Origin of the sequence: Pseudoxanthomonas sp., from assembly GCF_036845285.1 — a bacterium.
Classification (GTDB): domain Bacteria; phylum Pseudomonadota; class Gammaproteobacteria; order Xanthomonadales; family Xanthomonadaceae; genus Pseudoxanthomonas_A.
Genome location: NZ_DAIUEE010000019.1, coordinates 1 through 56,700 on the forward strand (window position 1 = coordinate 1; position 56,700 = coordinate 56,700).

48 protein-coding genes and 2 rRNA genes are annotated in these 56,700 nt (G+C 67.8%); 28 read left to right on the forward strand and 22 right to left on the reverse strand.

The annotated features are described in order from the left end of the window. Together V7060_RS17155 and dtd are read right to left on the reverse strand one after the other, a co-directional pair. A partial coding sequence (locus V7060_RS17155) for a sigma-70 family RNA polymerase sigma factor (protein WP_334180434.1) occupies window positions 1-1,327 on the reverse strand: 1,327 nt, incomplete at its 3' end. Window positions 1,328-1,427: 100 nt separating this feature from the next. Further along, window positions 1,428-1,868, reverse strand: a complete 441-nt coding sequence (gene dtd / locus V7060_RS17160) for a D-aminoacyl-tRNA deacylase (protein ID WP_334180435.1) — start codon at window positions 1,866-1,868, stop codon at window positions 1,428-1,430. Window positions 1,869-1,951: 83 nt separating this feature from the next. Here dtd and V7060_RS17165 point away from each other — a divergent pair, with 83 nt between their 5' ends. The 5 genes from V7060_RS17165 (at window position 1,952) to V7060_RS17185 (ending at window position 6,808) form a co-directional block, all read left to right on the forward strand. Beyond that, on the forward strand, window positions 1,952-2,851 hold the full coding sequence (locus V7060_RS17165; RefSeq protein WP_334180436.1) for a lauroyl acyltransferase: 900 nt from the start codon (window positions 1,952-1,954) through the stop codon (window positions 2,849-2,851). Window positions 2,852-2,931: 80 nt separating this feature from the next. After that, window positions 2,932-3,438 carry a PH domain-containing protein gene (locus V7060_RS17170; RefSeq protein WP_334180437.1) on the forward strand — a complete coding sequence of 169 codons (507 nt, stop codon included), beginning with the start codon at window positions 2,932-2,934 and terminating at the stop codon, window positions 3,436-3,438. Then, window positions 3,438-4,982, forward strand: coding sequence for a PH domain-containing protein (locus V7060_RS17175; protein WP_334180438.1), 1,545 nt, complete (start codon window positions 3,438-3,440; stop codon window positions 4,980-4,982). The genes V7060_RS17170 and V7060_RS17175 overlap by 1 nt, the downstream gene beginning before the upstream one ends. Window positions 4,983-5,009: 27 nt before the next feature. Beyond that, complete coding sequence (locus V7060_RS17180) at window positions 5,010-5,765, forward strand: glycosyltransferase family 2 protein (RefSeq protein ID WP_334180439.1); 756 nt, start codon at window positions 5,010-5,012, stop codon at window positions 5,763-5,765. Beyond that, the gene (locus V7060_RS17185) at window positions 5,762-6,808 is read left to right on the forward strand and encodes a glycosyltransferase family 9 protein (RefSeq protein ID WP_334180440.1); all 1,047 of its coding nucleotides are present in this window, start codon (window positions 5,762-5,764) and stop codon (window positions 6,806-6,808) included. The genes V7060_RS17180 and V7060_RS17185 overlap by 4 nt, the downstream gene beginning before the upstream one ends. 9 nt (window positions 6,809-6,817) lie before the next feature. Here V7060_RS17185 and V7060_RS17190 read toward each other — a convergent pair whose 3' ends face one another. The 3 genes from V7060_RS17190 to V7060_RS17200 form a co-directional block, all read right to left on the reverse strand. After that, window positions 6,818-7,648: a glycosyltransferase family 2 protein gene (locus V7060_RS17190; RefSeq protein ID WP_334180441.1), complete on the reverse strand. Its 831-nt coding sequence runs from the start codon at window positions 7,646-7,648 to the stop codon at window positions 6,818-6,820. A gap of 109 nt (window positions 7,649-7,757) precedes the next feature. After that, a complete protein-coding gene (locus V7060_RS17195) occupies window positions 7,758-8,786 on the reverse strand; it encodes a CDP-glycerol glycerophosphotransferase family protein (RefSeq protein ID WP_334180442.1) in 1,029 nt (342 codons plus the stop codon). After that, a complete protein-coding gene (locus tag V7060_RS17200; RefSeq protein WP_334180443.1) occupies window positions 8,786-9,601 on the reverse strand; it encodes a glycosyltransferase family 2 protein in 816 nt (271 codons plus the stop codon). The genes V7060_RS17195 and V7060_RS17200 overlap by 1 nt, the downstream gene beginning before the upstream one ends. Before the next feature lie 513 nt (window positions 9,602-10,114). On the opposite strand from V7060_RS17200, the gene V7060_RS17205 reads away from it, so the two are divergent. After that, window positions 10,115-11,383, forward strand: coding sequence for a glycosyltransferase family 4 protein (locus tag V7060_RS17205; protein ID WP_334180444.1), 1,269 nt, complete (start codon window positions 10,115-10,117; stop codon window positions 11,381-11,383). Then, the gene (locus V7060_RS17210; protein WP_334180445.1) at window positions 11,380-12,561 is read left to right on the forward strand and encodes a glycosyltransferase family 4 protein; all 1,182 of its coding nucleotides are present in this window, start codon (window positions 11,380-11,382) and stop codon (window positions 12,559-12,561) included. Before V7060_RS17205 ends, V7060_RS17210 begins: the two co-directional genes overlap by 4 nt. 211 nt (window positions 12,562-12,772) lie before the next feature. On the opposite strand, the gene V7060_RS17215 is transcribed toward V7060_RS17210, so the two are convergent. The 4 genes from V7060_RS17215 to def all read right to left on the reverse strand — a co-directional run bounded on the left by V7060_RS17215 (window position 12,773) and on the right by def (window position 17,037). Continuing rightward, window positions 12,773-14,026: an O-antigen ligase family protein gene (locus tag V7060_RS17215; RefSeq protein WP_334180446.1), complete on the reverse strand. Its 1,254-nt coding sequence runs from the start codon at window positions 14,024-14,026 to the stop codon at window positions 12,773-12,775. 212 nt (window positions 14,027-14,238) lie between these two features. Beyond that, window positions 14,239-15,534, reverse strand: coding sequence for a 16S rRNA (cytosine(967)-C(5))-methyltransferase RsmB (rsmB, locus tag V7060_RS17220; RefSeq protein WP_334180447.1), 1,296 nt, complete (start codon window positions 15,532-15,534; stop codon window positions 14,239-14,241). After that, window positions 15,531-16,451 (reverse strand): methionyl-tRNA formyltransferase, encoded by a 921-nt coding sequence (fmt, locus tag V7060_RS17225; protein WP_334180448.1) that lies wholly within the window; start codon window positions 16,449-16,451, stop codon window positions 15,531-15,533. Before fmt ends, rsmB begins: the two co-directional genes overlap by 4 nt. Before the next feature lie 73 nt (window positions 16,452-16,524). Next, window positions 16,525-17,037, reverse strand: coding sequence for a peptide deformylase (gene def, locus V7060_RS17230; RefSeq protein ID WP_334180449.1), 513 nt, complete (start codon window positions 17,035-17,037; stop codon window positions 16,525-16,527). 132 nt (window positions 17,038-17,169) lie between these two features. Here def and V7060_RS17235 point away from each other — a divergent pair, with 132 nt between their 5' ends. The 10 genes from V7060_RS17235 to V7060_RS17280 all read left to right on the forward strand — a co-directional run bounded on the left by V7060_RS17235 (window position 17,170) and on the right by V7060_RS17280 (window position 27,441). After that, window positions 17,170-18,294 carry a LysM peptidoglycan-binding domain-containing protein gene (locus tag V7060_RS17235; protein WP_334180450.1) on the forward strand — a complete coding sequence of 375 codons (1,125 nt, stop codon included), beginning with the start codon at window positions 17,170-17,172 and terminating at the stop codon, window positions 18,292-18,294. Between the two features lie 78 nt (window positions 18,295-18,372). Continuing rightward, a complete protein-coding gene (dprA, locus tag V7060_RS17240) occupies window positions 18,373-19,551 on the forward strand; it encodes a DNA-processing protein DprA (protein WP_334180451.1) in 1,179 nt (392 codons plus the stop codon). Next, entirely contained in the window at window positions 19,548-20,021 is a 474-nt protein-coding gene (locus tag V7060_RS17245; RefSeq protein WP_142123186.1) for a DUF494 family protein, read from the forward strand. The genes dprA and V7060_RS17245 overlap by 4 nt, the downstream gene beginning before the upstream one ends. A 26-nt stretch (window positions 20,022-20,047) precedes the next feature. Next, window positions 20,048-20,773, forward strand: coding sequence for a GYF domain-containing protein (locus tag V7060_RS17250; protein ID WP_334180452.1), 726 nt, complete (start codon window positions 20,048-20,050; stop codon window positions 20,771-20,773). A 51-nt stretch (window positions 20,774-20,824) separates the two neighbouring features. Beyond that, window positions 20,825-21,715, forward strand: coding sequence for an RDD family protein (locus V7060_RS17255; RefSeq protein ID WP_334180453.1), 891 nt, complete (start codon window positions 20,825-20,827; stop codon window positions 21,713-21,715). Continuing rightward, entirely contained in the window at window positions 21,712-22,704 is a 993-nt protein-coding gene (locus V7060_RS17260; RefSeq protein ID WP_334180454.1) for an RDD family protein, read from the forward strand. The genes V7060_RS17255 and V7060_RS17260 overlap by 4 nt, the downstream gene beginning before the upstream one ends. Window positions 22,705-22,920: 216 nt before the next feature. Next, on the forward strand, window positions 22,921-25,413 hold the full coding sequence (locus V7060_RS17265) for a DNA topoisomerase I (protein WP_334180455.1): 2,493 nt from the start codon (window positions 22,921-22,923) through the stop codon (window positions 25,411-25,413). 28 nt (window positions 25,414-25,441) lie between these two features. Beyond that, window positions 25,442-26,005, forward strand: a complete 564-nt coding sequence (locus V7060_RS17270; protein WP_334180456.1) for an L-threonylcarbamoyladenylate synthase — start codon at window positions 25,442-25,444, stop codon at window positions 26,003-26,005. Between the two features lie 60 nt (window positions 26,006-26,065). Beyond that, the gene (locus tag V7060_RS17275) at window positions 26,066-26,776 is read left to right on the forward strand and encodes a DUF4124 domain-containing protein (RefSeq protein WP_334180457.1); all 711 of its coding nucleotides are present in this window, start codon (window positions 26,066-26,068) and stop codon (window positions 26,774-26,776) included. Next, window positions 26,773-27,441, forward strand: a complete 669-nt coding sequence (locus V7060_RS17280; protein WP_334180458.1) for a DUF4124 domain-containing protein — start codon at window positions 26,773-26,775, stop codon at window positions 27,439-27,441. The genes V7060_RS17275 and V7060_RS17280 overlap by 4 nt, the downstream gene beginning before the upstream one ends. Window positions 27,442-27,448: 7 nt before the next feature. Here the strand turns inward: V7060_RS17280 and V7060_RS17285 are convergent, their stop codons facing one another. Further along, window positions 27,449-28,504 (reverse strand): type 1 glutamine amidotransferase domain-containing protein, encoded by a 1,056-nt coding sequence (locus V7060_RS17285; RefSeq protein WP_334180459.1) that lies wholly within the window; start codon window positions 28,502-28,504, stop codon window positions 27,449-27,451. 126 nt (window positions 28,505-28,630) lie between these two features. Here V7060_RS17285 and V7060_RS17290 point away from each other — a divergent pair, with 126 nt between their 5' ends. Then, window positions 28,631-29,290 (forward strand): hypothetical protein, encoded by a 660-nt coding sequence (locus V7060_RS17290; protein ID WP_334180460.1) that lies wholly within the window; start codon window positions 28,631-28,633, stop codon window positions 29,288-29,290. On the opposite strand, the gene V7060_RS17295 is transcribed toward V7060_RS17290, so the two are convergent. After that, window positions 29,278-30,054 carry an SDR family oxidoreductase gene (locus tag V7060_RS17295; RefSeq protein ID WP_334180480.1) on the reverse strand — a complete coding sequence of 259 codons (777 nt, stop codon included), beginning with the start codon at window positions 30,052-30,054 and terminating at the stop codon, window positions 29,278-29,280. The genes V7060_RS17290 and V7060_RS17295 overlap by 13 nt on opposite strands. Window positions 30,055-30,112: 58 nt before the next feature. Between V7060_RS17295 and V7060_RS17300 the strand changes: the two genes are divergently transcribed. The 6 genes from V7060_RS17300 (at window position 30,113) to V7060_RS17325 (ending at window position 39,088) form a co-directional block, all read left to right on the forward strand. Beyond that, entirely contained in the window at window positions 30,113-30,241 is a 129-nt protein-coding gene (locus tag V7060_RS17300) for a hypothetical protein (RefSeq protein WP_334180461.1), read from the forward strand. Between the two features lie 236 nt (window positions 30,242-30,477). Continuing rightward, window positions 30,478-31,092, forward strand: a complete 615-nt coding sequence (locus tag V7060_RS17305; RefSeq protein WP_334180462.1) for an RNA polymerase sigma factor — start codon at window positions 30,478-30,480, stop codon at window positions 31,090-31,092. Next, window positions 31,085-32,245 (forward strand): FecR domain-containing protein, encoded by a 1,161-nt coding sequence (locus tag V7060_RS17310; RefSeq protein ID WP_334180463.1) that lies wholly within the window; start codon window positions 31,085-31,087, stop codon window positions 32,243-32,245. Before V7060_RS17305 ends, V7060_RS17310 begins: the two co-directional genes overlap by 8 nt. A gap of 99 nt (window positions 32,246-32,344) precedes the next feature. Further along, window positions 32,345-34,633 carry a TonB-dependent receptor gene (locus V7060_RS17315; protein ID WP_334180464.1) on the forward strand — a complete coding sequence of 763 codons (2,289 nt, stop codon included), beginning with the start codon at window positions 32,345-32,347 and terminating at the stop codon, window positions 34,631-34,633. Window positions 34,634-34,766: 133 nt separating this feature from the next. Continuing rightward, the gene (locus V7060_RS17320) at window positions 34,767-36,881 is read left to right on the forward strand and encodes a TonB-dependent receptor (RefSeq protein ID WP_334180465.1); all 2,115 of its coding nucleotides are present in this window, start codon (window positions 34,767-34,769) and stop codon (window positions 36,879-36,881) included. Window positions 36,882-36,937: 56 nt separating this feature from the next. Then, window positions 36,938-39,088: a prolyl oligopeptidase family serine peptidase gene (locus V7060_RS17325; RefSeq protein ID WP_334180466.1), complete on the forward strand. Its 2,151-nt coding sequence runs from the start codon at window positions 36,938-36,940 to the stop codon at window positions 39,086-39,088. Window positions 39,089-39,400: 312 nt separating this feature from the next. Here V7060_RS17325 and sppA read toward each other — a convergent pair whose 3' ends face one another. Then, window positions 39,401-41,305, reverse strand: a complete 1,905-nt coding sequence (gene sppA, locus V7060_RS17330) for a signal peptide peptidase SppA (protein WP_334180467.1) — start codon at window positions 41,303-41,305, stop codon at window positions 39,401-39,403. 50 nt (window positions 41,306-41,355) lie between these two features. Beyond that, entirely contained in the window at window positions 41,356-42,753 is a 1,398-nt protein-coding gene (locus V7060_RS17335; protein WP_334180468.1) for an MATE family efflux transporter, read from the reverse strand. 102 nt (window positions 42,754-42,855) lie between these two features. Between V7060_RS17335 and V7060_RS17340 the strand changes: the two genes are divergently transcribed. Beyond that, a complete protein-coding gene (locus V7060_RS17340) occupies window positions 42,856-44,085 on the forward strand; it encodes a DUF3667 domain-containing protein (protein WP_334180469.1) in 1,230 nt (409 codons plus the stop codon). Here V7060_RS17340 and V7060_RS17345 read toward each other — a convergent pair. Both V7060_RS17345 and V7060_RS17350 read right to left on the reverse strand, forming a co-directional pair. Next, a complete protein-coding gene (locus V7060_RS17345) occupies window positions 44,082-44,672 on the reverse strand; it encodes a DUF3106 domain-containing protein (RefSeq protein WP_334180470.1) in 591 nt (196 codons plus the stop codon). The genes V7060_RS17340 and V7060_RS17345 overlap by 4 nt on opposite strands. Then, window positions 44,659-45,630 carry a hypothetical protein gene (locus V7060_RS17350; RefSeq protein WP_334180471.1) on the reverse strand — a complete coding sequence of 324 codons (972 nt, stop codon included), beginning with the start codon at window positions 45,628-45,630 and terminating at the stop codon, window positions 44,659-44,661. Before V7060_RS17350 ends, V7060_RS17345 begins: the two co-directional genes overlap by 14 nt. Window positions 45,631-46,076: 446 nt before the next feature. Here V7060_RS17350 and V7060_RS17355 point away from each other — a divergent pair, with 446 nt between their 5' ends. From V7060_RS17355 to V7060_RS17365, 3 genes are read left to right on the forward strand one after another with little or no spacing between them, the layout of a single operon-like run. Beyond that, window positions 46,077-48,263 (forward strand): primosomal protein N', encoded by a 2,187-nt coding sequence (locus V7060_RS17355; protein WP_334180472.1) that lies wholly within the window; start codon window positions 46,077-46,079, stop codon window positions 48,261-48,263. Then, on the forward strand, window positions 48,263-49,579 hold the full coding sequence (locus V7060_RS17360) for an MFS transporter (protein ID WP_334180473.1): 1,317 nt from the start codon (window positions 48,263-48,265) through the stop codon (window positions 49,577-49,579). The genes V7060_RS17355 and V7060_RS17360 overlap by 1 nt, the downstream gene beginning before the upstream one ends. Before the next feature lie 50 nt (window positions 49,580-49,629). Beyond that, window positions 49,630-50,916, forward strand: a complete 1,287-nt coding sequence (locus tag V7060_RS17365) for an NAD(P)/FAD-dependent oxidoreductase (protein ID WP_334180474.1) — start codon at window positions 49,630-49,632, stop codon at window positions 50,914-50,916. On the opposite strand, the gene V7060_RS17370 is transcribed toward V7060_RS17365, so the two are convergent. The 7 genes from V7060_RS17370 to V7060_RS17400 form a co-directional block, all read right to left on the reverse strand. Continuing rightward, window positions 50,889-51,362, reverse strand: coding sequence for a DUF1203 domain-containing protein (locus tag V7060_RS17370; protein ID WP_334180475.1), 474 nt, complete (start codon window positions 51,360-51,362; stop codon window positions 50,889-50,891). The genes V7060_RS17365 and V7060_RS17370 overlap by 28 nt on opposite strands. A gap of 73 nt (window positions 51,363-51,435) precedes the next feature. Next, window positions 51,436-52,866 (reverse strand): hypothetical protein, encoded by a 1,431-nt coding sequence (locus tag V7060_RS17375; protein WP_334180476.1) that lies wholly within the window; start codon window positions 52,864-52,866, stop codon window positions 51,436-51,438. 133 nt (window positions 52,867-52,999) lie between these two features. Continuing rightward, window positions 53,000-53,878 carry an RNA polymerase sigma factor RpoH gene (gene rpoH, locus V7060_RS17380; RefSeq protein WP_334180477.1) on the reverse strand — a complete coding sequence of 293 codons (879 nt, stop codon included), beginning with the start codon at window positions 53,876-53,878 and terminating at the stop codon, window positions 53,000-53,002. 191 nt (window positions 53,879-54,069) lie between these two features. Continuing rightward, window positions 54,070-54,915 carry a metal-dependent hydrolase gene (locus V7060_RS17385; protein WP_334180478.1) on the reverse strand — a complete coding sequence of 282 codons (846 nt, stop codon included), beginning with the start codon at window positions 54,913-54,915 and terminating at the stop codon, window positions 54,070-54,072. A gap of 75 nt (window positions 54,916-54,990) precedes the next feature. Continuing rightward, window positions 54,991-56,214 (reverse strand): dipeptidase, encoded by a 1,224-nt coding sequence (locus tag V7060_RS17390; protein ID WP_334180479.1) that lies wholly within the window; start codon window positions 56,212-56,214, stop codon window positions 54,991-54,993. A gap of 93 nt (window positions 56,215-56,307) precedes the next feature. Further along, window positions 56,308-56,422: ribosomal RNA gene (rrf, locus tag V7060_RS17395) — 5S ribosomal RNA — on the reverse strand. A gap of 126 nt (window positions 56,423-56,548) precedes the next feature. Next, a 23S ribosomal RNA gene (locus V7060_RS17400) occupies window positions 56,549-56,700 on the reverse strand; the annotation flags it as partial.

Sequence of the window (56,700 nt, forward strand, 5' to 3'; positions counted from 1 at the left end):
TGATCGCCTGGCGGATCCACCAGGTGGCGTAGGTCGAGAACTTGTAGCCGCGGCGATACTCGAACTTGTCCACGGCCTTCATCAGGCCGATGTTGCCTTCCTGGATCAGGTCGAGGAACTGCAGGCCGCGGTTGGTGTACTTCTTGGCGATGGAGATGACCAGGCGCAGGTTGGCCTCGACCATTTCCTTCTTGGCCTTGCGCGCCTTGGCTTCGCCATAGGCCATCGCTCGGCTGATGTCCTTGATGTCGGCCAGCGTCAGGTGCATGGCCTGTTCGACGGCGATGGTGGCCTCCTGCTCGGCGACGATCTGCTCGCGCACGTCGCGCAGGCCCGACGACCACTTCTGCTTGCGCTTCAGTACTTCATCCACCCAACCGAGGTTGGTCTGGTTGCCTTCCCACGCCCGCAGGAATTCCTTGCGCGGCATCTTGGCGACGTTGGCGCACAGGTGCAGCACGCGACGCTCATGGTCCTTCACCTGCCCCACCACCTCGCGCAGCTTGCGGACCAGCGTGTCGGTCAGCGGCAGCGGCAGTTTCAGGGTGACGAAGGTTTCACCGAGATCGGTACGCAGCTTCGCGACCGCCTTGTTGTCGGCACCATGCTTGGCGTACGACTTCTTGAACTTGGCGTAGCCGTCGGCGAGCACCTGCATGCGGCGCGCGACCTCTTCCGGGTCCGGACCGGTCGGCGCGGCTTCCTCTGCCGCGTCGTCGTCGCCGTCCTCTTCGTCATCGGCGTCTTCGGCCGCATCGGCGACCTCTTCGGCGGCCGGCACTTCCGGTGTCGGTTCCTCGACGTCGTTGAACCCGACGACGACTTCGGCCAGGCGCTTCTTGCCGGCCTTGTGCAGTTCGTACTCTTCCAGCAGCAGCTCGATGGACCACGGGAAGTTGCCCAGCGATGCCTGCACCTGGCCCAGGCCTTCCTCGATGCGCTTGGCGATGGCGATTTCGCCTTCGCGCGTCAGCAGCTCGACGGTGCCCATCTCGCGCATGTACATGCGCACGGGATCGGTGGTGCGGCCGCCTTCGGTATCCAGCGAAGTCAGCGCGGCGGCGGCTTCTTCGGCCGCGGTCTCGTCGACTTCGCGGTTGCCGGTGTTGCCGTCGGCGAGCAGCAGGGTTTCGGCATCGGGTGCGACTTCATGGACATCGATGCCCATGCCGTTGATCATGCCGATGATGTCCTCGATCTGCTCCGGATCGACCAGGTCGTCCGGCAGGTGATCGTTGACTTCGGCGTACGTCAGATAGCCCTGCTCCAAACCCTTGCTGATCAAGAGCTTGATATCGGACTGCTGCGCAGGACGTTCGTTGGCCATGGAGGTTGCGCCACCGGGAGTAAGGAAGGGAGAACCCCGTATTATACCAGCCCGGACCGGCTTGGGTTCCTGCAGCCTGACTCCCGGCAAAGGTGGAACGTCAGGGGCGGAGCAGGAAGGTCACGGGCCCGTCATTGACGAGGCTGATCACCATATGGGCGCCGAAGCGGCCCGTTTCCACCCTGCCCGCATGCTTTTCGCGGCAGAAAGCGACCAGCCGGTTGAAGCCCCGTTCAGCCTCTTCGGGCGGAGCCGCCGTCGTGAAGCTGGGACGCATCCCCGAGCGGGTATCGGCCGCCAATGTGAACTGGCTGACCAGCAGCAACCCGCCGCCCGTGTCGGCCAGGGACCGGTTCATGCGGCCCGCTTCGTCGGCGAACACGCGATAGCCCAGCAGCCGCTCGGCCATGCGTGCGATCTGGGCCTCCGTATCGGCAGGCTCCAGCGCCACCAGGGCGAGCAGGCCGCCACCGATTTCGCCGACGACGAGATCGTCGACCGCCACGGAAGCCCGCGTCACGCGCTGGATCAGGGAAAGCATAGAGAGCCTCCGGGTCGGGGGCGACAGGATAGCGGGGCGCCCTGCAGACAGGAGCGATTGCGCGGGTTGGCTACACTCGGCGGATGAAACCCGACACGCTCGCCGCCATCGGCTACCACGCCGCCTCCCTCCTCGGGCGCCTTCCCTGGTCCTGGCTGCGCACCCTCGGCGACGTCATTGCATGGGCCTGGCGGCGGGCGGATGCGCGCGAAAGCCGGGTGGCCCGCCGCAATCTCGAAATCGCCTACCCCGAGCTGTTGCCCGGCCAGCGCAAGGACCTGCACCACGCCATCCTGCGCACGACCGCCCGGCAGGCGCTGGAAACGCTCCGCTTCTGGACCCGCCCACCCAACGAGAACCTCGCCTGCCTGCGCGAACGCCACGGCGAGGCGCTCTACGACGCCGCGCTGGCCAGCGGCAAGGGCGTGATCGTCGCCGCGCCGCACTTCGGCAACTGGGAACTGCTCAACCAGTGGCTGGCATCGCGCGGTCCGCTCGCCATCGTCTACCGTCCGCCGGCATCGCCAGCGGGCGACGCGTTCCTGTTGCGCGTGCGCGGCGCCGACAACATCCGCCAGGTGCGCGCCGAAGGGCCGGCCGTGCGGCAACTGTGGAAAGTCCTGAAGGACGGCGGCGCGGTCGGCATCCTGCCCGACCAGCAACCCAAGGCAGGCGATGGCGAATTCGCCCTGTTCTTCGGCAAGCAGGCGTTGACGATGACGCTGGTGTCGCGGCTCGCCGAGCGCACCGGCGCCACGGTGTTGTTCGCCTGGTGCGAGAGGATCGGACCTGGCCCGGATTTCGCGTTGCACATCGAACCGGCATCGCCGGCGATCGCCGACGCCGATCCGGTGGCCGCTGTCACCGCGCTCAACGAAACCGTCGAGCGGATCGCGCGCCGCGATCCCGCGCAGTACCAGTGGACCTACAAACGCTATACGCTGCGGCCTCCGGGCAGCGGCGAGGACACTCCCTACCGCTGACGCCGCAGGGGATTGGGGAACACGACGCGACGACGACGTACCCTCGACGCTTTCCACGCACCAAGGACGCGCCAGCCGCCATGAGCGACCACATCGAGAATTCCGCGGCCGACGGCGCGCCGCAACCGGAGTGGCATGCCCTGCCTCCCCGCGGCGCGTGGCTTGCCGCGCTGGGCGGCGCGATGCTCGTGTTCCCGGTGGGTTTCCCGGTGTTCTTCATCGCCCGCGCCACCGATGTGCTGTCGCCCTGGTTGGCCGTGGCGGTAGCTGCCCTGGTGGCTGCCGCGGTGGGCGCGTGGATCGCCGTCAAACGCCACCGGCGTACGCGCTGGCGCCTGGACGACCGCGGTTTCGCGGTGCGCCGCGGCAACTGGTGGCAAAGCGAAACCCACGTGCCGATTTCCCGCGTCCAGCACCTCGACCTCAAGCGCGGGCCGCTCGAGCGCGGTTCGCGGTTGTCCACGCTGGTGGTGCATACGGCGGGCACGCGGATGGCCGCGGTCTCGGTGTCCGGGCTGGATGCCGACGATGCGGAACGGCTGCGCGAACGCCTGGCGACACAGGTCGACCACGACGACGCACTGTGATGGAAGACGTCGCGCAGGACGCATCGCCGGACGAACGCCGCCTGCATCCCTGGTCATGGCTATTCGTGCTGCTGCAGCAGCTCAAGCAGTTCATCTTCCCGCTGGTCGCACTGATCGTGTTCGGCGCCCGCAAAAGCAGTGGCGACGGCGAACTGTGGGCGTCGCTCGCGCCCGTCATCGGCATCGCCGTGCTGGTGGTGCTGGCGATCCTGCAGTACTTCACCTACCGCTACACGATCGGGCGCGACGGCCTGACGGTGCGCGAAGGCCTGCTTCACCGCTCGCGCCGGGAGATCCCGTTCTCGCGCATCCACAACGTGGTGGTCCACCAGTCGCTGCTGCACCGCGTGTTCGGCGTGGCCGAGGTGAGGCTCGAGTCGGCGGGCGGCGTGAAGCCCGAGGCGCAGATGCGCGTGCTCGGCCTGCGCGATGCGCTGGTCCTGGAGAACCTGGTACGGCACCAGGCACGAGGCACCACCGCCAATGCCAACGCCACCGAGTCCGACTCGCCGGGCACCGCGCCGGACGAGCGCGCCACCACCCTGCTTTCGCTGAGCACGATGGAGGTCATCCGGCTGGGACTGATCTCCAACCGCGGCATGATCGTGGTGGCGGCGGGCTTCGGCGCCATGTGGCAGATCCTGCCGGAGAACAGGATCGAACAGGTTTTCCGCCAGGGCGCGCAGCAGGCGTATGGCTATGCCGAAGACCTGCACCTGGGCTGGCTCGGCGGCGCCGCCGGTGGCATCGCCCTGGTCGGCATTGCGCTGACCCTGGTGCGGCTGCTGTCCGTCGCACTGGCCTTGTCGCAGTTCCATGGTTTCCGGCTGACGGAAGAACCGCGCCGCCTGATGGTGGAACGCGGCCTGTTCACTCGGCTGCGCACGAGCGTAGCGCGCCGGCGCATCCAGGCATGGACGCTGCATGAGGGCGTGCTGCACCGCCTGTTCAAGAGGCGCTCGCTGCGCATCGACACCGCGGTGGCGGAGAAGTCCGGCCAACAGGACAGCCGTGCCCTGAAGGACGTCGCGCCTATCGCGCCGCCCGACGTCTGCGATGCCCTGATCGGTCACGTGCTGCCGCAGGTGCAATGGCCACGCGACGACTGGCGGGCCGTGCATGCGTCCGCGCGCTGGCGCCTGTGGCTGCCGTCGCTCGCGTGGCTATTGCCGGCCACGCTGCTGGCTGCGTGGCAGGTGGGCGCATGGGGATGGCTGGGGCTGGCATGGATGCTGTTCGCCGCCGTCGCCGCACGCCGGCAGGCGCATCGCATGGGCTGGACCATGGACGACCAGATCGTGGCGGTGCGCAGCGGCTGGTGGTCGCGCTACTGGCGCTTCGCCGAGATCGACAAGCTGCAGGCATTGCGCCTGTCGCGCTCGCCACTCGACCACCGCTTCGGCACCGCAACGCTGTGGCTGGACACGGCCGGCGCGAACGGGATCGCGGCGCCACTGGCGCTGCGTTTCGTGCCCGTGGCCGATGCCCGTGCCGTCCACGAACGATTGACCACTGCCCTTTCGCGACGCCGCCTGCACTGGTGATCCGGCGACGATACGGACCTTGACCCCATGACACCGCCACTTCCGCTTTCCGCCGTCATCATCACCAAGAACGAGGTCGACCGACTGGGGCGTTGCCTCGCTTCGGTGCAGGGCCTCTGCAGCGAGATTCTCGTACTGGATTGCGGATCGGACGATGGCACGGTCGCGCTGGCGCGCTCGCAGGGAGCGCGCGTCGAACACCAGGATTGGCTGGGTTTCGCGGAGCAGAAGAACGAAGCCATCCGCCGCGCCGCCCAACCCTGGCTGTTGCTGCTGGATGCGGATGAGTGGCTCGCCGACGGCAGCGCCGACCAGCTGCGCGCCCTGTTCGCCCATGGGGGCGTGGAGCAGGCCGACGTGTGGCGCCTGAAGCGGTGCAACTGGTTCCTCGGCCGCATGCTCCGCGGCTTCGAACGCACCGAGCGCCTGGTGCGGCCGGATCATCGTTACCTGCCGATGCGCGTGCACGAGAAACCCGACCTGGCCGGCAAGCGGGTGAAGGACGTCGACATCGTCATCGAGCACAACACGGCACGCACGCTGGAAGCGCACCGTGCGAAGAACGCACGCTATGCGCGCCTCTGGGCCGAGCAGCGGCACGCCGACGGCAAGCGCTGCTCCGCGCTCAGTCCGTGGACCCACGCCGCCGCGTACTGGCTGAAGGCGTATGTGCTGCGCGCCGCCTGGCGCGATGGCCGCCAGGGCTGGTGGTTCCATGCCAGCCACGCACAGGCCGTCATCGACAAGTACCGCCACCTGCATGCGCTGGGGAAGATCCCGTGAGCGGCGCGGCGCGTCCGTTGATCGTGCGCTGCGGTGCGCTGGGCGACATGGTGATGCTGACCACGCTCATTCGTCTGCTGCATGCACGTTACGGCCAGCGCGTCGACGTACTGACCACCGGCGCATGGACACCGCCCCTGCTGGCGCCGATGCCGGAAGTCGGCGAGATACATCTGGTCACCAGCCGCAATACGCCCTACCTGCTGTGCCCGAGCCAGTGGAGCGCCGTTCGCTGGCTGCGCAACCGGGGCCGTGGACCCGTGTACGTGTGCGACACGGATGCACCGACCCTGCGCCTGCTCGCGCGCGCGCCGCTGCATGCGGACGATATCGTGCAGCGGCGCAAGGACGACGACGAGGACAACGGCGTCACCCGCCTGTGGCCCGACCGCTGGCTGCATTTGGGGATGCGCGACCCGGCGCATTCCTATGGGACGGCGCAGGTCGATCCGCAGGCATTCCGTTTTCCGTCGCTGCGCGTCACCGACGAGGATCGCCGCGACCTGGCGCGGTGGCGCTTGGGCCACGGGCTGGAAGGCCCGTGCGTCCTGTTCCAGCCCGGCAACAAGCGCACCCACAAGCGCGGCAACGTGGCCACGGCCTCGCATCCCAAATACTGGCCGCCCGAGGCATGGGCCGAGGTCGCCGCCGCCGTCTGGCAACGCTTGCCCGAAGCCCGCATCGTGCTGTGCGGCTCACCCGCCGAGTACGGCGTGCTGGACGAGATATCGGCCGCCACCGGCCGCGATCCGCGCCTGCACAACGCCGCGCGCGAACTGCCGGTACCGCGCCTGCTGGCCTTGCTCGAACAGGCACACAGCCTGGTGTCGGTGGACACCGGACCGGCACACGCGGCCGCCGCGCTGGGCTGTCCGCTGGTGGTGCTGTTCGGAGCCGCCTCGCCAGCGAAATGGCGCCCGATCGGACCCGGCGCGATCAGGGTGCTGGGTGGAGAGCGCGGCGAATCCAGTCGCGTGCGCGACATTCCTGCAGCCGACGTGATCGCCGCGTGGTCGGCGCTGCCGGCACGCGACGCCGGCTGAGGCGCGCCTTCAGCCGGCCGGATTGCCCGCGGACTTGTCGATGCCGTACGGCGTCCAGGTGATGCGCTGCGTGCGCGTCTGCGCACGGATCGCCAGGTTGCGTTCCACCGACTCGCGCGTCTTGTAGCCGCGCGCGTGGTCCAGGTGGACGCAGACGGCCCGGTGTCGGATCTGCTTGCCGCGGACGCCGTGGTTTTCCAGGCGTTCCCCGAGCTCGCGGTCCGGTCCTCCGTACTTCATCCGCTCGTCGTAGCCGTTGATCGCCAGCAGGTCCGCCTTCCACGCCGACGAGTTGCAGTTGTTGAACGTCGGCTTCGTGGTGGTGATGGTGTCCAGCAACATGCCGCCTACTTCGCCTGCACCCAGTTTCAGCGTATTGGACAGGCCCAGGCGGTCCTGCGCGCGCAACCAGCTGCGGTCGAAGCAGCGGCCATCGCGGATGTCCTCTGCCTCGATCGCCTTGCTGAGCTTCATGCTCAACTTGCAGTAACCGCCCGACAGGAAGCGGCCCGGTTCGGCCTGCTGCGCATGCACCTGCACGAAATCGCGGCGCGGAATGCAATCGCCGTCGGTGAACAGGATGTAGTCGTGCCGCGCCTCCACGATGGCGGCATTGAGGATTTCCTGTCGGCGGTAACCGTCGTCCTCGTGCCATACATGCCGCAACGGCACCGGATAGTCGGCGGCGAAGCGCTCCACCAGCGTGCGGGTCGATTCACGCGACCCGTCATCGGCCACGATGAGTTCGAAATCACGCCACGTCTGCCACCGGTAACCCAGCAGCACCTTCTCCAGCCACTCCTCGGCGTTGTAGGTACTGGCGATGACGGTGATCTTCATGGTGCCCCTCCACACGTCCACTGCGTCGACGCCCCCTCGGCGCGACGCTCATTCCCGCACAGATTGTCCCTCACCCGGATGACAGCCGGTAGTGCCGTCCGTCCCGGTCTCAGGCCGGCCCCCAGTAGCCGATGCGCCGGCGGATCTTCAACTTGCGCCACAGGTTCATCGGCTTGGGCTTGGGGTTGCGTGCGCCCGCAGCGATGAATGCGTCGATGGCCTCCAGCACGCGCTCGCTCGAACGGCCATCGCGGTAGGGATGCATGCCGTCGGCATAGTCGACAATGGCCCGCATAAGTTCCGGCGGCCGCGATAGCGCACGGCGGATGGCCGGCTCGAACTGCGCTGCATCGTCGATGTCGATCAACTGCGGACCCGGGCGCCGGTTCTTGAACGTCACCACCGGCTTGTACGTGAGGAGGAACTCGTTGAGCGCGGACGAGGTATCCGAACACATCATGTCGACCTGCGGAAACAGGTCCAGGATGTTGTCGTCGTCGGCGAAGCGCAGGTGCTCGTTCTCGAGTGCGCGGAACTTGGCCACGGTGTCCGGATTCATCTTGGGATGGAAGGTGACGATCCACGTCAACTCACCGCTGCGCGACAGCCGTTTCACTTCCTCGTACAGTGTCTCCGCCGCACTCCAGGAAGGCGAGAAGGTGGAGTGGTACAGGATGACGGGCGGATTGCGCACCGGCGGCAGTCCTCCCGCGATGTCGTGCATGAAGGGATCGATCTTCGGCCAGCCGGTCTCGACCACTTTGAAGTGGCCGACCCGATCGGCAATCTCGGAAAACGCGCGCGTGTCGTTCGGGCCGGTGGTGCAGTACAGGTCGAAGAAGCCGCGGATATAGATGTGCCGCGGCTTGCCGGCATCGAAACCATGGAAGGTCTCCACCTTCACCCCCGGGAAAAAGTGCGGCACCGCATTGCTACCGGTGATCACCGCAATGGCATTCCATCGCCGCACGTCGTCGGTCGTGGTCAGCAGTTTCTCGTCCGGACGCAGGTCCTCTGCGCCGGGACCATCGAAGAACCATGCCGCCTCGTCGCCGCGCGCACGGATGGCGTCCTGCAGCGGCCGCAGGATGGCGAGCGCGTAGCGCTCCGAACCGTAGAGGAGGTAGTGCTTGGCCATCAGTGTTCCAGTTCGTGGCGGGCGAGCTTGCGGTGCGCGGCATCGACGGAGGCGGGATTGTGCTGCATCTCGTAGTAGCGCATGCGCTTGTAGGCGGCGTAGCTGGCTGCGGTCTGCGCGATGATGAAGCCACGCCAGCCGTCCAGGAAGGCCAGACGCAGCAGGTAGTCCTTGATGAAGGCGGACAGGTAGACCAGCGGTGTCAGCCACATGCGGACCGGTCGCTGCCTGTCGCGCCAGTCGAGCGCCTTCAGTTCGCTGTAGCGCAGCACCTTCAGCTGCTTGTGCACCAGGCTGGGATTGTCGGCATGGTTGAACGGCGCCTTGAATTCCACCGTCTCGCCATCGAACCGCAGGGATTCGTGCACGCGCGCATCGGTCCAGCGTGCGCGGCCACGATGGTAAAGCCGCGCCATCCGCTCGCCGACCATCGGCCGGTACCAGCGCATCGGCGCCCCCATCAGCCAGGTGCGGCGGCGCAGCCAGGCGCCGGCCTTCGCCGACGCCATCAGCCCAGGTAATCCTTCCTGGAGTTGCGCCGCCAGTTCGGGGGACAGGAACTCGTCCGCATCCAGCACCAGGATCCAGTCGTGGGCGGCCTGCGTGCTGGCGAAGTTGCGCTGGGGGCCGAAGCCCAGCCAGTCCTGGTGCACCACCCTGGCGCCATGGGCCCGGGCGATGGCAATGGTGTCGTCGGTGCTGCCGCTGTCCACCACAAGCTTTTCCGCGGCAAACGGAACACTGTCGAGGCAACGGGCGATATTGGCCGCCTCGTTCTGGCAGATGACGACGAGGGAGGCGGGCAAGAAAGACATGCGATGAGCTTAGCTGTTCTTCAGCGATCCAGCATCGGCCCGCACAAGGCGCTCGCCATCAGCAGGGGGACGTCGCTCTATCGCACGTCGATCAAGGGGCCGAGTACGCTCGGCGCCCAGCACACGTGGAACTGGACTCGTCGGAGGAGACGCGCGTGCGGAGACAGCCGTCGAGTCAGCCCCGTCTGACAGCACGGACGGATCTGATCTCGGCCATGCCCCTGTTTCTCTCCGGTCGGGGCTGGCCAACCTGACTGAAGGCTGTCTTGGCGGCTGGCAGTCGCTGACGCCGTCCCGCGGCGTCAGGAAAATCAGTGTCCCACCCAACCGAATGGAATCGGCTCGCGAGCCTTGCTTGCGAACCGCGTCCATCCGCAAACCCCTGGCCCACCACGGATGATAATCCCTTCACCGACCCGGCACCCCGAGACGCCTGTCGCAGGATCCGCCTGCGATGCCTTCTCCCTTCTGCCCGGCTCGACCACACGCCCCCTGAGCGTCGCGCTGGTTTCGATGACGCCGATCTTCCCGGCGAAGGCCGGGCACAGCGTGCGCATCTTGCAACTCTGCAGGGCGATCAAGGCGCTGGGCCACGAACTGACGTTCATCCATGTCGCCTCCAAGCTGGATACACAGAAGCCCGATATAGCGTCGCATGTCGCCTTTTTCGGCGAGCGGCACTTCCTGCATCTGGACAATGGTCCGCGACAGGCTCGCTTCGCCTTCTGGCTGCGGGGCAAGTTGAGACGTCGTTGGCGGAAGATCCTTCGTGGATTCGGGCATGACCATAGCCACTACTCCGGGCTCGACGAGAACTGGCGCAACCCATGGTCACACCAACTACGGGCCATGGATCGGCGGTTCGATACCGTCGTCGTCGAGTACGCTTTCAACTCCCGCGCGCTTGACGCATTCCCGGCCTCTACGCGCAAGTTGCTGGACACGCACGACGCTTTTGCCGACCGGCATCGCCCTTTCGTGGCACGCGGTTTCCGAAAGGGCTACTGGGTTTCGCTCACGCCCCAGGACGAAAACCAGGGCCTGCGTCGCGCTGACGCCGTGATCGCCATCCAGGCACAGGAAGCCGAGCATTTCCGGGAGCAATTGGCACAGTACGAGGTGAGCGAACGCAATCCAGAAATCGCCGTCGTCAGTCATTACATCGGCCTGGACCAGCCCTTGCCCGACCACGGCGTCGACCATGCCGCGCTCTATCTCGGCACCAACATGCTGTCGAATCAGATATCGCTGCGGCAGTTCCTGGAACACGTGCTGCCACGGGTAGTGAGTTCGATCCCGGACTTCAGGCTCAGACTGGCCGGGTCGATCTGCAATTGGGCGCCCGATATTCCCAATGTGGAAAAGCTCGGTTTCGTCGACGACCTGCGTGCCGCCTTCGCCCGCAGTCCTTTGTCGGTCAATCCAACCATCGCCGGGACTGGCATCAACATCAAGCTCCTGGACGCGATGGGGGCCGGCGTACCCACCATCTCCACGGTCACCGGAGTACGGGGCCTGGGCGGAGAATTCAACAACGGCCTGCTGGTGGTGGCCGATCACGACCACGCCGCTTTCGCGGACCATATCATCCGCCTGTCGAAGGATGCGGGCCTGCGCCGGTCGCTGGGCCTTGCGGCGTTCGCCGATGCGCAGCGCTGGAACGAACGGCAGTTGGCCGCGCTGGACCACTGCCTGCGTGGTGATGCGCTTACGGACACCGCTCCCGGCCACGTTGCGCGCTGGCGCGACCGCACGCCCCCACCATTCCCGACCGCCACATGAAACTCCTGTACACCAATTTCCACAGTGGCAGCGGCGGAGGCCACACCACGTACATCCGCGAACTGGCGCGTGGGTTGTCGATGCGGAGGCACGAGGTGCATGTCGCTGCGCCCGAGGACAGCCGGCTGCTGCGTGAAGCACGGGAGACCCCGGGTCTTCACGCCTTCGCTCAAGCCTATCCAAACGGCCCGCGCATGCTACCCGCGCGCAGGCATGCCTGCGCGCGCCTGCGCTCCTATCTCCAGGCGCACCGCTTCGATATCGTGCACGTGAACGGGTCGGCCGATCATCGCCTCGTGATCGCGGCACTGAGTGGCCTGCATCCCCGCCCCTTTGTCGTACTGACCAAGCACAACACCAAGCCAATGCGCGGCCTGCAGCATATGTGGCGCGCCCGTGCTGGAACCGACAAGGTGATCGCGGTGTGCGAATTCGTGCGCCGTCAGCTGATCCATACCGCGTACCGCCGCTGCCAACCGGAAACCATCTACAACGGCGTAGACACCGCGTTCTTTTTCCCCAATGAAGCGATAGACCGTACGGATGAAAGCCAGCTTTGGATCGGCAGCAACGCCGGGACGGCGGACTACAAGGGGTGGACCGACCTGATGGCGGCCTTGGCATTGCTGAAGCCGGACGAACGCGAACGCATCCAGGTCGTCATTGCCGGCCACCCTCCATCGGCGGATCAACGGGCGATGCTCGCGCGATCGGGCTTGCAGGATCACTTCCATTTCCCCGGCCTTCTGGACGACGTCCGTCCGATGATCGCCCGTCTGGATGCCGGCTTCGTACTGTCCCATGACATCGAAACGATCTCATTCGCCTGCCGCGAGATGATGGCAATGGGAAAGCCCGTAATGGTGACGGACTACGCCGGCCTGCCGGAAAACATCCGTCCCGGCACCGATGGCTGGCTTGTGCCCGTGCATGGATATGCGGCGATGGCTGCGGCGCTGCACGACATGCTGAACGACCGCGAAGACCTCCTTCGCCGTGGCAACGCGGCACGCGACCGGGCGATCGCCGAATTCGGTATCGAAACATTCCTCGATCACACCGAGACGGTCTATTTGCGCCTGCTGGATGAGACAACATCACCCGACTCCGAAAAGCCCTACGCTGGACCCCGGGTCCACGAAAAAACTCAGCGGGGAAGAACGCCGTTCGTCGCTTAGCAAGCCCGCATGGACACCAGAGAGGTGTTCCCAACCGGCTGTAGATCTTTCCTGATCCGCTAGACATCTGGAGAACCATTCGCGAGGAACGCCAGCTCTGCAAATGCGCCTCTTGGGCCGAGACAACTGCGTCGAACGGACGCCTGCCAGCCAGTCCGTTCGTACCCGCCTCCCGCTGCCCCTGTGCCTTTTGCCAGTGACTTTCCCAAACTCACGCTGGTGAACGAACCGGACCGGACTCGGCACCGGAAGGCACCATTCCCATGCCCAGCAACAATCCTCCGAACACGACAAACGCACTCGTACTGAGTGCATGGGCGAATATCGACTGGGTCAGTCCCGACACTATGTAGGTCGCCACCAACATGCCGACCGTCCATGCCGGCCCGATGGGCAGGTAGAGGTGATCGCGCCGGATCTGTCGCGCAGCCACCCAGAGCGGCGTCAGGTACAGCATCGCCAGGCCGGCGATGCCGATCAGTCCCATCGTGGCGCCCCACTGCGCAAGGTCGTTGTGCGCGTGACCGAGCCCGCAGAAGTGCCGCTGCACATCCTTGCAATAGGCGCTCGCAGCGACCCGGTCGGCGAAGGTCCCGACCCCGGACCCCATCAGGGGCGACTCGCGGAACGCGTCCCAGGCGACCGAGAGCAACGCTATGCGCGCACTGATGGGCTGATCCACCGCGCCGACGGCGAAGCCGGACACGTCCGCATGCAGTTGGTCGAGCCGGAACCGGCTGGACAGCCACGGTATCGTCCACATGGCGGCGAGCAGTGCAGCCAGCAGGCAGACCGCGCCCCCCAGACGCCACCAACGGCGGCGGGACGCCGTGCCAACCAGCAGCATGAGCATCACCAGCCCAAGCCCGGGCAGAACGCCACGGCTGCCGCTGAGGATGACCACCACGTTGGCCAGCACGATCACCACGGCCAGCAGCAGCCGCCACGGCCACCCGTCGCGGGCAGGACGACAGAACACGGCGAGCACCAGCAATGCCAGCACCGCATTGGCGAACACGATCGGGTTGGCATCGCTGCCGGCCCGTTCGACGCCCAGCGACACCTGCGCGATGGAGACGACGAACGCAATCAGCAAGCCTGCCAGTGCGCCGTACCACAAGCCCGACATGCGGACGCGCGTTGTCCACGCGAGCCACGCACACCACGGCAACAGCAACGCACGCGAAGGATTGTCCAGCACCGAAAACGGCGCGCCATCCTTCCACCTGGACACTGCCACGACCGCAATCACACCTAGCGCGCCGGCCAACAGGACGTACAGCGCACGTGGCGCAGCCCGCCCGCTGCGCCACGCATCAGGCAGCGCGACCAGCGACGCGGCGAGCATCAGCGCGACGAAGACGGAAAGGCCTTTCGGTACGACCAGGAGAGCAGCAGCACTGAAGCCTGCCAGCCATACCAGCCAGCGCGCGACATCCTGTCGACGTGTACTCCCTACCTGCATGCATCGGATCCTACGGTTTGCAACGGCACGATCATGGACACAGCATCCAGAACGTTTCGCAGCGCGAAAGTCTGCGCTTTTTGCTCTGGCCGGAAGTCAAGCCTGCGTGAACACGCCGGCTGCGGCCAAGGCTGAATTATGCCGTATGCGCCGATGCGGAACCCGTACTCTCCCGCGACTCACTCATGTAACGCGACGTCCTGCAACACGATTCACGTTTTACGCAACGCGGCGTAGAAGAATCCATCCATCTGCTGCTCTCCCGGAAAACGCTGTCGGCCGCCGCCTTCCGCGTGGCCCCACGTGTCGTCCAGCACATCCAGCCGTGCGTCGGGATGTCGCACGCGGAAGGCATCAAGCTGCCCGGCGTTCTCCATCCGCAGCAGCGAGCAGGTGGCGTAGGCGAGAACGCCCCCGCTTCGCAACACGTGCCACGCGGTATCGAGCAGGCGCGCCTGCAGGACGGTCAGCGCCGCCAGATCCTCCTCCCGCCGGTGCAGCAGCACGTCCGGCTGCCGGCGCACGATGCCGGTCGCCGAGCACGGTGCGTCCAGCAGCACCGCATCGAACGGCTGTCCGTCCCACCAGATCGCCGCATCGGTCGCGTCGGCGGTCCGCAGTTGCGCCTCCACACCAACGCGTTGCAGCGTTTCGCGCACACGTTGCAGGCGACGTTCGTCCACATCCAGCGCCAGCACCTGCAACGTTGGGTCGCGCTCCAGCACGTGCGCGGTCTTGCCACCGGGAGCAGCGCACATGTCGAGCACGCGCGCGCCAGGGGGAAGATCCAGGAACAGATCCGCGACCCGTTGCGCCGCGCCGTCCTGCACCGAGACATCCCCCGCCGCGAACCCCGGCAATGCCGTGGCCGCCACCGGCGCATCCAGCACCAGGGCGTCGGCCATGCCGTCGACTGGCTCGGCGGCGATACCGGCCTCCAGCAGGCGCTGTCGATACGCATCACGGGTGCCATGCCGCCGGTTGACGCGCAGCCAGAGCGGCGCCTCGCGCTGGCTCGCGGCAAAGATCTCATCCGCCTGCGCAGGCCAGTCCTCGCGCACCTGCTGCCGCAGCCAGGCGGGCCACAGCGCATCGGCGGGCACATCCGGCAGGCCCTCGCGCTGCGCACGCCTGAGCAGGGCATTCACCAGTTTGTCCTGGTGCGGCCGACCGAGCGCACGCACCGCTTCGACCGTCGCGGAGAGGGCGGCATGGGGCGGCAACTCCATCACCACTAGCTGCGCGAAGCCCACATGCAACAGCGCGCGCAGTTCGTTGTCCGCCCGCCCCAGCGGCTTCGCCATCCACGCAGCGAGGGCGGCTTCGCCGCAGGCACGCGAACGCAGCGCCGCGAAGCAGATCGCCTCCAACAGCGCGCGGTCGCGGACGTCTTCGATCCGGGGCAGGTTCGTGGCCAGTTCCGCCTTCAGCGAACGGCCGCGGTGCATCACCGCGTCCACCACGCGGGTCGCGAGGACCCGTACCGCGACCCCGGCCTGGGTGGTCATGGCAGCACCAGGTCGCGCCGCGCGTTGAGGTAGTCCGCCGCGGTGATCGCCTTGCCGCCTTCGCGCTGGACCACGCGCAGGCGAAGCACACCGGCGCCACAGGCGATATCCAGGCCCTGCCGGCTGGCGGCGAGCAAGGTTCCCGGCGCCGCCGCATGCGCCTGGTCGGCCGCGACTGCACCGTGGATGCGCAGGCGCTCGCCGGCGACCTGCGCTTCGGCGACCGGCCACGGGTTGAAGGCACGGACCTTGCGCGCCAGCACCTCGGCGGGTTGCGTCCAGTCCAGCTTCGCCTCCGCCTTGTCCAGCTTGTGCGCGTATTCAACGCCCACCTCCGACTGCGGGTGCGGCGGCAGCCTCACGCCCGCCCGCAGCAGACCCAGCGCATCGCGCAGCACCTGCGCGCCGAGGTCGGACAGGCGGTCGTGCAGTTGCCCGCCGGTATCGTCCGGCCCGATCGGCAGACTCTGCGCCAGCAGCACGGGGCCGGTATCCAGACCCGCCTCCATCTGCATCAGGCAGACGCCGGTCTCGTCGTCGCCGGCCTCGATGGCGCGCTGGATGGGCGCGGCGCCCCGCCAGCGCGGCAGCAGCGAGGCATGCACATTCCAGCAACCGTACTGCGGAATGTCGAGCACGGCCTGCGGCAGGATCAGACCGTACGCCACCACGATCATCACGTCGGGCTGCATTTCGCGCAGCGCGTCCTGGGTGGACTTCTTCTTCAACGACAACGGCTGCAGCACGGGGATGCCACGCTGGATCGCTTCCAGCTTCACCGGCGACGGCGTCAGGCCACGCCCGCGACCGGCCGGCCGGTCGGGCTGGGTGTAGACCGCGACGACTTCATGGTGGGCATGGGCCGTGCGCAGGCAGGGAACGGCGAAAGCCGGCGTGCCGGCGAAGACGATTCTCATGGGGGATGACTTCGGAAAGGAGAGGACGGAACCGGCGGGAGCATCCCGTACGCCCGGTTCCGCGGCGCGGCGATCAGGCCACGTGCTTGCGTTGCTTGGCCAGCTTCTTGCGCACCATCTCGCGCTTCAGCGGCGAGAGGTAGTCGACGAACAGCTTGCCGTCCAGATGGTCCATCTCGTGCTGGATGCACACGGCCAGCAGACCGTCGGCGCGCAGTTCCTGCGCCTGACCCTGGCGATCAAGGAAGCGCACGGTGACCTCGTCGGCGCGGGTGACGTCGGCGAAGATGCCGGGCACCGACAGGCAGCCCTCCTGGTAGACCTGCTCGCCCGCCTTGTCGCTCAGCTCGGGATTGATGAAGACCTGCGGCTGGTTCTTCTCTTCGCTGATGTCGATGACCATGAACCGCTGGTGCACGTCCACCTGGCTGGCCGCCAGGCCGATGCCGGGCGCGTCGTACATGGTCTCGAACATGTCGTCGAGCAGGCGCTGGAATGTGGACGACGTCACATGCCCGGCATCGACCGGCACGGCCTTGGTGCGCAGGCGCGGATCGGGGAATTCGAGGATAGGGAGCAGGGCCATGGTACGTCTCGGAATGGGGGCGCCAGTGGAATCCGGCAAGGCCTCACGAATTCTAACGCGGGCGCTTGCGTTGCGCCGGGTTTTCTGGACTATAGTGCTGACCACCTGTCGGGGAATCAGGTAGATACCGCCATGTTTAAATATTTTCGTACGGTTCTCGCCGTTGCGGCGCTGACCGTCGGCACCTATGCGGCTGCCGCCGAGATGGCGGGAAGCCATCCTGATACCTATGTGGTCAAGCGTGGCGACACGCTGTGGGACATTTCCGCGCGCTTCCTCAAGAAGCCGTGGCTGTGGCCGGAGATCTGGCAGGCCAATCCGCAGATCCAGAACCCGCACCTGATCTATCCGGGCGACGTCATCAGCCTGGCCTACCTGGACCGCGTGGCGGTGCAGCCCGGCCCGCGCCAGGAAGCGCCGCTCAACGCGATCCCGCTGTCCGACATCGAGGCCTACCTGAAGGACCGCCGCGTGGTCGACAGCTTCGAGCAGCTGCCGCATGTCGCCGGCCTGGACGAAGACCGCCTGCGCGGCTCCGGTGGCCACAACATCTATGTCCGTGGCCTGGATGGCGTGCAGGCCGGCCAGCGCTTCCTGGTCGTGCGTCCCACCGCCAAGTTCACGGACAATCCGCGCGCGCAGGACCTCGATTTCCGCGGCCGCACGATCCGCGGCGAAGTGGACCAGTGGAAGGACATCGTCGAGCAGTCCGGCAAGGGCGCATTCCTCGGCTATGAACTGGTCAAGGTCAACGTGGCCACCTTTACCCGCGGCGTCGTGCCGGGCACCGAGGTCAGCACGCTGCTTGCCGATATCGGTGGCCACGAAGTGCGCGTCGGCGACCGGCTGATTCCGGTCGACGCCCAGCCCTACGACCTGCACTTCTTCCCGCACCCGCCCGCCAGCGATCCGGCCGGCAAGCTGCGCGTGCTGGCCGTGGCCGACGCCTTCACCTCGGGCGGCACGCGCGACGTGATCGCGATCTCCGGCGGCCGCCTGGACGGCGTGGACAACGGCACCGTGTTCTCGATCTGGCGCAATGGCAGCCACACCGCCAACCGCATGGCCTACCCCCAATCCTCGCGCATCAGCGAATCGCCGAAGTCGGGCGCCGGCCGGGTCAGCCTGCCCGACGAGTACGCCAGCCATGCGATGGTGTTCCGCACCTTCGACAAGGTCAGCTACGCGCTGGTCATGGAAAGCGCGGAAGCCACCCGCGTCGGGTATGAGCTGAAGCATCCCGACGCGACGTACTGAGCCGCGTCAGGCAATTCCTACGCAAGACCGCGACGGCGCCCGAGGGCGCCGTCGTCATGTCCGGCCTAGTCTGGCCGCATGCCCAACGACGACCTGATGGCGCTGGCCCGCCTGGTACTGGCCGGCGGCCCCGTGCTGCCGCGCCGCCGCCTGCTGGAGCGGCGGGAATCCCCCACTTCCGCGCTCGCCGCCGGTGCGGGCGCATGGCGGACGGAAGGGCTGGACGCCGCCCAGATCGGACGCTTGCAGGGCGCGGACACGGACGGTGCGCTGGCGCGCACCCGGCGCTGGCTGGACGCACCAGGCCATCACCTGATCGGCTGGCACGATCCGGACTACCCCGCGCCGCTACGCGCGATGTCCAGTCCGCCACTCGCCCTGTTCGTCGACGGTGACCCCGCCCTGCTGTGGCGCCCCGCCGTCGCCATCGTCGGCAGCCGCACCCCGACCAGCGGTGGCCGCGACAATGCCCACTACTTCGCGCGCGCGCTGGCGTCGGCGGGCATCGTCGTGGTCAGCGGCATGGCGCGCGGCGTCGATGCTGCGGCGCACGAGGCGGCGCTGGCCGCGGGCGCCGGCACCACGGTCGCCGTGGTCGGCACCGGCCCCGACCTGGCGTATCCCCCGGCCCATGACCGGCTGCGCGACCGGCTGGCGGCGCACGGCGCCGTGGTCAGCGAGCATCCACCCGGCACACCGGCGCTGCGCAGCCACTTCCCGGCACGCAACCGGATCCTCGCCGGGCTGGCGCTGGGGACGCTGGTCGTGGAGGCGGCCGAGCAGTCCGGCGCGCTGATCACCGCCCGCCAGGCCGGAGAGGCGGGACGCGAGGTGTTCGCCATTCCCGGATCGATCCACAATCCCAAGGCCCGCGGCTGCCACCGCCTGCTTCGCGACGGCGCGGCGCTGGTGGAGGAGCCGCGGGAAGTCATCGCCGCCCTCGCCCATTTGGCCGCGAACCTCGCCGACGCCCTGCGGGCGCGGCTCGGCGAGGCTGAATCCGGGGCGATGGCGGGCGCGGGCGAGACGCCCCCTCGACTCGACCCCGACTACCAGTTGTTGTGGCAGGCACTCGGTCACGACCCTACAGGTATGGATCAGCTCGTCTCACGCACCCGATTGACGGCCGCGGAACTGTCCTCCATGCTGCTGGTCATGGAACTGGATGGCTTAGTAACGGCGGAACACGGCCGATACCAGAGAAAGACCGGTTTCTTCACCTCCACAGCGTCGATGACGCAGGCCGAGGGGCAATGAAAGAGAGCATCCTGGATGTACTGCTGTACCTGTTCGAACACTACTTCACCGAAGATGCGGACCCCGTCCGCGACCGCGACTCTCTCCAGAACGGCCTGATCCAGGCCGGTTTCAGCCCCGCCGAAATCAGCAAGGCCTTCGACTGGCTCGATGCCCTGGCCGACCAGCGTCCCGCCGCCTCCACGCCGCGCGTCGGTGGACCGACCCGCGTCTTCCACGGTCCGGAACTTGAGAAGCTGGACGTCGAATGCCGAGGCTTCCTGCTGTTCCTGGAGCAGCACGGCGTCCTCGATGCGGACCAGCGCGAGCTGGTGCTGGACCGTGCGATGGCGCTGGACCAGGACGAGCTGGACCTGGACGACCTGAAGTGGGTCGTGCTGATGGTGCTGTTCAACCAGCCGGGTTCCGAAGCCGCCTACGCGTGGATGGAAACCCAGATGTTTGCCGACGAGCCCGAGCCGGTACACTGAGGCGTTGATCCGCTTCAGGGGGAAGCATGTCGGGTTGGTATTACGCCGACCGGAACCGTGAGCAGCACGGTCCGGTCTCGTCGGATGAACTGGTCACCCATTTCCGTTTCGGACGCGTTGCGCTGGACAGCCTGGTCTGGCGCGAAGGCATGGCGCAGTGGCTGCCGCTACGCGACGTCGCCGACGAACTCGGCCTGAACCCGGCACCCGTCGATGTCGGCAGCACTCCGCCGCCCGTGCCGCAGGCCCCCTCCGCGTCCGCCCCGCATGAGCGCCTGGGGCAGCCATCCGTTGCACCCGCCACCAAGCCCGGCATGTCGGGCGGCAAGATCGCCCTGATCGTCGCGGCCGTGCTGCTGGTGCCGTGCCTGGGTATCGGCGCCATCCTCGCGGCGATCTCGCTTCCCGCCTACAACGACTACACGCTGCGCTCGAAGGTCTCCCAGGCCATCGCCGAGAGCGAGCCGCTGAAGCTGCAGGTGGAAGCGATCCGCACGGGCGAAGGACGCTGTCCGGGCAATGACGAGGACGGCATCGGTGCCCCCGAAAGCTATGCGGGCACCTACGTCACGCGGGTGGTCGTGGGCGAATTCGACGATGGCACCTGCGGTTTCGAGCTGGAATTCGGCAATACCGGCAACGCCGCGATCGATGGCCGCAAACTGTGGCGGGACATGGGCAGCGACCACGACGCATGGAACTGCTCGTCGGAAATCGACAACAAGTGGCTGCCCTTGGACTGCCGCGATTGAACGACGTCGGCGCGGCGACGCGGGCCGCGCTTTTCACCGGGGAATGACACGATGACGCAGTGGTACTACGCCGATGCCAGCGGGCAGCGGCAGGGGCCGTTCTCGGCCGAGGAACTGGCAAGCCATGTGCGCCACGCGCGCCTGGGAGCCGCATCGCTGGTGTGGCGGGAAGGACTGCAGGACTGGCAGCCGTTGCGCACCGTCGCCGCGGAACTCGACCTGCAGCTCGACGCCATCGACGCGCCTGCCGCAGATGTCGCGGTGCCGGCGCCCGACGCGCCCTACACGCCGCCGAGCGCGGACCTGGCCTCCTTCCAGCCCGTCGTCGCCGGCCATGTCGTGCAGGCCGGCCTGTGGAAGCGCTTCGCCGCCAGCTGCATCGACAGCATGGTCACCACGATCATCAGCTATGCGCTGATGATTCCGCTGATGCTGATCGGCGTCGGCGTGATGGGGGCGGGCGGTTCCGACAATCCGTTCGCCACGGGCGCGGGCATCGCCTCGATGCTGGCCATCTATCCGATCCTGTTCCTCGCACCGTGCATCTACTTCGGCTGGATGCAGTCCTCTTCGTTGCAGGCCAGCCTCGGCAAGCTGGCGGTCGGCATCAAGGTCGCGCGCACCGACGGCCAGCGCGTGAGCTTCTGGCGCGGCTTCCTGCGCTCGCTCGCCTATCTCGTCTTCAGCATGGTCACCTGCGGCCTGGGCGTGCTGATCTCCGGCCTGATGGTCGCATTCACCGAGCGCAAGCAGGCGCTGCACGACATGCTCTGCGACACGCTGGTGGTGGACAAGTGGGCGTTCACCGCCTTCCCCGAACGCCAGCGCGACGAACTGGGCGTAGTCACCATCGTGATCCTCGTGCTGGCCGCGCTGATGATCGTCGGCAGCCTCGCCATCTACGGGCTGCTGGGCGCGATGCTGATGAAGGACCTCACATGACCACGTGGTACTACGTCGATGCGCAGCAGCAGCGCCAAGGCCCGGTCGATGGCGCCACGGTGGCCGACCTCTTCCGCGACGGCACGCTCAGCCGCACCTCGCTGGTCTGGCGCGAGGGCATGGAGCAGTGGACCGCGCTGGTGAACGTCGCGCCGGAACTCCGGCTGGACGTGAGCGCGCACGCTCCGGCCGCACCCGAGGCGGCCGAAACGCCGGGGGCAGCCGAAGTGGAAGCCGAGCGCCCGCTGACCGGTCGCGCGGTGTTCACCGCCAGCGAGCCGACCTACACGCAGCCCGCGCCCGTCATGCGGGCCGAGTCCGCGATATCGCCGGGCGATTCCCCGTATGCCGCGCCGCGTGCCGACATCGGGGGCCTGGCCTCCGGTACGCCCGTCAGCGGTGGTCACGTGGTCTACGCGGGGTTCTGGAAACGCGTCGCCGCCAGCTTCATCGATGCGTTCGCGATCGGCATCCCGGTCGGCATCATCGCGGCCATCGTCGGCGGACTGCTGGGCTTCGGAAGTTCCTTCTCCAGCGGCTTCTCCGGGGCGAACGATGCCTTCAACGTCGGCGAAACCGCCATCTCCTATGTCCTGTCGGCCATGGCATATGCCTGGTTCCATTCCAGCGCCGGCCTGATGGCCACCCCGGGGAAGCTGGCCATCGGCATCAAGGTCGTGCGCACCGACGGCGACAGGATCAGCTTCCTGCGGGGGTTCGGCCGCTATTGGGCGTCCTTCCTGTCGCTGCTCATCCTCGGCATCGGCTTCCTGATGGCGGCCTTCACCGCGCGCAAGCAGGGCCTGCACGATTTCATCTGCGACACGCTGGTGGTGGACAAGTGGGCGTTCACCTCGCAACCGGAGCGCCAGCGCGAAGAACTGGGCCCCGTGGCCCTGGTGATCCTGATCCTCGGCGGCCTGTTCCTCGTGGGCGCGGTGATCCTGATGATCGTGGGCGTCGCCGCCCTGGCCTCGATGAGCCGGTAAGCCGCCAGGCGGGGCGCCGGGCGTGACCGGGGGCGCGGCCCGGGGGCCGGCTTGGGCGATCCGGCTTGACAGGCCGACCCCGGCCGTGACACCACTATAAAAAGGAAAACTGAACGCCCGGGGCCCCCGCTCCGGGCGTCCGCTTCTCTGGCGCCGGTATCTGGGCCACCCTTGCCGGCCCCGGACGGCCCACCCGAACTCCCCTGAACCCCTGACATGCCCAAGCACCTGCTCATCGTCGAGTCGCCCGCCAAGGCCAAGACGATCAACAAATACCTCGGCAAGGACTTCACGGTCCTGGCGTCCTACGGCCACGTCCGTGACCTGGTGCCGAAGGAAGGGGCGGTGGATCCGGCCAACGGGTTCGCGATGCGCTACGACCTGATCGAGAAGAACGAGAAGCACGTCGATGCGATCGCCAAGGCCGCCAAGACCGCCGACGACATCTTCCTGGCGACCGACCCGGACCGCGAAGGGGAGGCGATCAGCTGGCACATCGCCGAGATCCTGAAGGAGCGCGGCCTGCTCAAGGACAAGCCGCTGCACCGCGTGGTGTTCACCGAGATCACCCCACGCGCCATCAAGGAAGCCATGGGCCAGCCGCGGCAGATCGCCGGCGACCTGGTCGATGCGCAGCAGGCGCGTCGCGCGCTGGACTACCTGGTCGGCTTCAACCTGTCGCCGGTGCTGTGGCGCAAGGTGCAGCGCGGCCTGTCCGCCGGCCGCGTGCAGTCGCCGGCGCTACGCATGATCGTCGAGCGCGAGGAAGAGATCGAAGCCTTCATCGCCCGCGAGTACTGGAGCATCGAGGCCGAGTGCGCGCATCCGCGCCAGGCCTTCACCGCGAAGCTCACCCGGCTGGACGGGCAGAAGTTCGAACAGTTCACCGTCACCGACGGCGATACCGCCGAAGCCGCGCGCCTGCGCATCCAGCAGGCCGCGCAGGGCGCGCTGCACGTCACCGACGTGACCAGCAAGGAACGCAAGCGCCGTCCCGCGCCGCCGTTCACCACCTCCACGCTGCAGCAGGAAGCCTCGCGCAAGCTCGGCTTCACCACCCGCAAGACCATGCAGGTGGCGCAGAAACTGTACGAAGGCGTGGCCATCGGCGACGAAGGCACCGTCGGCCTGATCAGCTACATGCGTACCGACTCGGTGACGCTGTCGCAGGACGCGCTGGCCGAGATCCGCGACGTCATCGCGCGCGACTACGGCACGCAGGCGCTGCCGGACAAGCCGAACGTCTACGTCACCAAGTCGAAGAACGCGCAGGAAGCGCACGAAGCTGTCCGTCCGACCAGCGCGCTGCGCACGCCGGCGCAGGTGGCCAAATACCTGAGCGACGACGAGCGCAAGCTGTACGACCTGATCTGGAAGCGCGCCGTCGCCTGCCAGATGGTGCCGGCCACGCTCAACACCGTCAGCGTCGACCTGGCCGCCGGCAGCCAGCACAGCTTCCGCGCCAGCGGCACCACGGTGGTCGATCCGGGCTTCCTGGCCGTGTACGAGGAAGGCAAGGACCAGAAGGCCGCCGAGGACGACGACGAAGGCCGCAAGCTGCCGCCGATGAAGCCCGGCGACACCGTGCCGCTGGACCGCATCCACGCCGACCAGCATTTCACCCAGCCGCCGCCGCGCTTCACCGAAGCGGCGCTGGTCAAGGCGCTGGAGGAATACGGCATCGGCCGTCCTTCCACCTACGCCTCGATCATCCAGACGCTGATCTTCCGCAAGTACGTGGAAATGGAAGGCCGCGCCTTCAAGCCCAGCGACGTGGGCCGTGCGGTCTCCAAGTTCCTGTCCGGCCACTTCACCCGGTATGTCGACTACGACTTCACCGCCAAGCTGGAGGACGAGCTCGATGCCGTCTCCCGCGGCGAGGAGGAGTGGGTACCGCTGATGGAGAAGTTCTGGGGCCCGTTCAAGGAACTGGTGGACGAGAAGGCCGAGACCGTCGACCGCAGCGAAGCCACAGGTGCGCGCGAACTGGGCACCGATGCCAAGTCCGGCAAGCCGGTCAGCGTGCGCCTCGGCCGCTACGGGCCGTATGCGCAGATCGGCGACAAGGACACCGACGAGAAGCTGGAGTTCGCCTCGCTGCGTCCCGGCCAGTCGATGCACACCATCACCCTGGAAGACGCGCTGGAGCTGTTCAAGCTGCCGCGCAAGCTGGGCCAGGACAAGGATGAAGAGGTCAGCGTCGGCATCGGCCGCTTCGGTCCGTTCGCCAAGCGCGGCAGCGTGTATGCCTCGCTGAAAAAGGAAGACGATCCGTACACGATCGACCTGGCGCGCGCGGTGTTCCTGATCGAGGAAAAGGAAGAGATCGCCCGCAACCGCATCATCAAGGCGTTCGACGGCAGCGACATCCAGGTGCTCAACGGCCGCTTCGGCCCGTACATCAGCGATGGCAAGCTCAACGGCAAGATCCCGAAGGACCGCGAGCCGGCCTCGCTGACGTTCGAGGAAGTGCAGAAGCTGCTGGAAGAGACCGGCAAGCCGGTACGCAAGGGCTTCGGCAAGAAGGCGCCGGCCAAGAAGGCCGCGGTGAAGAAGGAAGCCGCGCCGAAGAAGGCCGCGGCCAAGAAGGCACCCGCGAAGAAGACCGCCAAGAAGACGGCCGCGAAAACCGCGAGCACGAAGACCGCGGCGAAGAAGACGGTGAGCAAGGCCGCCAAGGCCGCCGCCGACGACGACGCACCGTTCTGATCCGCCGCTCGAAGGACACGAGCCGACCATGCCCATCGAACGGACCATCGAGGAAGCGGCCGAGACGATCCGCAGCGGCGGCATCGTCGCCTACCCCACCGAAGCCGTGTGGGGACTGGGCTGCGATCCGTTCGACGAGGGTGCCGTGCACCGCCTGCTGGCGATCAAGCAGCGCCCGGTCGACAAAGGCCTGATCCTGATCGCCGCGACGGTGGAGCAGCTCAAACCGCTGATCGACGTGTCCGCGGTACCGACCGATCGCCTGGCCGAGGTGCTGTCCAGCTGGCCCGGCCCGCATACGTGGGTGATGCCCGCCACCACGCAGGCGCCGCGCTGGATCACCGGCGCGCACCGCGGCATCGCCGTGCGCGTCAGCGGACACCCGATGGTGGTTGGCCTGTGCCAGGCCTACGGCGGTGCGCTGGTCTCGACCAGCGCCAACCTCAGCGGCCAGCCGGCCGTCAGCGAACAGGCGGCGCTGGATCCGGCGCTGCTGTCGCGCGTCGACGCCGTGGTCCCCGGCGCCACCGGCGGCCTGGACCGTCCGACCGTGATCCGCGACGCATTGACCGGCCTGTCGCTGCGTGACTGACGGCCATACGGGCCGCACCCTCGCCTTTCCATCGACCGCCCCGGCGCGCACCATGCGGACATGCGCCACGTATTCCTGCCTCTGCTGATCGCCCTGCTACCCGGGTTGCCGCCGGTCGCTCACGCGCAGCCGGCAACCAGCGCCCAGGTCACCATCTACCGCTGCGTTGCAGCCAACGGCACCATCGCGCTGCGCGACTCGCCGTGCCTGAAGGGCGAACGGCAGGAAGTGCGCGCGATGCAGCGGCCACAGGATCCGCCACGGCCCCCTGCGGCCGCGGCGCCGGCGCCGACCCCGCTTGCCGCGCCACCGACACCGCCCACCCGCGTGGTGTACCTGACCCCGCCGAAGCCGATGTACGAATGCAGGTCGCCCGAAGGCCAGACCTACACGAGCGACAACGACGACGGCAATCCGCGCTGGGTGCCGTACGGCATCGCCTACCCGGCGTATCCGTCATGGCCACGCGGTGGCGGCAGCGTCTCGGGCAGCGTGTCGATCGGCAACGGCAATCTGTCGTTCGAAAGCGGGGATCGCCGTCCACCGCGTCCGCCCGGCGGCGGCCACCCCCACGGCCCCGTGTTCTTCCCCGGTGGCACCTGGGTACGCGACACCTGCCATCCGCTGCCACAGGACGAAGTGTGCGCACGCCTGTCCGATCGCCGCTACGAGATCCTGCGCCGGTACGGCGCGGCACTGCCCAGCGACCGCCGCACGCTAGACTTGGAACAGCGCGGTATCGATGCGCGCCTGGCCAACGATTGCAGATGAGCATGAAACCCGCCGTACGTTCCTTCGTCCTGTTGTCGCTCGCCAGCCTGTCCTGGCCATTCGGCGCCCCAATCGCCCATGCCGACGTGGTCATCTACCGCTGCACCGATGCCAGTGGCGCGCTGACGCTGCAGAACGCGCCATGCCCCAAAGGCATGAAGCAGGAACAGCGCACCATGCAGGGCATCAATACCGTGCCGATGGGTTCGGGCCAGACCGGCACTGCACCCCAGGCGACGCCCACCGCCACGCCTGCGCCCGTGCCGGCAGCTGCGGCCACCACGTCGCCCGGTGCAGCACCGGCGAATGCCCCTGCACCGCTCGCGCCCGACGCCAACCGCCTGCCGCCGCCGGTGCTGTTCCAGTGCACGACGTACGACCGTGGCAGCTACGTCACCGAAGACAACGAACCCGCGTCGCGCTGCGTGACGCTGCGTACCGTGGGGCTGGATGGCAACCCGCAATCCGGCGCCGGCGAGGCCTGCGAGATCGTCCGCGATACCTGCGCGCGGGTACCCGACGGCGCACTCTGCGATGCATGGAAGAAGCGCCGCGACGAAACCGAAGTCGCCTTCCGCTTCGCCCGCCCCGAGAACGCCGAGAAGAACCGCACCGACTACGAGCGCGTCGCGCGCATCGTCGCCGAAAGCAGCTGCGGCCAGTAGACCGCGCTCAGCCGCGTGCCAGCGACTGCAGGTGCCAGGCGTCGCGTAGCTGCCCCTGCATGCCGGCCACCAGCGCATGCATCAGCAGCAGGCGCTTGTCGGCGCCGGGGTGGCCGGCGCGCACGGCGCGCGCAGCGTCGATGCCGTCGCGGTGATACGCCGCCAGGATCTGCACGGCGAGTTCGTCGCGTCCCGGCGCACGCGTGACCGGCTCATGGCCCAGCGCGCGCACCATCGCCTCGGCGGTGGACCACGTCGACCATGGGTTCTGGCCCGTGACCAGTCGGCCATCGACGACCGTGGTGTCCACGTACATCGGGCCTTCGACGTAGTGCGCTCCTTTTTCCCGCAGGCGATCCTGCAGCAGATAGGGGAACCGCACGCGTGCATCCTTGATCAGGAACAATTCCTCCGCGTTGCTGAAACCCGCCACGCGGCGACCGCGCAGCAGCGGCGTGCCATCGTCCAGCGCCACCTCCAGCAGCGCCGCAGGTCCGTGGCAGACGGCGCCGATCACGCCACCCGCCTGGTACACCTGACGCACCAGTCGCTGCACATGCGGGTCGTCGGGGAAATCGAACATCGTTCCCTTGCCGCCAACGAAGTAGACCGCGGCATAGTCCGCAGGATCGACATCGTCCAGCCGCAGGCTGCCATCGAGTTTCCGGCGCGCATCGGTATCGTTGAGGAATGCGTAGTCGGCGGCGACCATGTCTTCGTCGTCGCGCCGCATCGGCGGCGATCCACTGCGGGGACTGGCGATATCCACCTCGTAGCCGTTGGCCTGGAACACGTAGTAGGCCCGCGCCAGTTCCGTCAGTTCGAAGCCTGCCTTCTTCTCCCCATCGGGGAAATGCGCCGTGCTGGTGACCACCGCCAGGATGCGTCCGCGCGTGCGCGGCATGGCATCGCGCGTGAAATCCAGGTCCGCCACCGTGCTGTCCGCACTCGCCGGCGGCTGGCCATCCAGGTCCAGCGTGTACACGTAGGCGAAGCCGCTCACGCCCACGACCAGCATGCCCGCCAGACAGGCCAAGAGTCCGCGTTTGATCCAACGTTTCATGTCCGCTCCCGTGCTTCATCGGTACATGCACGCTATCCGTCGCATGTAAAACGGACTTCAATCGCAATGACGCACGCACTGCGGCATGCCCGATAGACTCCGGCGTTTCCCTCGCAAGGACCTCCGATGCCGCACGACCCGATGCACCGCCTGCAACGCGAGATGCGCGTACTGCGCCTCTATGCCGCCGCGCTGACCCTCGCCTTCGTCGCCGTGCTGCTGACGGCCTTCAAGGCACCGGACCCGCACTTCGAACGGTTGACGGTGGAACGGCTGGACATCGTGGACGCCGATGGCGCGTCGCGCGTGGTGCTGGCCAACCAGCAACGCTTCCCGCCACCGATGTTGAACGGCGAGACCTTCAAGCGCGCCGTCACCCCGGCGGGCCTGGTGTTCTACGACCGCAGGGGCAACGAAGTCGGCGGACTGGCGCTGACCGACGTGGAGGGCGGGAAAGTCTCGGCACTCGCCTTCGACAATCCCAACATGGACGCCATCGGCCTGATGACGCGCATCGGCGCCGACGGCGAGCCGATCAGCAGCGGCCTGCAGATCAACCAGGCCGTGCCGTCGCACGTGAAGGTGCTGGACGCCGCGAAGCAAGCCACGCGCCGCATCGTGGTGCAGAACGAACGCAACGACGCCGAGATCCTGCTGGCCGATGCCAGCGGCAAGGACCGCATCCGCCTGCGCGTGGACCGCGACGGCGACGCCCGCATCGAAGTGCTGGATGCCGACGGCCGCGTGGTGTTCAGTGCGCCGGAGGCGGTGGCTCAGAAGCCGTAACGCAAGAACCCCCCATCCACCGCGATGCATTCGCCGGTGACATAGCTGGCGGCGGGCAGGCAGAGGAAGGCGACGGCGGCGGCCACTTCTTCCGGTTCGCCGATACGGCGCATCGGCGTGCGTGCGACGACTTCGTCGTAGTAGTCCGCATCCGACAGCGGACCGGAGGTGCGGCGCGTGCGGATGTACCACGGCGCGACGGCGTTGACGCGCACGCCGTCCTCGGCCCATTCGGCGGCCAGGTTGCGGGTCAGCTGGTGCAGCGCGGCCTTGGTCATGCCGTAGGGCGCGCCGCTGCGCACGGCGGTGATGCCGGACACGCTGCCGACGTTGACGATGCTCGATGCCGCGTGGCGCGTCAGCAACGGATGCGCATAGCGCGAGAGTTCGAAGGCGGAGAACAGGTTGGTCTCGAAGATGCCGCGCCATTCGTCCTCGGTGTAGTCCACCGCCGCACGGGTGACGTTGCCGCCGGCGTTGTTGACCAGGATGTTGAGGCCGTCGCCGTGGTCTTCCACCCAGTCGAGGATGGCGCGGCGGTCCTCGTCATCGGCCACGTCGGCGGCCAGGGTCACGAGGGTTCGCTCCGGGAACTCGTCGGCCAGGTCGGCGCGCGCGTCCTGCAGCGCATCCTCGTCGCGCGCCACCATCAGCACGTCCGCGCCGAAGTCCAGCAGCTCGCGCGCGATCGCCAGTCCTATGCCCGCGCTGGCGCCGGTCACCAGTGCCAGTTGCCCTTCCAGTCGCCACCGGTTCGCCGCCACATGCGTCTCCTTCATCGATGGGCGTAGCATAGCGTCACGTCACAGGAGGACCGTCGCCATGACCAGGCTCCGCCTCACCCTGCTTGTCGCGCTGCTGCTGGCCTGCGCCGCCTGCCGCGCACCCGGGCCGCCACCGGCCGACGAGCCGCCGGAACCGCAGGCAGACGCAGCCAGCGTGGCGGCCTGAAACAGGCTGACGTCACGCGATACGCGAGGGGAATGACGAACACAGCGGCGGGATGGCCGGCGTGTGCCGCGCGATGGGTCGTCCTGCGATCCTGTCGATGGACATCGCCGATTCCGGCCGCCGGCCCGGTTTGACGCGACGCACAATCCTGCGGCTACACTCCATCGCGTCCCCATCCGCACGACCGGGCACGGCGCGCCATTTCACTTTTCCCGCCTTCTTTCGTCTAGCTGTCTATGGAGCCCGCCCGCCACCCCGCCGACGAGGCCGCCGATCCTGCCCAGGTGGCCGGATCCGCGGAGCCAGCCCGCCCTGCGCCATCGGAGACGGGAGCGAGCCAGGCCGCCGACCTGGTCCGGAACCTCAACACGACCCTCATCCGGTCGCTGCAGTTGCGGCTCGGCTCGTACGAGGACGCCCGCGAAGTGGCGCAGGAGGCCTACGCCCGCCTGCTCCACCTGGGCAACGATCAGGTCATCAGCTTCCAGCGCGCGCTGTTGTTCAAGATCGCCCAGAACCTGGCCACCGACCTGCTGCGGCGACGGGCCTATACGGAACTGCCCGAACCCGACGGCGTGGACCTCTGGCCCGACCCCGGGGCCGACCCGGAGCGCTCGGCCAGGGCCCGCTGGGTGATGGAACGGTTGCCGGCGGTATTGGCCGAGCTGCCACCCAAGTGCGCCGACGCCTTCCGCCTGGTCCGCATGGAGCAATGCAGTTTCAAGGAAGCCGCCGAACGCCTGGCGTTGACGGACAGAATGGTGCGGATCCATGTCGCACGAGCGCTGGCCTTCTGCCAGATGCACTTCGATGAACTCACGGACGACCGGGAAGGCGCTGACCATGCGTGACCACCTCAGCACCACCCGCGCGCAGGCGCTGCAGGAAGCTTCGGAATGGTTGATCCGCCTGGGCGACCACGACCTGCAGGACGCCGACATCGACGCCTGGAACGCATGGATGGAAGCCTCGCCGCTGCACGCGCAGGCCTTCGAGGACGTCCACCTGCTCTGGGATGCCGCCGCCGGCGTCGATCCCGCGCAGGTCATCGCCGCGCAGCAGGCACGCGCCGACAACGAGGCGGCAACGGCCGTGGCCAGCGCGCGCGTGGCGGTGCCGGCACCGGGCGTCACCCATGCCTCCTTCCAGCCCCGCTCGACAACGGCCCCAGCGCCGCGCACGGCAACGCGCACCCGGCCGCGCCGCTGGCTCGCCTTGGCCGCCAGCGTCGCGATGCTGGCCGTGCTGGTCGGCGCGCTGAAGTTCAGCACTCCTGCTGCACCGACCGAGATCCGCCTGGCAGCGGAAACCGGCACGCCGCGCAACATCGATCTGCCCGACGGCTCGCGCATCGACCTGGATGCCGGCAGCGAAGTCGTCGTGCAGTTCAGCAGCCAGCGTCGCCAGGTGGAACTCGTCCGCGGCCAGGCCTACTTCGCCGTCGCCAAGGATCCGGCCAGGCCCTTCGAAGTCCGTGCAGACGGGGCGCTGGCGCAGGCGCTGGGCACGCACTTCAGCGTTGCGAAGCGCAATGAAGGCATCCGCGTGATCGTGACCGAAGGACATGTGCAGGTCAGCGATCTGCGGGCGCATGGCGGCGGCATCGCCAACCACGTCGTGCAGCTCGCCGCCAACCAGAGCGCGACGCTGCGCGAAGGCGGGCCGCTGGACGGTCCAGTCGAGCTCGACGCGGCGTCGACCCTGGCCTGGCTGCACGGGAAGGTCACGTACCGCAGCGAGACTCTCGGCAACGTGGTGGCCGATCTCAACCGCTACTCGCGGCGACCGATCATCCTCGAGGACGCGACGCTGGCGCAGATGCGGGTGACCGGACGCTGGAGCACCACCGACCTGGATGTCTGGCTCGACAGCGTCGCCCAGGCGCTCTCGCTGTCCGTCGTGCGTCGCCAGGACGAGATCCTGCTGGTGTCGACCGTGCCGAGCACCCGCCTGCAGGACGGTAGATCCCCGGCACCGCAGGGCGCCGCGACGGTCCGGAGATAAGGGAGACCCGCAGGAACCTTGAGCGCGCGTGCAGTCCGACCGGGAGCGACGGTTCCCCGCGCTGAGCGACGGGGACAGGGTTCCTGTTGGCTGCGCATCATGCTGCTGCTCGGCCTCACCTGCTTTATCGCGGTCTCGCAGGCCCAGGATCGATCGGCACGATCGTCGTCGTTCTCCATCGCACCGCAGTCGCTGGAGGACGCGCTCATCGCATTCTCCGAACAGTCCGGCATCCAGTTCGTCGCGATCGGCGACCTGAAGACCGCCCCCCGCACTCCCTCGGTGCGCGGCGTGCTGGACAACGAAGACGCCCTGCGCCGCCTGCTCGCCGACAGCGGCTTCGGCTACACCTTCCGCGCCAATGGCGTGGTCACCATTTCGCGCGACCTGCCGGTCCGGCGTCCCTTGCCCGCCACCCAGAAGACGGTGGCGGCACCGGTACCGACCGATCTGGCCGGGGTACGCGTGACGGCCAGGCGTCGCACCGAGCGCAGCATCGATGTGCCGCTCGCAGTCACCGCACTCGACGGCCCGCAGCTCGATGGCATGGGGATCGCCAATGCTGCGCTGGCGATCGATTCGGTACCGGGGGCGTCGACGGTCGATATCGGCGGCGGCTTCACCCAGGTGCAGATCCGTGGCGTGTCGAGTTCGCTGGGCGGCAACGACAATGGCTATTACCTCGACGAGATTCCGTTCACCGGCGTGACGGTGCCGTGGCATCCCGACGCGCGCGCGTTCGACCTGGACCGGGTCGAGGTGCTCAGGGGACCGCAGGGCACGCTGTTCGGCGAAGGCTCGATGGGCGGCACCGTCCGCATCCTGACCCGTAAACCCGAACTGGACCGGTTAGCGCTGCTGGCACAAGGCGGCTGGTCGACCGCGAGCGGCGGCGGCGGCGGCTGGTCGGCGAAGCTGATGGCCAACCTGCCCGTGCTGGAGGATCGCCTCGCCGTGCGCGTCGTGGCAACGGACGAATCGCTGCCGGGGTGGGTGGACGATGCCCGCGATGGTCGCCGCGACATCAACACCCAGCACGTCCGCACTCGTCGCGTCCGCGCCACCTTCCTGCCGGTGCCGCGGTGGCGGCTGGATGCCGCGCACTGGTCCTACCACTCCAGCGCACCGGGCGGCGGCTATGCCGCCGACGATGCCATGCAGGTCGCGTACCACTACGGACGCGACGCCGACTGGACCACCTCCAACCTGGTGAGCACGTACGAAGCAGACGCGTCGGCCATCACCTACACCTATGCCGAAGCGGATCTCGCGCAGCACCAGCAAGGCGAGATCCTGCCGTATACCGCCTACGACGCCGCGATCGACATCGGTGTGCGGACCCACGAGCTGCGCTGGAGTTCGACCGGCCAGCGCACCGTGGCGTGGACCGTGGGCGCTTACCGTCGCCAGGCGCGGCGCCTGGATGCCAGCGCCATCGGCGACGTCGCACCCAGTCGCGCACGCCAGGAAAACGAAGGCGGCGCGGTCTTCGGCGATGTCACCGTGCAACTGCCGAATCCGGCATGGAGCATCAACCTCGGCCTGCGCTACTTCGAAGACCGGGTGCAGGGCGTGTCGCTGACCAGCGATGCGCAGACCACGCTCGACGAAGCGTTCCACAGCTGGAATCCGCGCCTGGGCGTGGCGTGGACGCCGGCGGACGACACCACGGTCTACGCCAGCCTCGCCAAGGGTTTCCGTTCGGGCCAGCTGCAACCCATCACCTCGTTCCTGCTGGCGCAGGCGGCCGGGATCGAGCTGCCGACCCGCATCGCCGCCGACCGCATCGTCACTGCCGAACTCGGTGCGAAGGCGCTGGCACGCGAGGGCCGCGTGCTGCTGGAGGCGGCCGTCTTCCGGAGTCGCTGGCGCGACGTGCCGGTGCGGGTACCGGTGACGGACGTGTTCAACGGCCTGATCAACTCCGATGGTGCGGCGATCCACGGCGCGGAGATCGGGCTGACGTGGAAGCCACACCACAGCCTGTCCTTCCAGCTGGAATCCGCGTGGGTCGATGCCGCCTACACCGCCGACGTCGCCGGCACGGCCATCACGCGCGGCTCGCCGGTCTACAACACGCCACGCCTCACCTGGGGCGCCACCGGTGAATACCAGAGGGCGATCGCCACCGGCATGCAGGGCGTGGCGCGCGCCGGCGTGCGTTACCACAGTGCGCGGCAGGCCTCGCTGACGCAGGGATCGCCGGGCGACGACATCCTGTCGGCGCACGTGCGGCTGGGCGTGGAAACCGCGACGGGGTGGAGCCTGGCGTTGTACGGCGACAACCTGACCAACGAACAGGGCGCCGACGACGCGCGGACGACGCGCGGTGTGGCGACACGACTACGGCCGCGCACGCTCGGCATCGAGCTGGAGGTCCGTTACTGATGCAACAGAAATTTCCGTAGCGAAAATTTCATTTTCGATTCACTTGATCGTCACGGCTTTCTGAGAGGGCTGGACGTTCGCCGCCTGGTCCTCGATCGCGCATCCGCGCCCCCAAGACGCCAGGAGAGTTCACGTGAATCGCATCGCCCGTTCTTCGTCCGTTACCGCCAGAGTGCTTCCTGCCCGAAAGGTCTTGTGCCTGGGTGTCGCCACCGCGCTGCTGTTCGTGGGCAATGTCCATGCGCAGGACAGCGAGGCCAGCACACCGACCGCGACGGAGACGCAAGCAAAGCCGGACAGCGTGAAGGAACTGGGCGCCGTGACGGTCACCGCGCGCAAGCGCAGCGAGCGGCAGATCGACGTGCCGATCGCGATGACGGCGGTGACCGGCGAGCAGATCGACGCGTTCGGCATCACCAACGTCGCCGAGATCATCAGCATGACCCCCGGTGCCGGCTCCGTCGACAACGGCGGCGGCTTCACCCAGGTGCAGATCCGCGGCGTGTCCAGCTCGCTCGGCGGCAACGACAACGGCTACTACCTCGACGAGATTCCGTTCACCGGCGTCAGCGTGCCGTGGTATCCCGAAGCACGTTCGTGGGATATCGACCGCGTCGAAATCCTCAAGGGCCCGCAGGGCACGCTGTTCGGCGAAGGCTCGATGGGCGGCACCGTCCGCATCCTGACCCGCAAGCCCGACTTCAACGAATTCGGCGGCGCCATCGAAGCCTCGGCCTCCACCACCCAGGGCGGCAGCGACGGCTGGGGCGGCAAGGCCGTGGTCAACATTCCGCTGATCGACGACCGGCTGGCCGCGCGCGTCGCCGTGACCGACGAGAAGCTGTCGGGCTGGACCGACGACAACAACACCGGCAACAAGGACATCAACGAACAGCGCGTCAAGACGGGCCGCGTGAAGGTGCGCTTCGCGCCGGTCGACCAGTGGACGATGGACCTGGCCTACTGGACGTACAAGTCCGAAGCACCCGGCGGCGGCAACGGCGCCCTGGACAACCTGACCACCAATTCGTTCTACAGCAACGACGACGAGTGGCACACCGCGAGCTTCGTCAGCACCTACGACTTCGGCGGCTCGGAACTGTTCTATTCGTTCGCCGATGCGGAACTCGACTACGCCAACGACGGCATGCTCAACCCGACCACGACCTACGTCAGCAACATCAACCTGCAGGTGCGCACGCAGGAACTGCGCTGGTCCTCAACCGGCGACCGCACCGTGGACTGGACGGTGGGCTACTACCTGCGCGAAGCCGAGCGCAACGACGCCTCGAAGGTCGGCACTGCGGCACCCAGCAGCTCCAGCCAGACCAACGACGCGTACGCCGTGTTCGGCGAAGTCACCGTCAAGCTGCCAGACCCGCGCTGGGCGGTGACCGGTGGCATCCGCTATTTCAGCGACGACGTGGACGCCATCTCGGTCTCCACCACGCGCACCTCCACGCTCAACGCCACCTTCGACAGCTGGAACCCGCGCGTGTCGCTGTCCTACAAGCCGGTGAACGACACCACGCTGTATGCCAGCGCCGCGCGCGGCTTCCGTTCCGGCCAGCTGCAGCCGATCTCGTCCATCCTGCTGGCCGAAGCCAACGGCATCGAACTGCCGTCGACGATCGATCCGGACTCGATCACCACCTACGAACTCGGCGCCAAGTCGCTGTTCCTCGACGGCAGCCTGCTGGTCGAAGGTGCGGTGTTCTACAGCGACTGGGAAGGCGTGGCCGTGCGCGTGCCGATTACCTCGACCATCAACGGCCTGACCAACTCCAAGGGCACCGAGAACAAGGGCGTGGAGGTCAACGTGGTGTACACGCCCAGCGCGTCGCTGATGCTGCAGGTCGGCGGTTCGATCATCGATGCGACCTACGTGGCCGACGTGCCGGGCACGCCGCTCAACAAGGGCACCGACGTCTACAACGTGCCGCGCAACAGTTTGACTGCGTCGGCTGCCTACAGCTGGGACATCGCCAGCGACCTGCGCGGCGTGGTGCGCTCGGGCGTGGTGTACGACTCGGCGCGCGAAACGGCTCTCACCGCCGGTTCGCCGGGCGACGACATCACCATGCTCGATGCGCGCATCGGCGTGGAATCGGACAACGGCTGGTCGGCCTTCCTGTACGGCGACAACCTGACCAACGAAGACGGCGCACTCAACGCGCGCACCACGCTGGGCGTCGCCAACCGCCTGCGTCCGCGCACCTATGGCGTGGTCTTCCGCTACAGCTTCTAACCCACCCCGGCCGGCGTCCGCTTCGCGGGCGCCGGCCCTCCGACGGGAACGATCACATGCATATCGATATCAAGGTGCCGCGCCTCCATGCGCTGGCGCTGCTCGCCCTGGCGGCCTCCGCGCCTGCGATGGCGGACGCCGCGGACGACCAGTGGCTGGAAGCACCGCACGGCGCGCAGGCGCTGGAATGGGCGCGCGCGAAGACCGCGGCCTCGCAAGCCAAGATCCGTGCCATGCCCACGTACGCGACGGTCAAGGCCGAACTCGCCTCTGCGCTGGCCACCGGCGCGGCCGAGCCGGACATCACGCTGATGGGCCAGCGCGCGCTGCGCTTCCTGCGCGATGCCGAACATCCGTACGGCCTGTTGCAGCTCGCCCGCCGCGGCGACGACGGCCTGCCGGGCGCATGGCGCACCGTGCTGGACGTGGGACAGCTGCGCAAGACCGAGAACGCGCCGCTCGAACTGCAGGCCTACGACCTGTCCAGCGCCTGCCTGGCGCCCAGCTTCAGCCGCTGCCTGCTGCGCCTGTCGCCCGCCGGCGGCGATGAAGTCGAGATCCGCGAGTTCGACCTCGACCAGGCCCGTTTCGTCGATGGCGGTTTCCGCACGCCGAAAGCACGCGCGTTTGCAGAATGGCTGGGGCCGGACCAGATCATGGTCGAGCACACGGCCGATGGCGCGCCGAAGACGATGGCGGGTTGGCCCGCCTCCGTCCGCCTGTGGCACCGCGGACAACCGCTGGCCAGCGCGCGCGAGGTCTACGCAGCGGAACCGTCCGACGCGATCGTGCAGCTGTTCGCCGTGGGCGAAGGCGCGCAGCGGCGCGGCATCATCGTGCGCGCGATCAACTACTCCACCTTCGACGTGTTCGCGGTGACCCAGGACGGCCGCATCGAGCAGGCCGCGTTGCCGCGTTCGCTGAAGCCGATGGCCGTGCAGGCGCTGGTCGGCGACCAGGTGGTGGTGCAGCTCGGCACCGACGAGGTCGTCGAAGGCACGGCGTATCCGGCCGAAACCCTGCTGGCCTGGAACAGCGATCCGTCCGTGCCCGCCGGCAAGAAGGTCACGCGCATCTACACGCCTGCCGACGGCGACTACCTTGGCGGTCGCAGCGACATCGCCAGCGCGCAGGGCAAGCTCGCGTTCGTGGTCAATCGCCGGCTGGTGCCGCGCGTGCTGCTCGCCCACCCCGGTACCGATGGCTGGACCGTCGACGAAGCACTGGCCGGACAGCCGGGCGACACCATCTCGGTGCGCGGCGGCGGCAGTTCCGATGACGAACTGATCGTCGCCACCAACGGCTTCGTCAGTCCGCGCCGGCAGGAACTGTTCCGCCCCGGCCAGCCGCTGCGCCTGCTGGCAAAGGACCGTGCGCTGTTCGAGGAAGGCCGCTACGTCACCGAGATCCGCACGGCCACCTCGCGCGACGGCACCCCGGTGGACTACTACCTGTTGCATCCGAAGACGCCGGCCACCGGTCCGCAGCCGCTCTTCATGACCGGCTACGGCGCGTTCGGCATCTCCTACCGTCCAGGCTATTTCGATTACACGGTCGGTGGTCCTGCGTTCAAGTTGTGGCTGGACCGCGGCGGATCGCTGGCGATCCCCGCGATCCGCGGTGGCGGCGAACGCGGCGAGGCCTGGCACCAGGCGGCCATCCGCAAGGATCGCCAGCGCTCGTACGACGACTTCATCGCCGTCGCGGAACAACTGGTGTCGACCGGCTACACGACGCCGAAGCAGATCGGCGTGTTCGGCATGTCCAATGGCGGCCTGCTGTCGGCAACGCTGGGCACGCAACGCCCGGACCTGTTCGGCGCGGTGGTCAGCGACGTGCCGCTGACCGACCTCATCCGCATGCGCCACATGGGCATGGGCGCGGCGTGGATCAACGAGTACGGCAATCCCGACAAGCCCGACGAAGCAAAGGCGATGCTCGCGTACTCGCCGATGCAGAACGTGCGCAAAGGCACCACGTACCCGCCGTTCCTGGTCACCATCTCGACGGAAGACAACCGTGTCGGCCCCGGCCACGCGCGCAAGCTGGCCTCGCGCCTGTTCGACGCAGGCGCCCCCGTCTACTTCCTCGAGGACGAGGAAGGCGGACACGGCGTCAGCGATGCGTTCCGCAATCCGGAACTGATGGCGCTGCGCATGACCTTCCTGATCGACACGCTGATCCCGGCCCACGCCGGCACGCCCTGAGTGCTGCGCCTCCGGCCCGCATCCGCGCGGGCCGGAGGTCGATCGCATTCAAACGACGGCATCGGGCGTCACGCATCCGCGCCGCCCGCATGGCCATTGGCCTTCCCCGGCCTGCACGCTTCCCCTCGAAAGATCGCGATGCGCGACGTCCCGCCGAGCACGGTGCATCGCATGCGGATACGCGACGCGCCACGCTCTGAACTCGAAGCGTCATGTGCGGAGCGCCGTCGCCTACGGCGTGCGCGATGCCCCAAACGCAACGGGCCGCGCGGTTTCCCGCGCGGCCCGTCGATCACACGATGTCGCTGGAACTCAGAATCCGCAGAAGCAGTACGCCAGGCTCTTCACCGGGGCACCGTTGCGGTCGTTCACGGCTTCGTCGACGAAGCGCAGCTGCGCTTCCATCTCCGGCAGGCTGCGCGCCAGCAGGGCGCGGGCGAAGTCCGAGTCCTTCAACCATGCCGCGCCGATGCGGCTGCCGGCGAGGCCGCTCATGAGCTGCGAGAACGGCGAGGACATCTTCTCGATGTAGCGCACGCGGTAGGCATCAGACTCACCCAGCTTGGCGCGCTTGGCGGCATCAGCCACCGCCGCATCGAAACCGGCCAGTTCGTCCACCAGGCCACGTTCCTTGGCCTGCGCACCGCTCCACACGCGGCCGCGGGCGACGGCGTCGACCTCTTCGACCGGCTTCTTGCGCGCCTCGGCGACCTTGCCGGTGAAGTCGGCATAACCCTTGTCGATGACCGACTGGATCACCTGGCCCACGGCCGGGTCCAGCGGACGGGTGATGTCGAACGCGCCGGCGAAGCGGGTGGTGCCGACGCCGTCGGTGCGCACGCCGATCTTCTCCAGCGTGCGCGGCACGGTGGGGATCATGCCGAAGATGCCGATCGAGCCGGTGATGGTGGACGGGTCGGCGTAGATGCGATCGGCATTCATGCTGATCCAGTAGCCGCCGGATGCGGCCAGGTCGCCCATCGAGACGACGACCGGCTTGCCGGCCTTCTTCAATGCGGCCACTTCGCGGCGGATCTGCTCGGAGGCGTACACGCCGCCGCCGGGCGAATCCACGCGCAGCACCACGGCCTTCACGTCGTCGTCGTCGCGCGCCTCGCGCAGCAGCGCCGAGGTGGACAGGCCACCGACGCGGCCGGCCGGCTGGTCGCCGTCGGTGATCTCGCCTTCGGCCACGATCACCGCGACCTGCGGGCGCTTGTCGAGCGGATTCTTCCTGGCGTCGATCTGGGTCAGGTAGCCGGTCAGGCCGATGGCGCGGAAGCCGGTTTCGGAATCCTCGTCGGCCACGCCGCGCTCGATCAGCAGGTTCTCGACTTCTTCCTGCGTCTTCAGGCCGTCGACCAGCTTCTGCTGCAGCGCGTACTTGGCCAGGTCGCCACCGGCGGCGGCGACGCCTTCGGGCAGCGTGTCGATGCCGGCGGCCAGCGCTTCGGGCGTCGTCTTGCGGACCTTGGCGATGTCGGCCAGCAGCCGCTGCCACACGTCGTTCATCCAGAACAGGTCGGCTTCCTTGGCTTCCTTCGAGGCGCCGTCCAGCACGTAGGGTTCGGCGGCGGACTTGTATTCGCCCACTTTGAACAGGTGCACGTCCACGCCCAGCTTGTCCTTCAGGCCTTCGCGGTAGTACTGGCGGTAACGGCCCAGGCCCTCGAGGACCAGGCTGCCCATCGGGTCGATGTAGACCTCGTCGGCCTGCGCGGCCAGCAGGTACTGCGTCTGGCTCATGTTCTCGCCGAAGGCCACGATCTGCTTGCCCGAGGCACGGAACTTCGCCAGTGCGGCGGCGACTTCGCGCAGCGAGGCGTAGCCAGTCGGCTGCAACTGGTCCACGCGCAGCAGCATGCGTTCGATCTTCTCGTCCTTCTGCGCCGCCTCGATGGCGCGCAGCAGGTCGCGCAGTTGCACTTCCCCGGCGCTCTTGTCGCCCAGCGCCTTGGCCAGCGCGCGGGTGGCGGGATCGGCGGTGAACTGTTCCACCAGGCGGCCTTCCGGCGCCAGCACGAAGGTGGTGCGCTCCATCAGCGGCTTCGTCGCACCACTGCCGGCGGCGATGACGAAGACGATGAAGATCAGGAACAGCAACCCGAAGAAGATCAGGTTGAGGATCAGCTTGCGGGTGAAGTTCAGCACGTCCCACAGGCCGACGAAGAACGTGACGACCGGGCTGCGACGGGGTGCGGGTGCGACTTGGCTCATGGGGAACTCCGGGAAACTGGGATCACTTTAGCGTGTCGTGCGTGAGGCTTTCATGCCCCGTTGGTCACCGTGTCCACGGCGGGAGGCGCGGCAGCGGCCTGCCAGCGCCGGCTGCTGCGCTCGAAGCGCCACCCCAGCAGCACGGCGGCGGCGGTCAGACCGACGATCAGGCCCAGCCACATGCCCTGCGGCCCCCAGCCCAGGCCCAGGCCGAGTCCGGCGCCCAGCGGCATGCCCAGGCCCCAGTACGACACCACCGCCAGCCACATGGGCACGCGGGTGTCCTTCAACCCGCGCAGCGCGCCGGCCGACAGCACCTGGATGCCATCGGGGAACTGGAACGCGGCGGCGAACAGCAGCAGCGTGCCGGCCAGCGCGGCGACGGCCAGGTCGTCGGTGTACAGCGACACGACCAGATCGTGGCCCAGCAACAGGAACAGCGCCGAGCACGCCTGCGTGGCCAGCACGATGACGTAGCCCGCGTGCGCGGCGCGCCTGACGCCCAGCGTGTTGCCCGCACCGACGGCATGGCCCACGCGCACGGTGGTGGCCTCGGCCACGCCCATCGGGACCATGAAGCACAGCGCCGACACGTTGATGGCGATCTGGTGCGCGGCCGCAGGTATGGCGCCGAGGCGTGCGATCAGCAGCGCGGTGACGATGAAGAGGCTGCCTTCCATCAGCACGGTGATGCCGATCGGCAGGCCGGTGCGCAGCAACTGCATGATGGGCGCACGACGCGGCGGGTCGAACTGCGCGAACAGCTGCAGGTCGGCGAAGCGGCGCGCGCGCGTCAGGTAGATCGCGAACGCGATCGCTTGCAGCCACATCGTCAGTGCCGAGGCGATGCCCAGCCCGCCCGCGCCCAGCTCCGGGAACCCCAGCTTGCCGAAAGCCAGCACGTAGCCGACCGGCGCCAGCACCAGCAGCCCGCCGAAGCCGAGGATCATGGTTGGCAGCGTCCAGTGCGTGCCTTCGCTGAGGTAGCGCATGCAGAAGTAGAACGTCAGCGCCGGCACGCCCCAGCGGATGCCGTGCAGGAAGGCGGTCGCACCAGGAATGATGTCCGGCGCGATGCCGAACGCGGCCAGCGCGTACGGCGCCGCGCTGAGGAAGGCGAACATCAGCAGGCCCAGGCCGAGCGACAGCCACAGCGCCTGGCGGAACAGCGGCGCGATCTCGGCACGGCGATTGGCGCCGTCGAGCTGCGAGACCGACGCAGTCAGCGAGATCAGCGTGCCGATCGGCACCATCATCGGCAGCCACAGCAGCGCGGTGCCGACGGTCACCGCCGCCAGCGTGGCGGTGGCGTGGTGGCCGGCGATGACGTTGTCGACGAAGCCGATCAGGCCGGTGGAGACATGGCCCAGCACCAGCGGCAGGGCGAGCGTGCCCGTGGCACGCACTTCCTGGCCGAAGCGCAGGGTCGGGGAAGAAGAAACGGACATGAGGATCAACCGCCGGACTGCGGCCGCGCGGCGTCGCGCTGGCACCGGGTCACGGGAGGCCGGTATCTTACCTGCTCGCCCGCCGCGCCACCCGAACGCCCCATGACCCCATCGCACGATGCCGACGCCGTGCACGCCCGCGCGTGCGAGAACTGCAAGACGCCGCTGCAGGGGGGCTACTGCCACGTCTGCGGGCAGAACGCGCACAACCCGCTGCGCAGCTTCGGGCATGCAGTGGAAGAGGTGTTCGAGTCGTTCTGGCACCTGGACGGCCGCATCTTCCGCACCCTGCGCACCCTGCTCTCCCCGGGCAAGCTGGCCAACGCCTACCTGGCCGGCCACCGCGCGCCGTTCGTGGCGCCGCTGCGGTTGTTCGTCATCCTCAGCGTGCTGACGTTCTTCGTGGCGAAGTTCACCGTGCACCTCGGCGAGGTATCGATGCCGACGCCGCCCCCAGTTGCAGCGGGGAACGACGGCGCAGGTCCCAACTTGATGGCCGATCCGGATGCCGGTGGCGTCGACTTCACGCGACTGAAGACCGTCGAGGAGGTGGTGAAGCTGCGCGACAGGACGGTGGAGGACCTGGCCTCGGTTTACGCCGGGATGCCGGCCGGCCTGGGTTTCATGCGCGAACGCATCCAGAAGAACCTCTTCTCCACCCAGCGCCGCGCGCGCGAACGCATCGCGGAACTGCAACCCGATCATCCTGCGCTGGCGAAGCCGGACCGCTTTCCGGAAGGGAAGCCGCTACCCGGCATCCCTGCCGGCTCGCTGATCACCGTGAACGACAAGCCGTTCGATGCGAAGACCAATCCCGTCGACGTCAGCTGGCTGCCCGGTTTCGCCAATCGCTGGCTCACCGGGAAGCTCGCCCGCGGCGAACAGAACATCCCGCGCATCCAGCAGGATCCGGAGCATTTCAAGAACGTGCTGATCGGCTCGGTACCGTCGGCCTTGTTCGTACTGGTGCCACTGTTCGCGCTGCTGCTGAAGCTGTTCTACATCGAGACACGCCGCGTCTATCTGGAGCACCTGGTGGTGGCGCTCTACAGCCATGCCTACCTGTGCCTGTGCGTGCTGGCGATCTGCATCTGCTCGGCGATCAGCGGGCTGCTGCCGGCGACGGCATGGTGGGGGCGATGGCCGCTGGGCCTGCTGCAGACGCTGATCTTCTTCTGGATGCCCGTCTACCTGTTCTGGATGCAGCAACGCGTCTACCGCCAGCACTGGATGTTCACCGCATTGAAGTTCTCGGTACTCGGTACGCTCTATTTCATGATGCTGGTGACGGCGATCGTGTTCCTCGCGCTCACCACCTGGGTCAACGCCTAGCGATCACGCCGCTGCCGCAACCACGCGCGGCGCTGGCCCGCGGGCACGGCGAGCAGTTCGCGGCGGAAGCCATCGCGGTCCTGCGGCGGCAGGCGCTGCGCCAGCGCGGCCAGGTCATCCCGCTGCTCCGCGTCCAGCTGCCGCAACAAGGCCAGCAACCCGTCGCGCTCGCCAGGCGGAACATAGGCGAACAGCGGCTGCAGCCGCGGCCAGTCCGCGCCGAGATCGGGACCCAGCCGCCAGCCGCGCTGCTGCATCGCGTCCAGTACGGCGAACTGCGTACGCAAGGCGGCCTGATGTTCCGGCGGCAGTGCGGCGATCTCGTTGGCGGCACCGCGCAGGCGCGCGCGCTGCACGTCGTCCAGCGCGCGCCACGCCGCATAGCGGGCGCGGCGGTCTTCGCGTTCGCGCACGCTCAATGCCTCCCACGCCTGGCGCGGCGATGGCGTGGTGTCCGGCAGCGCAGGCGACCGCGCGGCACCCCGTATCGGGGTGGCGTCCTGCGCGAACGACAGCGCGATACCGGCCACGCCGGTCATCAGCATGCACAGCAGGATGCTGGCCGCACGCCGCCTAGCGGTCCGCATGGGCGACCTCTGCAGCGGGTGCCTGCGCGGCACTGCCGGTGGCGACGTACCACGCCAGGAAATCCGCCTCGCGGGCGCGGGGTTCATCGACATCCGCGAGCAGGGCCGCATCCGGATCGGAAGCCGACGGTGCGGCGGTATCGGCGTGGGTCGCTGGTGATCCGGCGGGCGGCAGTTCGTCCACGGTGATCACCGGGTCCGGCGGCAAAGCCTGCACGCCGTCGTCGTCCGCCGGCGCGGCCACCTGCGTCGTCGCTGACGGCAGCGATGAGGAACGCCACCACCAGAAGGCCGCGGCTGCGGCGAGGGCGACCAGCAGCACCACGACGACGGCCATCGGGACCCAGCGGCCCCGGCGCGGCGTTTCGCCTGCGACGGCGGGGATGGCGGTCGCCTCCCGCGGCGGCAGGCGTATACCGGCCAGCGCCTCTTCGCGCAGGCGCGCCAGCGTGGCCAGACGGTCGGCCGGCAGTTCGCGCAGGTGCTGCTGGATGGCCTCGGCCAGCGTGCGCCAGCCGGCGGCATCCGGATGACCCAGCGTGTCGCGCGGGCAGGCGCGAGCGAGTGCGTCGCGGTAGGCGGCGCCTTCCAGCCCCAGCACCCCGGCGGCCTCGGCTTCCTGCAGGCCGCCGGCCAGTCGCAGCAGCAGCGCCGACCGGTCGGCGGGTGCGGACGACGCCAACGCCGAGAAGTCCCCCGGCCAGCGCGCGTTGGGACCGTCCGCGCGCAACTGCGGGGTTGCGGCCAGCAGCGACCAGAAGCGCACCGGCCAGTCGGCCATCGGCAGGGCTGCCGCCTTCGCCCGGAAGGCACGCAGCGCGGCGGCGAGGGCGACATCGCCGCGCTCCGCATCACCGCACTGGAGTTCGGCGAACACCGCGCCCCGGCGCTCACAGCCGCGCAGGAAGGCGGCGAGCGCGGCGGGTGCGGGGGAAGAGGAAGAGTCGGAAGAGGCCATCGTGGAACCGGTTGCGGACGCATCGATCATAGTCACCCGGCGCACCCGTACGGACGCTTGACAGGCCGCCGGAATCTGCTCTCCCCGACGGCACAAGGGTTTCCGGGAAATAACGTTGTGCACAGCAGTCACCAAACCGTCACCGAGTGCCTTCATCCCCTGCCATGGCCCAATGTGTCAGCCGGGTTTCACGGCTAACCCAATGATTTTGATAGAAAAAGACTTGCTGGCACTTTTTTGACCAAGGTGACCCGGATGCTTGCAGGACCGTCATCGCGCCGTGAAGCATTCGCGCCATGCACAGATTTATCCACAGCGCGTGTGGATAAGCCGGAATCTCCTTCTGGGATCGGCACTTGCGTGATTATCGTCAAAAAACTGACAGGACATGAGCGCAACTGCGTGAGACCAGACCTGCGGTCTGGCGGCCCGATACACTGCACCCGATGCCATCCCTTTCCGTCCTGCGCGTCGCCCTGCCGGTCCCCCTGCCGCGCCTGTTCGACTACCTGCCCCCGCCCGGTCACGACGCCTCGCCCGGCGATGTCGGCAAGCGGGTAAAGGTGATGTTCGGGAACCGGGCCCTGACCGGGTTCGTGGCCGGGGTCGATGCGCCGACCGACCCCGGCCTGGAACTGCGCCCGGCCGATGCCCTGCTCGACGACGCGCCTTTGCTGCAGGGCGAGCTGCTGGATTCGCTGCACTGGCTGGCGCGTTACACCCACGCCCCGCTGGGCGAAGTGGTCGCGACCGCCCTGCCCGGCGTGCTGCGCCAGGGCGAGGCGCTGCCGGACACCCACGCCTGGCACTGGCGGCTGACCGAGGCCGGCCAGTTGCAGCGCGACCGCCTGCGGAACGGCAGCCGGCCGCGCCGGCTCGCCGACCTGCTGGCCGGGCACGGCACGCTGGACGAAGACGCGCTGGACCTGCACCTGGACAGCGGCCGCGCCACCGCCCGCGACCTCGGCAAGCGCGGGCTGGCCGAACGCATCCCCGCAGCGGGCACGCCGTCGGCGCCTTCGCCACGCGCGGGGCCAGCGCTCAATGACGAACAGCGGGTGGCCGCCGAGGCGATCGTCGGCACGGCCGGCTTCGGCGCGCTGCTGCTCGACGGCGTGACCGGCAGCGGCAAGACGGAGGTCTACCTGCATGCCATCGCCGACTGCCTGCGCCGTGGACGACAGGCGCTGGTGCTGGTGCCGGAGATCGGCCTGACCCCGCAGACGCTGGCGCGCTTCCGCGAACGCCTCGGCGTGCCGGTGCACGCGCTGCATTCCGGCCTCAACGATGGCGAACGCGCACGCACATGGGCGGCCTGCCTGCGTGGCGAGGCGCGGGTGATCGTCGGCACGCGCTCGGCGGTGTTCACGCCGCTGCCGGAGGCCGGCCTGATCGTGATCGACGAGGAACACGACGGCAGCTACAAGCAGCAGGACGGTATCCGCTACCACGCACGCGATTTCGCGCTGGTGCGCGGCAAGGCGCTGGACGTGCCGGTGGTGCTGGGCAGCGCCACGCCGTCGCTGGAAACCCTGCACAACGCACGCAGCGGGCGCTACGCGCACCTGCGCCTGTCGCGGCGCGCGGGCGATGCGCAGCCGCCGGCGGTGCGCGTGCTGGACGTGCGCAAGCGCGCGCAGCAGGCCGGCCTGCTGGCGGACACACTGCAGGCGATCCGCCAGGCGCTGGACGCCGGCGGCCAGGTGCTGGTGTTCAAGAACCGGCGCGGCTACGCACCGGTACTGCTGTGCCACGACTGCGGCTGGAGTGCGCACTGCAAGCGCTGCGACAGTCCGATGACCGTGCACGCCGGCGGCAAGCGCCTGCAATGCCATCACTGCGGCGCGCGACAGGCGGCGCCACCGGCCTGTCCCGACTGCGGCGGTCTTGCATTGCAGCCGCAGGGCATCGGCACCGAACGGCTGGAAGAACTGCTGATCGAACAGTTCACCGACGTGCCGGTGCTGCGCGTGGACCGCGGCACCACGCAGAAGCGTGACGGCCTGGCCCAGCAACTGGCGAAGCTGGGCGATGCGCCCGGCATCCTCGTCGGCACGCAGATCCTGGCCAAGGGCCACGACTTGCCGCACCTGACGCGCGTGGCGGTCGTCGGCGTGGACGAGGGCCTGTTCTCCACCGATTTCCGCGCCGGCGAGAAGCTGGCGCAGCAGCTGATCCAGGTGGCCGGCCGCGCAGGCCGCGCGGGCAAGCGCGGCGACGTATGGTTGCAGACGCACCATCCGGACCATCCGTTGTTGAACACGCTGATCAACGGCGGCTACCACGCCTTCGCCGAGGCGGAACTGGAGCAGCGGCGCATGGCCGGCTTCCCGCCGTTCGCGCACCTCGCCCTGCTGCGCGCCGAAGCGCAGCACGTCGACGCGGCCCAGCAGTTCCTGCAGGCGGCGAAACAGGCGCTGCGCCGGCACGACGCCGCGCTCGAGATGCACGGCCCATTGCCGGCACCGATGCCGCGTCGCGCCGGCCTGCATCGCATGCAGTTGCTGCTGACCTCGCCCGAGCGCCGCGCCCTCCATCGCACGCTCGACCTCGCCTTGTCCGACCTCCACGCCTTGCCCGAAGCGCGCCGCACGCGCTGGTCGCTCGATGTGGATCCCATGGACCTCTATTGATGACGCAGACGCCCCATGCCGCCCTGACTCCCGCCCAGCGCCTGCGCAGCATCTTCAGCGGCTCGGTCGGCAACCTGGTGGAGTGGTACGACTGGTACGTCTACGCCGCGTTCTCGCTGTATTTCGCCGAGGTGTTCTTCCCGGGCGGCGACCGCACCAGCCAGTTGCTGAAGACGGCGGCGATCTTCGCGGTGGGCTTCCTGATGCGCCCGCTCGGCGGCTGGCTGCTCGGGCGTTACGCCGACCGCCACGGCCGCAAGCGTGCGTTGATGCTGTCGGTGGTGATGATGTGCGGCGGCTCGCTGATCATCGCCTGCACCCCGGGCTACGCGAGCATCGGCATCGCCGCACCTATCCTGCTGGTGCTGGCGCGCCTGCTGCAGGGCCTGTCGGTCGGCGGCGAATACGGCACGTCGGCGACCTATCTCAGCGAGATGGCGACGCGCGAACACCGCGGCTTCTGGTCGAGCTTCCAGTACGTCACGCTGGTGATGGGCCACCTGATCGCGCTGGGCGTGCTGATCGCGTTGCAGCGCGTGTTCCTCACCGACGAACAGTTGCGCGAGTGGGGCTGGCGCATCCCGTTCGCGATCGGCGCGGTAGCGGCACTGGTCGCCTTGTGGTTGCGCCGGAACATGGTGGAAACCGAGTCGTTCTCGCGCAGGGAAACCGGGGCCGCCGGACAGCAACGGAGCGAAGGCACGCTGCGCGCCCTTCTGCGGCATCCGCGTGCCGTCCTCTCCGTGATCGGCCTGACGATGGGCGGCACGCTGGCGTTCTATACGTACACCACCTACGTGCACAAGTTCCTCGTCAACAGCGCCGGCATGGCGGCCGAGACGGCCAGCCTGATCAATGCCGCCACGCTGTTCTTCTACATGCTGCTGCAGCCGGTGGTGGGCGCGCTGTCGGACCGGATCGGGCGCCGCCGCATCCTGATCGCGTTCGGCGTGCTGGGTACGCTGTGCACCGTGCCGATCCTCAGCCAGTTGCAGGACGTGCAGAGCGCCACGCAGGCGTTCTGGCTGGTAATGGCGGCGCTGGTGATCGTCAGCGGTTATACCGCGATCAATGCGGTGGTGAAGGCCGAACTGTTCCCGGTCGAGATCCGCGCGCTCGGCGTCGGCCTGCCGTATGCCCTCACCGTGGCGATATTCGGCGGCACCGCCGACATGGTCGCACTGTGGTTCAAGGACATCGGCCTGGAGACCGGCTTCTACTGGTATGTCACCGCGTGCATCGCGTGCTCGTTGCTGGTCTACCTGTGGATGCCCGACACCCGCACGACCTCGCTGATCGACCGCGACCCCGCCTGACCGGCGGGTGGTGCGTGCGACAATCGCATCCGGTGACAGGAGCACGGAACATGCAGGCAGCACTTCCCCATGTCGTCATCGTCGGCGGTGGTTTCGGTGGCCTCTGGGCCACGCGGGCATTGGCCCGCGCACCGGTGCGCATCACCCTGATCGACCGGCACAACCACCACCTGTTCCAGCCCTTGCTTTACCAGGTGGCTACCGCCGGCCTGTCGGCGCCCGACATCGCCGCACCGCTGCGCCACATCCTGCGCGGGCAGCAGAACGTGGAAGTGCGGCTGGCCGAGGTCGCATCGATCGTGCCGCACGACAAACAGGTGGTATTGGCCGACGGTACCGCGCTCGCCTTCGACTACCTGCTGCTGGCCACGGGCGCGACGCATGCGTACTTCGGCCACGACGAATGGGCGCCGCACGCACCCGGCCTGAAAACGCTGGACGACGCGCTGCAGTTGCGCCGCCACCTGCTGCTCGCCTTCGAGCGCGCCGAAGCGGAAAGCGATCCGGAGAAGCGTGCCGCATGGCTCAGCTTCGCCATCGTCGGCGGTGGACCGACGGGCGTGGAGCTGGCGGGCACGCTGGCGGAGATCGCACGGCATACGCTGAAGAACGAGTTCCGCCACATCGACCCTTCGCAAGCGCGCGTGCGGCTGGTGGAAGCCGGGCCGCGCGTGCTGGCGTCGTTTCCCGAGGCGCTGTCGGACAAGGCACGCAAGCAACTGGAAAAACTGGGCGTGGAGGTCGTCACCGGCACGCCGGTCAGCGACATCACCGACGAGGGCTACCAACTCGGCGACACCTTCGTGCCGGCCAGGACAGTCGTCTGGGCTGCCGGCGTGGCGGCGTCACCGCTGGCGCGCTCCCTGGGCGTACCGCTGGACCGCGCCGGACGCGTGCTGCTGCAGCCCGACCTCAGCGTGCCGGGCCATCCGGACATCTTCGTGGCCGGCGATCTGTCGGCGGTGACGTCGGATGGACGACCAGTGCCCGGCGTGGCGCCCGCCGCCAAGCAGATGGGCCGCCACGTCGCGCAGGTGCTGCGCGCACGCCTGTCGGGCGGCGCGTCGCCCGGCGCGTTCCGCTACCGGGACTACGGCAATCTGGCGACCATCGGCCGGATGGCGGCCGTGGTGGATTTCGGCCGGCTGAAATTCTCCGGCCTGCTGGCGTGGTGGTTCTGGCTGACCGCGCACGTGTTCTTCCTGATCGGCTTCCGCAACCGCCTGGTCGTGCTGCTGAACTGGTGCTGGGCGTACTGGAGCTACCAGCGCGGCGCGCGAATCATCCTGGGGACGGACGAGGAGCCGGATCAGGCCGGATCCACACGGCAGGCATAGCAGCCGCGGCGTGCGTTGTGCACGTGCAGGTAGGCCACGCCTTGTGCGTCCAGCAGGCGTTGCAGGTGGGGAAGCGCATCGATGCCTTCCACCACCTCGGCGTCGAGCATCGCGCCTTCCGTGTCGTAGGCGCGCAATGAAAGCAGGCGGCGCGGAAACGAAGGCGGCAGTGCGCGCCGGAACTCCGCCGATGGCGCCTGCAGCGCGGCCTCGCTGACGAAGATCGGACCGCTCGCGCGATACGGACCGGCGACGTCGTGGTGCATGTAGGGAAGCAGCAGCAGGCTCTCGCCCTGCCTCGCATCCTGGAGCGTCACGCGGCAGGGAAACCCATGGTCTGCATCGGCCACGACGCGGCGGATGTTCCGCGTGGCCAGCGCCGCGGCATCGAGCGAGAAGAGAGGACGGAAAGGGTCGGGCGACAGCCCGCGGATAACGAACGACATGGCGCCACTCCGAAGTGAAGAGGCGCCATGCTCGCGCCGCGCATGCGATCCGGCTATCCGGATCTTGCGCGGCTTACCTGGAGCTCAGCGAATGGCGCGTGCCGTCGGCCATGACCAGCTCGCCATCTTCGATGCGCTCGTTGTCGGCATCGACGGTGATGAACTCGGCTTCGAGTCGGCCAGTGCCCTTGCTGCCTTTCAGGTCGAAGATGTATCGCTCACCCTCCGCCGACCACGACGCGTCGCGATCGAAGGCCGCCTCGCGGATATCGCCGATATAGCGCTGCACGACCGGATGCGCCTGCATCGCCGCATTGGCCTGCAGCACGAAGATGCCATCCTGGCGGGCGAACGTCTCGGGAGCTTCGCCCCGGTCCGTGTCGGTGCGCGGCGATGCGCGTTCGCCTTCCCTCGGGGCCTCGCCTTCGAATGCGATCTCGCGGCCATCCGCCAGTGTCAGCACTCCGTGGCCCAACCGCTCGGTATCGGCATCGACCGTGATGAAATCCGCGAGGATGCGGCCGCTCCCCTTGTCTCCGGCCAACTCGAAGACGAACGCATCGGCGCCCTCGGCCTCGCCGCTCGCCATCAGGTCGAGTTCGAACTTGCTCAGCGTGCCGATGTGCTGCTGCACCAGCGGATAGCGCTGCGCGGCGTCGCGCGCCTGGCGGGTGAAGATGTTGTCCTGCATGCCGCCGAACAGGCCGCTGCCAGCGACGCTTTCCTCGGACTCGTCCGCACCGCGCGGCTCGCCTTCGAACGGCAGGCGCTGGCCATTGGCGAGTGTCAGCACGCCCTTGCCCAGGCGTTCGGTGTCGGCGCTGACCGTGATGAAGTCGGCTTCCAGCTGCCCGCGCCCCTTATCGCCCACGAGATCGAACACGAACGTATTCATGCCAGGCGCGGCACCGGTGGCGTCGGTATCGATCTCGAAGGTCGCGATCTGGCCGATGTGCTGGCGGATCAGCGGATAGCGCTGCGCTGCCTCCTGCGCCTGGCGGGTGAAGATGTCCTTGCCCTGCTGCAGCGCCTCCTCGGCGTCGTGCGCGTGGTCATGGATCTCCGTTGCCAGGGCGTCGGCATCGCCCTCGATGGCGTGCACGGTGCCATCCGCCATCACCAGCGTGCCCGGCCCGAGCGCTTCCTGCGTGGCGCTGACGGTGATGAAGCGGGCATTGATGCGTCCCTTGCCACGACTGCCTTCGACATCGAACACCAGCACGTCCGGGCCGGGTTCATCCATGCTGGCCGCGTCGTCCAGCGTCACCTTCCGGATCGCACCCAGGTGCCTCGACACGACAGGATCGCCCTGCATGGCCGCACGCGCCTGTGCATCGTATTCCTCGCGATCGATCGAGAACCGTACGCCGCCCCGCTCGCTGGACGAGGTGGTGTCCGCATCGTTCGCCGCCCATGCCGTTCCGATGCCCGCCAAGGCGATCAGCGCCGCTGCGACTGCAGCGCTGAATCCCACGCCCAGCCACCCTTGCCTTCCCCAACCCATGTGATGCTCCCTGTGCCTGTGTCCGATCCGGAACGTTGCGTAGTGGATCACAGTTGATGCAGCCGATGCACCCGGACAAAAAGGAAGAGGCCCGTCTCCGGGCCTCTTCCGATGCTCACTCGAAGCGGGTCGATCAGGCGGCGAACAGCGCCTTCATCTTCTTCAGCGCGTTGGCTTCGACCTGGCGTACACGCTCGGCGGAGATACCGTATTCGTCGGCCAGTTCCTGCAGCGTGATCTTGCTGTCGCCATCCAGCCAACGGCGCTTGATGATGTCGCGCGAACGGTCGTCCAGGTTCGCCAGACCTTCGCGCAGCAGCTCCATCTGGTTGTCTTCGCTGTCGGCACGCTCATAGGCCTGCGACGGATCCTCGTCGCGCGCGACCAGGTAGCTGGCCGGCGAGGGCGGCGCATGGTCTTCGTCTTCGTCGGACGGCGCATCGAAGCCGATGTCGCGGCCGGACAGGCGCGACTCCATCTCCATCACTTCACGCTCGGACACATTGAGGTCCTTGGCGATGGCGCTGACCTCTTCGGCATTCATCCAGCCCAGGCGCGTCTTCGACTTGCGCAGATTGAAGAACAGCTTGCGCTGCGCCTTGGTCGTGGCGACCTTCACGATGCGCCAGTTCTTCAGGATGAACTCGTGCATCTCCGCACGGATCCAGTGCACCGCGAAGCTCACCAGGCGCACGCCCATGTCGGGATCGAAGCGCTTCACCGCCTTCATCAGGCCGATGTTGCCTTCCTGGATCAGGTCGCCCAGCGGCAGGCCGTAGCCGTTGTAACCGCGCGCGACATGCACGACGAAACGCAGGTGCGAATGCACCAGCTCGCGGGCGGCGTCGAGGTCTTCGTCCTCGCGGTAGCGGTGGGCGAGCGCGCGCTCGTCTTCGACCGACAGCACCTGGATCTGGTGCACGGCGCTGATGTAGGCATCCAGCGAACCCAGGGCACTCGGGATCGGCAGGTTGCTGGTGACCAAGGCGGTAGTGGCAGTGTTCTGGCTCATGGGCAAGGATGTTAGCAGTCGGGGGGTTCGACTGCTAACCACCCAGGAAGTTCCCCATCGTTCCAGCCGTGCAACAACGGCGGCTTCCGATCGAAGTGGACAGAAGGCCTTTTGAATCAGCAGCTTGCGGAAGCCGTGTGCATTGCGTTCCGATCACCCGCCGCCAGCCTGCGAACCTTGAACGCCTTCGTTCAGGTGCGAGATGGCATCGGCACGATCGAAGGTGGCGTGGTCGTCCCCTGCCGCTCCAGGACGGCCGCGGCCAACGGATCCGCGCCAGGCAACCGGGAAGGATGAAACCCGGGGCGCAGGTAGTCCCGCAGATGATGAAGCGTCCGACGCCCCATGCCATGCCCGCCGCCTCCAAGGTGATGCGTCAGCTGTCGCCATGTGGCCATGCGCCACAGCCGGCGGTCCTGTGCGAGCAGCGATGCTGCCAGGGCAGTCAAAAGGAGATAGAAAAGGGTGCTCGTCATCATCGCGCCCAGCAATCGCACCGGGTAACGCGGCGAAACGGCCTGCAGCAGATCGAATGCCACCGCCCGATGCTCGATCTCCTCGGCGAAATGCCACTCCATGAGATCGCGCACGCGCGGATCGGCGCCGGAGAGGATCGATTGCCTCAGGAACTCGTATCCCAGGAACGCGTTGATGTGTTCGACGCAACTCACCAGCGAGACGCGCAGCCACAACGGGGCGATCCGATCCATGACGCGGAAGATGCGACGATCCACCGCCTGTTCGATGCCTCGGTAGGCGTAGCCCTGCGCATCCAGGTTGTCCCAATAGCGTTTGTGCGCCACGCCGTGTTGCGCTTCCTGCCGGATGAAGGCCCGGCAGCGCCGGCGCAAGTCTTCATCGCGCAACTGCGGCAGGCACGCGTTGAGCGTGCGGATGTAGAAGGCTTCGTTCGCGGGCACCAGAATGGTGTAGGCATTGAGCAGTGACGACACCACCTCGCTGCCCGGCAGCCAGTGCTTCGGGATGTCGCCGGGAAGAGGGGAGGCAAATCGCCTGGCCGTGATCGATTCTTCCATGACACCGTCCTCCCCGGACATCGACCGAACTATCGCGCCGTTCAACGTGAAGGAACGCCGCCGGCAGGACCTTGATCAGCCTGCAGGCGATGCCATCGCCTGCGCCTGCCTGATCACGCGCAGCAGGTTGCCGCTCCATATCTTGCGGACGTCCTGCTCGGTGTAGCCTGCGGCGAGCAATGCCTCCGTGATACGCGGAAGTGCACTGACGTCTTCCATGCCAGCGACGCCGCCGCCGCCATCCCAATCCGCACCGATGCCCACATGATCGACGCCCGCAACCTTCAGGATGTGCAGCAGGTGCGCCATGTAGTCGTCGAATGTGGCTCGTTTGACCGGATAGCGCGCCTCGATGACCTGTCGCTCAGCCAGGTAAGCGGTCACACGGTCCGTCGAAAGCGTGCTTTCCGGACCGTACTTCTCGCCAAGGGCATCCATCGCGGCCTCGCGCTCGGGAATCTTGGGGATATTGATGAGATAGCCGCCATAAGCATTCACGTGGATGACGCCACCTTTCGCTGCGAGTTGCCGGAGCCGTGCGTCATCGATGTTGCGGGGATGGTCATACAGCGCATCCGCACTCGTATGCGAAAGCACGATCGGAGCTCGCGATATGGCGAGCAACTGATCGAATACCGCATCGCTGGCGTGCGAGGCGTCCAGGACGATGCCGAGGCGATTGGCCTCCGCGACCAGGGCGCGCCCGGCTGGACTCAAACCTTTCCACTCCGGCCCGGCAGGATCGGTTGATGAGTCGCCGAAGTCATTGTTCCGCACGTGCGTGATCCCGAGCATCCGAAGCCCCAACCCGTAGTAGGCGGTGAGCAGGCTGGGATCGCTGGCGAGAGGCGCTGCGTTCTCCATGCTGATGAACGAAACGCGCTTGCCGGTACGCGCGATGCGTTCCGCATCCTCGGCCGTAAGCGCAAGCTCGATATCTCCCGGGTTCGCCGCAAGCATTTCACGGATGCTCACCAGACGATCCAGTCCGTGATCGCGCGCCGCGCGCTTGCCGGCCTCGTCGCGGGCGCCCTGCGCCGTGTAGATAACCCAGAAACCGCCGTCCAGACCGCCTGCCTTCATTCGTGGAAAATCCACCTGGGACAGGTCGCCTTCGTGCTGGTGGTTGTCGGCAATGCTCCAGCCCGGACGGCGGAAGTTGGCCGGCGTATCCAGATGGGTATCGAGCACAATCGCGTCCTCATGCACGCGGCGTGCATCCACGGACTCGCTCGCTGCGGCACCATCGCTGCAGATCATTGCCAGCACGCTGACCAAGACCACTCGATTCAACGTCATCTATTCGTCCCTCCCAGGATGGAACCCGATTGTTGGCGAAAGCGACACAAGAAAAAACCCCCAACCTTTCGGCTGGGGGTTTTGGGGTAAAGCCCCTGGCGATGACCTACTCTTGCATGGCTTAAGCCACACTACCATCGGCGCGGCTGCGTTTCACTTCCGTGTTCGGGATGGGAACGGGTGGGACCACAGCGCTAATTTCACCAGGGAGAGGGTTGGAGCGTCGCCATCCAGTTAACGGATTAAGGCGCCAATCTCTCATAGGGTCTTGTGACGTAGCGGGCATTGGATTTTCTCTGACGATATCGTCGAGTCCAAGGCCACTTGAGGTTATATGGTCAAGCCGCACGGATCATTAGTATCAGTTAGCTCAATGGGTTGCCCCACTTACACACCTGACCTATCAACCACCTAGTCTTGATGGTTCCTTTAGGGGGCTTGTGCCCCGGGAGATCTCATCTTGAGGCGCGCTTCCCGCTTAGATGC

Coding starts and splice junctions, on each gene's coding strand:
- dtd (WP_334180435.1), bottom strand. CDS start 1,868: ATGCTTTCCCTGATCCAGCGCGTGACGCGGGCTTCCGTGGCGGTCGAC.
- V7060_RS17165 (WP_334180436.1), top strand. CDS start 1,952: ATGAAACCCGACACGCTCGCCGCCATCGGCTACCACGCCGCCTCCCTC.
- V7060_RS17170 (WP_334180437.1), top strand. CDS start 2,932: ATGAGCGACCACATCGAGAATTCCGCGGCCGACGGCGCGCCGCAACCG.
- V7060_RS17175 (WP_334180438.1), top strand. CDS start 3,438: ATGGAAGACGTCGCGCAGGACGCATCGCCGGACGAACGCCGCCTGCAT.
- V7060_RS17180 (WP_334180439.1), top strand. CDS start 5,010: ATGACACCGCCACTTCCGCTTTCCGCCGTCATCATCACCAAGAACGAG.
- V7060_RS17190 (WP_334180441.1), bottom strand. CDS start 7,648: ATGAAGATCACCGTCATCGCCAGTACCTACAACGCCGAGGAGTGGCTG.
- V7060_RS17195 (WP_334180442.1), bottom strand. CDS start 8,786: ATGGCCAAGCACTACCTCCTCTACGGTTCGGAGCGCTACGCGCTCGCC.
- V7060_RS17200 (WP_334180443.1), bottom strand. CDS start 9,601: ATGTCTTTCTTGCCCGCCTCCCTCGTCGTCATCTGCCAGAACGAGGCG.
- V7060_RS17205 (WP_334180444.1), top strand. CDS start 10,115: ATGACGCCGATCTTCCCGGCGAAGGCCGGGCACAGCGTGCGCATCTTG.
- V7060_RS17210 (WP_334180445.1), top strand. CDS start 11,380: ATGAAACTCCTGTACACCAATTTCCACAGTGGCAGCGGCGGAGGCCAC.
- V7060_RS17215 (WP_334180446.1), bottom strand. CDS start 14,026: ATGCAGGTAGGGAGTACACGTCGACAGGATGTCGCGCGCTGGCTGGTA.
- rsmB (WP_334180447.1), bottom strand. CDS start 15,534: ATGACCACCCAGGCCGGGGTCGCGGTACGGGTCCTCGCGACCCGCGTG.
- fmt (WP_334180448.1), bottom strand. CDS start 16,451: ATGAGAATCGTCTTCGCCGGCACGCCGGCTTTCGCCGTTCCCTGCCTG.
- def (WP_334180449.1), bottom strand. CDS start 17,037: ATGGCCCTGCTCCCTATCCTCGAATTCCCCGATCCGCGCCTGCGCACC.
- V7060_RS17235 (WP_334180450.1), top strand. CDS start 17,170: ATGTTTAAATATTTTCGTACGGTTCTCGCCGTTGCGGCGCTGACCGTC.
- dprA (WP_334180451.1), top strand. CDS start 18,373: ATGCCCAACGACGACCTGATGGCGCTGGCCCGCCTGGTACTGGCCGGC.
- V7060_RS17245 (WP_142123186.1), top strand. CDS start 19,548: ATGAAAGAGAGCATCCTGGATGTACTGCTGTACCTGTTCGAACACTAC.
- V7060_RS17250 (WP_334180452.1), top strand. CDS start 20,048: ATGTCGGGTTGGTATTACGCCGACCGGAACCGTGAGCAGCACGGTCCG.
- V7060_RS17255 (WP_334180453.1), top strand. CDS start 20,825: ATGACGCAGTGGTACTACGCCGATGCCAGCGGGCAGCGGCAGGGGCCG.
- V7060_RS17260 (WP_334180454.1), top strand. CDS start 21,712: ATGACCACGTGGTACTACGTCGATGCGCAGCAGCAGCGCCAAGGCCCG.
- V7060_RS17265 (WP_334180455.1), top strand. CDS start 22,921: ATGCCCAAGCACCTGCTCATCGTCGAGTCGCCCGCCAAGGCCAAGACG.
- V7060_RS17270 (WP_334180456.1), top strand. CDS start 25,442: ATGCCCATCGAACGGACCATCGAGGAAGCGGCCGAGACGATCCGCAGC.
- V7060_RS17275 (WP_334180457.1), top strand. CDS start 26,066: ATGCGCCACGTATTCCTGCCTCTGCTGATCGCCCTGCTACCCGGGTTG.
- V7060_RS17280 (WP_334180458.1), top strand. CDS start 26,773: ATGAGCATGAAACCCGCCGTACGTTCCTTCGTCCTGTTGTCGCTCGCC.
- V7060_RS17285 (WP_334180459.1), bottom strand. CDS start 28,504: ATGAAACGTTGGATCAAACGCGGACTCTTGGCCTGTCTGGCGGGCATG.
- V7060_RS17290 (WP_334180460.1), top strand. CDS start 28,631: ATGCCGCACGACCCGATGCACCGCCTGCAACGCGAGATGCGCGTACTG.
- V7060_RS17300 (WP_334180461.1), top strand. CDS start 30,113: ATGACCAGGCTCCGCCTCACCCTGCTTGTCGCGCTGCTGCTGGCCTGC.
- V7060_RS17305 (WP_334180462.1), top strand. CDS start 30,478: ATGGAGCCCGCCCGCCACCCCGCCGACGAGGCCGCCGATCCTGCCCAG.
- V7060_RS17310 (WP_334180463.1), top strand. CDS start 31,085: ATGCGTGACCACCTCAGCACCACCCGCGCGCAGGCGCTGCAGGAAGCT.
- V7060_RS17315 (WP_334180464.1), top strand. CDS start 32,345: ATGCTGCTGCTCGGCCTCACCTGCTTTATCGCGGTCTCGCAGGCCCAG.
- V7060_RS17325 (WP_334180466.1), top strand. CDS start 36,938: ATGCATATCGATATCAAGGTGCCGCGCCTCCATGCGCTGGCGCTGCTC.
- sppA (WP_334180467.1), bottom strand. CDS start 41,305: ATGAGCCAAGTCGCACCCGCACCCCGTCGCAGCCCGGTCGTCACGTTC.
- V7060_RS17335 (WP_334180468.1), bottom strand. CDS start 42,753: ATGTCCGTTTCTTCTTCCCCGACCCTGCGCTTCGGCCAGGAAGTGCGT.
- V7060_RS17340 (WP_334180469.1), top strand. CDS start 42,856: ATGACCCCATCGCACGATGCCGACGCCGTGCACGCCCGCGCGTGCGAG.
- V7060_RS17345 (WP_334180470.1), bottom strand. CDS start 44,672: ATGCGGACCGCTAGGCGGCGTGCGGCCAGCATCCTGCTGTGCATGCTG.
- V7060_RS17350 (WP_334180471.1), bottom strand. CDS start 45,630: ATGGCCTCTTCCGACTCTTCCTCTTCCCCCGCACCCGCCGCGCTCGCC.
- V7060_RS17355 (WP_334180472.1), top strand. CDS start 46,077: ATGCCATCCCTTTCCGTCCTGCGCGTCGCCCTGCCGGTCCCCCTGCCG.
- V7060_RS17360 (WP_334180473.1), top strand. CDS start 48,263: ATGACGCAGACGCCCCATGCCGCCCTGACTCCCGCCCAGCGCCTGCGC.
- V7060_RS17365 (WP_334180474.1), top strand. CDS start 49,630: ATGCAGGCAGCACTTCCCCATGTCGTCATCGTCGGCGGTGGTTTCGGT.
- V7060_RS17370 (WP_334180475.1), bottom strand. CDS start 51,362: ATGTCGTTCGTTATCCGCGGGCTGTCGCCCGACCCTTTCCGTCCTCTC.
- V7060_RS17375 (WP_334180476.1), bottom strand. CDS start 52,866: ATGGGTTGGGGAAGGCAAGGGTGGCTGGGCGTGGGATTCAGCGCTGCA.
- rpoH (WP_334180477.1), bottom strand. CDS start 53,878: ATGAGCCAGAACACTGCCACTACCGCCTTGGTCACCAGCAACCTGCCG.
- V7060_RS17385 (WP_334180478.1), bottom strand. CDS start 54,915: ATGGAAGAATCGATCACGGCCAGGCGATTTGCCTCCCCTCTTCCCGGC.
- V7060_RS17390 (WP_334180479.1), bottom strand. CDS start 56,214: ATGACGTTGAATCGAGTGGTCTTGGTCAGCGTGCTGGCAATGATCTGC.